Source organism: Dyella sp. 333MFSha, assembly GCF_900102405.1.
Lineage (GTDB): Bacteria > Pseudomonadota > Gammaproteobacteria > Xanthomonadales > Rhodanobacteraceae > Luteibacter > Luteibacter mycovicinus.
In genome coordinates, this window is sequence record NZ_FNBR01000001.1 from 1,096,473 (window position 1) to 1,154,143 (window position 57,671).

At 65.1% G+C, this 57,671-nt stretch carries 48 protein-coding genes (2 of these 48 cut by a window edge); 16 read left to right on the forward strand and 32 right to left on the reverse strand.

Going from position 1 to position 57,671, the window contains the following annotated elements; translation table 11 throughout:
• The 3 genes from pgm to yjjX form a co-directional block, all read left to right on the forward strand.
• Positions 1-214, forward strand: partial view of a phosphoglucomutase (alpha-D-glucose-1,6-bisphosphate-dependent) gene (gene pgm / locus BLT40_RS04995; RefSeq protein ID WP_090351894.1) — the 3' portion only. The gene continues 1,427 nt to the left of window position 1, outside the view; 214 of the gene's 1,641 nt are visible here — the last part of the coding sequence; its start codon lies off the left edge, out of view; it ends in the stop codon at positions 212-214.
• A 78-nt stretch (positions 215-292) separates the two neighbouring features.
• Positions 293-2,203 (forward strand): methyl-accepting chemotaxis protein, encoded by a 1,911-nt coding sequence (locus tag BLT40_RS20720; RefSeq protein ID WP_143025834.1) that lies wholly within the window; start codon positions 293-295, stop codon positions 2,201-2,203.
• A 53-nt stretch (positions 2,204-2,256) separates the two neighbouring features.
• Entirely contained in the window at positions 2,257-2,826 is a 570-nt protein-coding gene (yjjX, locus tag BLT40_RS05005) for an inosine/xanthosine triphosphatase (protein WP_036117558.1), read from the forward strand.
• Here yjjX and BLT40_RS05010 read toward each other — a convergent pair.
• Positions 2,823-3,569 carry a glucose 1-dehydrogenase gene (locus BLT40_RS05010; protein ID WP_079519881.1) on the reverse strand — a complete coding sequence of 249 codons (747 nt, stop codon included), beginning with the start codon at positions 3,567-3,569 and terminating at the stop codon, positions 2,823-2,825. The genes yjjX and BLT40_RS05010 overlap by 4 nt on opposite strands.
• Positions 3,570-3,762: 193 nt before the next feature.
• Between BLT40_RS05010 and zwf the strand changes: the two genes are divergently transcribed.
• Positions 3,763-5,250, forward strand: a complete 1,488-nt coding sequence (gene zwf / locus BLT40_RS05015; RefSeq protein WP_079519879.1) for a glucose-6-phosphate dehydrogenase — start codon at positions 3,763-3,765, stop codon at positions 5,248-5,250.
• Between the two features lie 38 nt (positions 5,251-5,288).
• On the opposite strand, the gene BLT40_RS05020 is transcribed toward zwf, so the two are convergent.
• The 3 genes from BLT40_RS05020 to BLT40_RS05030 form a co-directional block, all read right to left on the reverse strand.
• Positions 5,289-6,674, reverse strand: coding sequence for an aminotransferase-like domain-containing protein (locus BLT40_RS05020; RefSeq protein ID WP_255363944.1), 1,386 nt, complete (start codon positions 6,672-6,674; stop codon positions 5,289-5,291).
• An 83-nt stretch (positions 6,675-6,757) separates the two neighbouring features.
• Positions 6,758-6,958, reverse strand: a complete 201-nt coding sequence (locus BLT40_RS05025) for an antitoxin Xre/MbcA/ParS toxin-binding domain-containing protein (protein ID WP_036113058.1) — start codon at positions 6,956-6,958, stop codon at positions 6,758-6,760.
• A gap of 3 nt (positions 6,959-6,961) precedes the next feature.
• A complete protein-coding gene (locus tag BLT40_RS05030) occupies positions 6,962-7,735 on the reverse strand; it encodes a MipA/OmpV family protein (RefSeq protein WP_090351899.1) in 774 nt (257 codons plus the stop codon).
• Between the two features lie 137 nt (positions 7,736-7,872).
• Here BLT40_RS05030 and BLT40_RS05035 point away from each other — a divergent pair, with 137 nt between their 5' ends.
• From BLT40_RS05035 to msrA, 4 genes are all read left to right on the forward strand, one after another.
• Positions 7,873-8,562 (forward strand): response regulator, encoded by a 690-nt coding sequence (locus BLT40_RS05035; RefSeq protein ID WP_079519873.1) that lies wholly within the window; start codon positions 7,873-7,875, stop codon positions 8,560-8,562.
• Entirely contained in the window at positions 8,546-9,877 is a 1,332-nt protein-coding gene (locus BLT40_RS05040) for a sensor histidine kinase (protein ID WP_090351900.1), read from the forward strand. Before BLT40_RS05035 ends, BLT40_RS05040 begins: the two co-directional genes overlap by 17 nt.
• 112 nt (positions 9,878-9,989) lie before the next feature.
• Positions 9,990-10,451 carry a peptide-methionine (R)-S-oxide reductase MsrB gene (gene msrB, locus BLT40_RS05045; RefSeq protein WP_036113072.1) on the forward strand — a complete coding sequence of 154 codons (462 nt, stop codon included), beginning with the start codon at positions 9,990-9,992 and terminating at the stop codon, positions 10,449-10,451.
• Positions 10,448-10,948 (forward strand): peptide-methionine (S)-S-oxide reductase MsrA, encoded by a 501-nt coding sequence (gene msrA, locus BLT40_RS05050; RefSeq protein WP_036113075.1) that lies wholly within the window; start codon positions 10,448-10,450, stop codon positions 10,946-10,948. Before msrB ends, msrA begins: the two co-directional genes overlap by 4 nt.
• A 59-nt stretch (positions 10,949-11,007) precedes the next feature.
• Here the strand turns inward: msrA and gph are convergent, their stop codons facing one another.
• Together gph and BLT40_RS05060 are read right to left on the reverse strand one after the other, a co-directional pair.
• A complete protein-coding gene (gene gph, locus BLT40_RS05055) occupies positions 11,008-11,664 on the reverse strand; it encodes a phosphoglycolate phosphatase (protein ID WP_043694072.1) in 657 nt (218 codons plus the stop codon).
• A 32-nt stretch (positions 11,665-11,696) separates the two neighbouring features.
• A complete protein-coding gene (locus BLT40_RS05060; RefSeq protein WP_090351903.1) occupies positions 11,697-14,249 on the reverse strand; it encodes a bifunctional diguanylate cyclase/phosphodiesterase in 2,553 nt (850 codons plus the stop codon).
• Between the two features lie 181 nt (positions 14,250-14,430).
• On the opposite strand from BLT40_RS05060, the gene BLT40_RS05065 reads away from it, so the two are divergent.
• Positions 14,431-14,976, forward strand: a complete 546-nt coding sequence (locus BLT40_RS05065; protein WP_090351906.1) for a DUF2878 domain-containing protein — start codon at positions 14,431-14,433, stop codon at positions 14,974-14,976.
• Here the strand turns inward: BLT40_RS05065 and BLT40_RS05070 are convergent.
• From BLT40_RS05070 to BLT40_RS05080, 3 genes are all read right to left on the reverse strand, one after another.
• Positions 14,947-15,699 carry a hypothetical protein gene (locus tag BLT40_RS05070; protein WP_090351907.1) on the reverse strand — a complete coding sequence of 251 codons (753 nt, stop codon included), beginning with the start codon at positions 15,697-15,699 and terminating at the stop codon, positions 14,947-14,949. The two genes, BLT40_RS05065 and BLT40_RS05070, sit on opposite strands and share 30 nt — an antisense overlap.
• A 153-nt stretch (positions 15,700-15,852) precedes the next feature.
• Complete coding sequence (locus BLT40_RS05075; protein WP_090351909.1) at positions 15,853-16,695, reverse strand: class I SAM-dependent methyltransferase; 843 nt, start codon at positions 16,693-16,695, stop codon at positions 15,853-15,855.
• Positions 16,696-16,734: 39 nt separating this feature from the next.
• Positions 16,735-18,444 (reverse strand): dihydroxyacetone kinase family protein, encoded by a 1,710-nt coding sequence (locus BLT40_RS05080; protein WP_090351911.1) that lies wholly within the window; start codon positions 18,442-18,444, stop codon positions 16,735-16,737.
• A gap of 112 nt (positions 18,445-18,556) precedes the next feature.
• Here BLT40_RS05080 and BLT40_RS05085 point away from each other — a divergent pair, with 112 nt between their 5' ends.
• Positions 18,557-19,093 (forward strand): YaeQ family protein, encoded by a 537-nt coding sequence (locus BLT40_RS05085; protein ID WP_090351914.1) that lies wholly within the window; start codon positions 18,557-18,559, stop codon positions 19,091-19,093.
• A 14-nt stretch (positions 19,094-19,107) separates the two neighbouring features.
• Here BLT40_RS05085 and BLT40_RS05090 read toward each other — a convergent pair whose 3' ends face one another.
• From BLT40_RS05090 to pilV (BLT40_RS05145), 12 genes are all read right to left on the reverse strand, one after another.
• Entirely contained in the window at positions 19,108-19,725 is a 618-nt protein-coding gene (locus BLT40_RS05090) for a GspH/FimT family pseudopilin (protein WP_090351916.1), read from the reverse strand.
• A complete protein-coding gene (locus BLT40_RS05095) occupies positions 19,725-20,159 on the reverse strand; it encodes a type IV pilin protein (protein WP_079520330.1) in 435 nt (144 codons plus the stop codon). The genes BLT40_RS05090 and BLT40_RS05095 overlap by 1 nt, the downstream gene beginning before the upstream one ends.
• A gap of 1 nt (position 20,160) precedes the next feature.
• Positions 20,161-24,216, reverse strand: a complete 4,056-nt coding sequence (locus tag BLT40_RS05100; RefSeq protein WP_090351919.1) for a pilus assembly protein — start codon at positions 24,214-24,216, stop codon at positions 20,161-20,163.
• Positions 24,201-24,788 (reverse strand): pilus assembly PilX family protein, encoded by a 588-nt coding sequence (locus BLT40_RS05105; RefSeq protein ID WP_043694056.1) that lies wholly within the window; start codon positions 24,786-24,788, stop codon positions 24,201-24,203. Before BLT40_RS05105 ends, BLT40_RS05100 begins: the two co-directional genes overlap by 16 nt.
• Positions 24,785-26,083 carry a PilW family protein gene (locus BLT40_RS05110; protein WP_090351921.1) on the reverse strand — a complete coding sequence of 433 codons (1,299 nt, stop codon included), beginning with the start codon at positions 26,081-26,083 and terminating at the stop codon, positions 24,785-24,787. The genes BLT40_RS05105 and BLT40_RS05110 overlap by 4 nt, the downstream gene beginning before the upstream one ends.
• A complete protein-coding gene (gene pilV, locus BLT40_RS05115) occupies positions 26,080-26,598 on the reverse strand; it encodes a type IV pilus modification protein PilV (RefSeq protein ID WP_090351924.1) in 519 nt (172 codons plus the stop codon). The genes BLT40_RS05110 and pilV (BLT40_RS05115) overlap by 4 nt, the downstream gene beginning before the upstream one ends.
• A gap of 190 nt (positions 26,599-26,788) precedes the next feature.
• On the reverse strand, positions 26,789-27,406 hold the full coding sequence (locus BLT40_RS05120; protein ID WP_176809102.1) for a GspH/FimT family pseudopilin: 618 nt from the start codon (positions 27,404-27,406) through the stop codon (positions 26,789-26,791).
• Between the two features lie 5 nt (positions 27,407-27,411).
• Complete coding sequence (locus BLT40_RS05125) at positions 27,412-27,840, reverse strand: type IV pilin protein (protein WP_090351927.1); 429 nt, start codon at positions 27,838-27,840, stop codon at positions 27,412-27,414.
• 1 nt (position 27,841) lies between these two features.
• Positions 27,842-31,786 carry a pilus assembly protein gene (locus BLT40_RS05130; RefSeq protein ID WP_090351929.1) on the reverse strand — a complete coding sequence of 1,315 codons (3,945 nt, stop codon included), beginning with the start codon at positions 31,784-31,786 and terminating at the stop codon, positions 27,842-27,844.
• Positions 31,787-31,797: 11 nt separating this feature from the next.
• Positions 31,798-32,385, reverse strand: coding sequence for a pilus assembly PilX family protein (locus BLT40_RS05135; protein WP_079519847.1), 588 nt, complete (start codon positions 32,383-32,385; stop codon positions 31,798-31,800).
• Positions 32,382-33,710 carry a PilW family protein gene (locus BLT40_RS05140; protein ID WP_079519845.1) on the reverse strand — a complete coding sequence of 443 codons (1,329 nt, stop codon included), beginning with the start codon at positions 33,708-33,710 and terminating at the stop codon, positions 32,382-32,384. The genes BLT40_RS05135 and BLT40_RS05140 overlap by 4 nt, the downstream gene beginning before the upstream one ends.
• Positions 33,707-34,198, reverse strand: coding sequence for a type IV pilus modification protein PilV (gene pilV, locus BLT40_RS05145; RefSeq protein ID WP_176167666.1), 492 nt, complete (start codon positions 34,196-34,198; stop codon positions 33,707-33,709). The genes BLT40_RS05140 and pilV (BLT40_RS05145) overlap by 4 nt, the downstream gene beginning before the upstream one ends.
• Positions 34,199-34,663: 465 nt before the next feature.
• Here pilV (BLT40_RS05145) and BLT40_RS05150 point away from each other — a divergent pair, with 465 nt between their 5' ends.
• Positions 34,664-34,999 (forward strand): hypothetical protein, encoded by a 336-nt coding sequence (locus BLT40_RS05150; RefSeq protein WP_139382602.1) that lies wholly within the window; start codon positions 34,664-34,666, stop codon positions 34,997-34,999.
• Between the two features lie 21 nt (positions 35,000-35,020).
• On the opposite strand, the gene BLT40_RS05155 is transcribed toward BLT40_RS05150, so the two are convergent.
• The 4 genes from BLT40_RS05155 to BLT40_RS05170 are packed head-to-tail and all read right to left on the reverse strand — an operon-like array spanning position 35,021 to position 44,017.
• Positions 35,021-36,418 carry an efflux transporter outer membrane subunit gene (locus BLT40_RS05155; RefSeq protein WP_090351933.1) on the reverse strand — a complete coding sequence of 466 codons (1,398 nt, stop codon included), beginning with the start codon at positions 36,416-36,418 and terminating at the stop codon, positions 35,021-35,023.
• Complete coding sequence (locus BLT40_RS05160) at positions 36,415-39,687, reverse strand: efflux RND transporter permease subunit (RefSeq protein WP_090351936.1); 3,273 nt, start codon at positions 39,685-39,687, stop codon at positions 36,415-36,417. The genes BLT40_RS05155 and BLT40_RS05160 overlap by 4 nt, the downstream gene beginning before the upstream one ends.
• On the reverse strand, positions 39,684-42,797 hold the full coding sequence (locus tag BLT40_RS05165; protein WP_079519836.1) for an efflux RND transporter permease subunit: 3,114 nt from the start codon (positions 42,795-42,797) through the stop codon (positions 39,684-39,686). Before BLT40_RS05165 ends, BLT40_RS05160 begins: the two co-directional genes overlap by 4 nt.
• Positions 42,794-44,017: an MdtA/MuxA family multidrug efflux RND transporter periplasmic adaptor subunit gene (locus tag BLT40_RS05170; protein ID WP_079519834.1), complete on the reverse strand. Its 1,224-nt coding sequence runs from the start codon at positions 44,015-44,017 to the stop codon at positions 42,794-42,796. Before BLT40_RS05170 ends, BLT40_RS05165 begins: the two co-directional genes overlap by 4 nt.
• Positions 44,018-44,202: 185 nt before the next feature.
• On the opposite strand from BLT40_RS05170, the gene BLT40_RS05175 reads away from it, so the two are divergent.
• A complete protein-coding gene (locus BLT40_RS05175) occupies positions 44,203-44,928 on the forward strand; it encodes a response regulator transcription factor (RefSeq protein ID WP_090351938.1) in 726 nt (241 codons plus the stop codon).
• Positions 44,925-46,250, forward strand: coding sequence for an ATP-binding protein (locus BLT40_RS05180; protein WP_090351940.1), 1,326 nt, complete (start codon positions 44,925-44,927; stop codon positions 46,248-46,250). The genes BLT40_RS05175 and BLT40_RS05180 overlap by 4 nt, the downstream gene beginning before the upstream one ends.
• On the opposite strand, the gene BLT40_RS05185 is transcribed toward BLT40_RS05180, so the two are convergent.
• From BLT40_RS05185 to cyoA, 7 genes are all read right to left on the reverse strand, one after another.
• The gene (locus BLT40_RS05185; RefSeq protein ID WP_090351942.1) at positions 46,251-48,122 is read right to left on the reverse strand and encodes a beta-ketoacyl-[acyl-carrier-protein] synthase family protein; all 1,872 of its coding nucleotides are present in this window, start codon (positions 48,120-48,122) and stop codon (positions 46,251-46,253) included.
• A 118-nt stretch (positions 48,123-48,240) separates the two neighbouring features.
• Positions 48,241-50,031: a peptide-N4-asparagine amidase gene (locus BLT40_RS05190; RefSeq protein ID WP_079519826.1), complete on the reverse strand. Its 1,791-nt coding sequence runs from the start codon at positions 50,029-50,031 to the stop codon at positions 48,241-48,243.
• A gap of 54 nt (positions 50,032-50,085) precedes the next feature.
• Entirely contained in the window at positions 50,086-50,928 is an 843-nt protein-coding gene (locus tag BLT40_RS05195; RefSeq protein WP_139382600.1) for a tetratricopeptide repeat protein, read from the reverse strand.
• A 214-nt stretch (positions 50,929-51,142) separates the two neighbouring features.
• Positions 51,143-51,520, reverse strand: coding sequence for a cytochrome o ubiquinol oxidase subunit IV (gene cyoD, locus BLT40_RS05200; protein WP_143025836.1), 378 nt, complete (start codon positions 51,518-51,520; stop codon positions 51,143-51,145).
• A complete protein-coding gene (gene cyoC / locus BLT40_RS05205) occupies positions 51,517-52,143 on the reverse strand; it encodes a cytochrome o ubiquinol oxidase subunit III (protein ID WP_217699724.1) in 627 nt (208 codons plus the stop codon). Before cyoC ends, cyoD begins: the two co-directional genes overlap by 4 nt.
• Positions 52,144-52,162: 19 nt before the next feature.
• On the reverse strand, positions 52,163-54,163 hold the full coding sequence (gene cyoB, locus BLT40_RS05210; protein WP_090351947.1) for a cytochrome o ubiquinol oxidase subunit I: 2,001 nt from the start codon (positions 54,161-54,163) through the stop codon (positions 52,163-52,165).
• A gap of 83 nt (positions 54,164-54,246) precedes the next feature.
• Positions 54,247-55,263 carry a ubiquinol oxidase subunit II gene (gene cyoA, locus BLT40_RS05215; RefSeq protein ID WP_090351950.1) on the reverse strand — a complete coding sequence of 339 codons (1,017 nt, stop codon included), beginning with the start codon at positions 55,261-55,263 and terminating at the stop codon, positions 54,247-54,249.
• Positions 55,264-55,330: 67 nt separating this feature from the next.
• Between cyoA and BLT40_RS19905 the strand changes: the two genes are divergently transcribed.
• The 3 genes from BLT40_RS19905 to BLT40_RS05225 all read left to right on the forward strand — a co-directional run.
• The gene (locus BLT40_RS19905) at positions 55,331-55,753 is read left to right on the forward strand and encodes a P-loop NTPase family protein (protein WP_143025837.1); all 423 of its coding nucleotides are present in this window, start codon (positions 55,331-55,333) and stop codon (positions 55,751-55,753) included.
• 80 nt (positions 55,754-55,833) lie between these two features.
• Positions 55,834-57,396, forward strand: a complete 1,563-nt coding sequence (locus BLT40_RS05220) for an SDR family NAD(P)-dependent oxidoreductase (RefSeq protein ID WP_090351952.1) — start codon at positions 55,834-55,836, stop codon at positions 57,394-57,396.
• A gap of 200 nt (positions 57,397-57,596) precedes the next feature.
• Positions 57,597-57,671, forward strand: the start of a protein-coding gene (locus BLT40_RS05225; RefSeq protein ID WP_036113164.1) for a type II toxin-antitoxin system Phd/YefM family antitoxin. It continues 198 nt past the right edge of the window; 75 of the gene's 273 nt are visible here — the first part of the coding sequence; the start codon lies at positions 57,597-57,599; its stop codon lies off the right edge, out of view.

Here is a 57,671-nt window from a genome sequence, read left to right on the forward strand (position 1 = left end):
GCTCGCCGGCGATCCGATCGTCGAGGTGGTCAATCAGGCGGGCGGCCAGCCGATCGGCGGGATCAAGGTGATTTCCGCGGAGGCATGGTTCGCGGCCCGTCCGTCGGGCACCGAGGACATCTATAAGGTCTACGGCGAAAGTTTTCGCGGCAACGATCACCTCCAGCAGGTGCTGGCTGAGGCGCAGGCCATGGTAGACAAGGCTCTCAGCTGAAACTAAGGTGTTGATGAGGGCTAAAGTTAAGCCCTCGTCAAGCCGATAGGTAAGGGTCCCCTTACTAACGGCACTCGCGTGAATTTTCTCAAGTCGACCCAGGCCCGCTATACCGTAGCCGTGCTGGGCTCTTTTATCGTACTGGTGATCCTCACTCTGATCGTCGTCCGGCTGTTCGTCAGCCCCGACCTGCGCGCGACCGAGGCGCAACTCGTCGGCCGCAATGTCGACGAGATCGGCACCGTCATCACCAACAAGCTCAAGCAGGTCGAAGCGCAGCAGCGCAGCATCACGCAGACGGTGGCGCTCATGGACAGCGCGTCCATCGACCGTCTCCAGCCGGGTCTGGTCGACCAGTACGGCGATCCCGACGTGTTCGGTGGTGGCATCTGGCCGCTGCCGTTCAAGCGCGAGGCGAGCAAGGAGCGCGACAGTACCTTCTTCGCCCGGGATGCCAGCAACAAGCTCGTGGTCAACACGCACTGGAATCAGCCTGACGCGCTCAAGTACTGGGAGCAGAGCTGGTACAAGAATGGCCTCAGCGCTCCGCGTGGTCATTGTCTCTGGGCCGATGCCTATAAGGACGATGCCAGCGCACAGCCGCGCACCAATTGCGCCATGGCGATCTACAAGGGCGATGACGTGTTCGGCGTCTCCACCATCGACGTCACGCTGGGCTTCTTCAACCGCCTGGTCGCCGACATGGAGAAGAAGGTCCATGGTCAGATCCTGATCGTCGAGCCGAACGGCACGGTGGTCAGCAACAGCACCTACATCAAGGACGATATCGTCCTGAAGAAGATCCCCGATCTGGCCGCTGGCTCGGCGATGATCGCGCAGGTGAAGGACGCCCTGCCGAAGGTGGCCAAGGGCGGTCAGGTCGAGCTCGATTACGACGCGGATGGCGAATCGCACACGCTGTTCCTGAAGCCGATCGCCGGCACTCCGTGGGTGCTGGCCACGAGTCTCCCGACCCGGCTGCTTACCGAGAACAGCACTCGCATCCTGACCAAGCTCGCCGCGGTGCAGGTGCCTCTGGCACTTCTGCTCATCGTGGCGCTGGTGCTGGGCATCCGTGCGCTGATGAAGCAGCTCGCGACCCTCAAGGCCAACATCGACGACCTCAACTCCGGCGACGCCGATCTGACCCGTCGCCTGGCGAACGGCAGCGGCAGCGAATACAACGGCGTGGTCGAGAGCTTCAACGGCTTCATCGCCCGTCTGCAGGGCATGATGCGTCAGGTGCGCGACAGTTCGTCGGCCATCTCGTCGGCGGCCACGCAGATCGCGAGCGGCAACATGGATCTTTCGCAGCGTACCGAGGAGCAGGCCAGCTCGCTGGAAGAGACGGCTGCGTCCATGGAAGAACTGACGGCGACCGTGCGCCAGAACGCCGATAACGCCCGTCAGGCCAATACGCTGGCGCGTGAGGCAGCCAACGCAGCACGCGATGGCGGCGGCACGGTGAACGAAGTGGTCGTGACGATGGACGCGATCAGCCAGTCGTCCGCACGCATCGCCGACATCGTGGGTGTGATCGACGGTATCGCCTTCCAGACCAACCTGCTGGCGCTCAACGCGGCGGTGGAAGCGGCCCGGGCGGGCGAGCAGGGTCGCGGGTTCGCGGTTGTGGCAAGCGAAGTCCGCAGTCTCGCGCAGAGTTCCGCCAAGGCGGCGAAGGACATCAAGGCGCTGATCGCCGAGTCGGTCGACGACGTCGAACGCGGTTCGCAGCTGGTCCGCGTCGCCGGCCAGCGCATCGGTGAACTCACCGGCAGCGTTGCCCACGTCGCTACTTTCATGGAGGAGATCATGGCGGCCAGCACCGAGCAGAGCCAGGGCATCGACCAGGTCAGCGGTGTGGTCACCCAGCTGGACGACATGACCCAGCAGAACGCGGCGCTGGTCGAGGAAGCGGCTGCCGCGGCCAAGGCGATGGAAGACCAGACGCGTACGCTCGAAGCGGTGGTCGGCGGGTTCAGGCTCTGAGATAAGGGGCGCTTGGTACCATGGGGGACTTTCATCGCCCCCATGGTCCCGTCATGTCGTCACCCCAAAGCACGCTCAAGGTCGTCGTCGGCTCCCTCAATCCCGTCAAGATCGGCGCGGTACGCAACGCTATCGCACCGCTTTTTCCGGGACGGCTGATCGAATGCGAAGGCATGCACGCACCGTCGGGCGTGCCGGAACAACCGATGACCGCCGCCGAGACTCGCGAAGGCGCGATCAACCGGATGGAATACTGCCGCGCACACGGCGCCGAGGCGGACTTTTACGTGGCGCTGGAGGGCGGCGTGGACGTCACCGCGGATGGTCCGGGCACCATGGGCTATGTCGCGATCGCCGGGGGCGATGACGTATCGGTCGGCTGCAGCGCGTGGCTGCCCCTGCCGCCGGCCGTTTACGAGGCGCTGGTCGATGGCGAGGAGCTCGGTCCCGTCATGGATCGCCTGTTCGGCACCGTCAACATCAAGCAGCAGGGTGGCGCCATCGGCCTGGTCACGAATGGTCACGTGACGCGCGAGAGCGCGTACACGCAGACCATCATGCTGGCGATGGCGCCGTTCCTGCATCCGGAACTCTACGGGCTGGTCGCGGCGGAAGACGCTTAGCGCATGCCACCCGAGCCGAGGATCAGTTCGCCGGTCACCCAGCGTGCGTCGTCCGAGGCGAGGAAGGTCACGATCGGCGCGATGTCTTCCGGCTTGCCGACGCGGCCGAGCGGGGTCTGGCTGGCAGCCCAGGTTTCGAAGTCGCCGCCGGCGATGCCCGCCGTGTGCGTGCCTTCGGTGATGACCATGCCCGGGTTGACCGAGTTGACGCGGATGCCGCGGGGGCCGAGCTCGCGCGAGAGCACGCCGGTAATCGCGTCGACGGCGCCCTTGGTGCCCGTGTAGACGCTGCTGTCGACCGGTGTGATGCGAGTGACCGCGGATCCGATGTTGATCACGCTCGCGCCCTCGCCCAGATGCTTCGACGCGGCCTGCGTCACCAGAATGGTGCCCAGCACGTTGATGTCGAAGATGCGGCGATACAGTTCTTCGGTGGTGGCCTCGATCGATGCGAACTCGTAGACACCGGAGTTGTTGACGACGATGTCCAGACGGCCGAAGTGCTCGATGGCGGCGGCAACGAGCCCTTCCGCGTCGGCCTGCTTCGAGACGTCACCGCCTACCGCGACAGCCTTGCCACCGGCCGCCTCGATGGCTGCCACGACCGCGTCCGCGCCCGCCTTGCTCGAAGCGTAGTTGACGACGACCGACGCGCCTTCGGCGGCCAGCGACCTGGCGATGGCGGCGCCGATACCCTTGGATGCGCCGGTGACCAGCGCGACTTTGTCTTTCAGCTTGCTCATGGGAGTGGTTCCTTGAATGACCGCCGATCTGGCCGTCGAAGAGCTATCCATGGGGTCGCCAGGGCAGGGGTGTCATAGGCGCCGCGTCATAACACTTATGCGGCGTACGCAAGATTGTTTAGGTGCGCCGGGGTTGAATCCATGATGCAATGCCGCATTGATGAACGGCATACCCTTCTGGAACTCCCGAGCCATGAGCACTTCGACCGCACTCGAACCCGTCGACTCGTTCGACTACGTCATCTTCGGCGCCACCGGCGACCTGACCATGCGCAAGCTGTTGCCCGCGCTGTATCGCCGCTTCGCCGAAGGCCAGGTGCCGTCGGACTCGCGCATCGTCGGTACCGCGCGCTCGCCGCTCGACGACACGTCGTACCGCGAACGGGCGCAGAAAGCCCTGAAGGAATTCATCCGCGCCGAGGAATACTCGGACGACACGGTGAACCGGTTCCTCGAGCTGGTTCACTATGTGAGCCTCAATGGCGCCGAGTCCAGCGGTAACTGGGACGGTCTCAAGTCGCTGCTGGACGACGGCGCGACGAATGACCGCATCCGCGTCTTCTATCTCGCCACCTCGCCCGACCTGTATGGCGATATCGCGAAGAACGTCGACGAAAAAGGTCTGCGCACCGAAACGTCGCGCATCGTGCTCGAGAAGCCGATCGGTACCGACCTGGATACCGCGCGCAAGGTCAACGAGGGCGTGGGTCGCCACTTCCCCGAAAACAGCATCTTCCGCATCGATCACTACCTCGGTAAGGAAGCGGTGCAGAACATCATCGCGCTGCGCTTCGCCAATCCCATGCTCGAGCGCATGTGGGACCACGAGTCGATCGAGTACGTGCAGATCACGGCGGCCGAGACGGTGGGTCTGGAAGGCCGGGGTGGTTACTACGACGGCTCCGGCGCGCTGCGCGACATGATCCAGAACCATCTCCTGCAGGTATTGACGGTCGTCGCGATGGAGCGTCCGTCATCGCTGGATGCCGACGCGCTGCGCGACGAGAAAGTGCGCGTCCTGAAATCCCTCAAACCGCTGGACCGGAACAATCTCAGCGCCCATGTGGCGCGCGGCCAGTACGTGCAGGGCACCAACGCGGGCAAGCCGGTGCCGGCCTATCGCGAGGAATTGCCCGGCGAAACGCCCAGCAACACCGAAACCTTCGTCGCGCTCAAGGCGGAGATCGATACGCCGCGCTGGCATGGCGTGCCGTTTTACCTGCGATCGGGCAAGCGCATGCCGGAGAAGCTGACCGAGGTGGTGATCCAGTTCCGCGCGGCGGAGCCGGGCCTGTTCGGTGAGGCACGTCCGGGCAGCCGTCTGGTGATTCGTGTGCAGCCGAACGAGAGCGTGACCTTGCCGCTGTTCGTGAAGCAGCCGGGTAACCGGTTTGCGCTGGACGAGGTGGATGCGTTCTCGAAGTTGAACGAGCCCTCGCGCATCGTCTATCGCGATTCGTATGAAGGGCTGATGCTGGATGCGGTGAAGGGCAGTCCGGCCTTGTTCGTGCGTAAGGACGAAACCGAGGCCGCATGGCAGTGGGTGACGCCCATTCTCGAAGCCTGGCATGACGACCAGACGGGACCGGATGCCTACGAAGCGGGCACCTGGGGACCGGATTCGGCCCGGGCGCTGCTGCGTCAGGCGGGGCATGTCTGGGTAGAAGATATCGCGGCCTGAGTCGTCGCCGGCAGGCCGGTTCCCGCCAGGTTGAGCGCTTACACGACCAATGAGGCTTCACTCGTCTCGCCACGCTCCAGCAGCGTGGCGAGGCGATCGAGCCCTTGCTTCAGTCGCACGCGCTCCTTCACTCCTCCCAGCGACACACGAATCGCCTCGGCCGGCGGCGCGCCCAGGGAAAACGCCTCAGCCGGTGTCACGGCGAGGCCGTCCAGCCGCGCCGCGGTCGTCAGCGAGCGGGCCGTCCAGCGGGCGGGCAGGGGAAGCCAGAGGTGAATACCCTGAGTGGCGACGTCGACACGGCTCAGCGCGAAGGCCGCCATGCGCTGCCTCTCACGCGCCTCGCGCCGCACGCCTTCCAGCACGGCGGCCGCGGTGCCGTCGTGAATCCACTGCGTGGTCAGGGCGGTCGTCATCGGAGCAGGCATCAGGCTCACGGCGCGCAGACTGGTCAGGAACGCGCCACGCGCCGCCGCGTCGGGCGACACCACGTAAGCCGTACGCAGCCCCGGTGTCAGCGCCTTGGATAAGGTCGCTACGTAGTAAGTGCGCTCCGGGATGTGTCGGGCGAGGGGCAGCGGAGGGTCGTCCGCGAGCGCCCAGTACGGGTCGTCCTCGATCACCTGCAGGCCGTGCAATCGGGCCACGTCGGCCAGCTGCAACCGCCGCGTCGCCGGCACCGTCCGGGCCGTTGGATTGCATAGCGTCGGATTCAGGTAGAGCACTCGCGCGTTCTCGCGCGCCGCGGCGTTTGCCAGCTCGTCCGGAAGCATCCCGTCCGCATCGCCGGCGACGGCGATCAGGCGGCGCCCCAGTTTTGCCGCCGCCGTGATCATGCCGGGATAGAGCAGCGCGTCGGTCAGAATCGCCTCGTCCGGAACGGTCAGGGCGAGGATCAGACCGGCCAGCGCCGTCTGCGCGCCGGGGCAGGTGACGATACGTCCTTCATCCAGCTTCCCGAGCATGGGCTTCAGCCAGAGCGCGCCGGCCGCGCGGTCCGCGGCGCTGCCACCACCGGCGTGGTAGCTCATCAGCAGGTGCGCGTCCGCATGCGTCAGAACCTGATCGATACCGCGTTTCAGCAGGTCCGCCAGATCGATTCCGTCTGGTGGGGGCGGCAGATTCATGCCCAGGTCCACGACCTGTGTCGTGTCGAACCGCGGCGCCGCGACGAATGTCCCCAGCGCGCCGCGCGCGTGGAGCAGATGGCGCTCACGAGCTTCGGCATAGGCGCGGGTAACGGTGGTGAGGTCGATGCCGAGCGCACGGGCGAGCAGGCGTTGCGGCGGTAGTCGATCTCCGGGACGAAGCCTTCCCTCGGCGACCGCGCGTTCCATGAAGCGGACGACCTGCAGGTAGCGCGGTCCCTTTTCGTCCAGCACGCCGGCCCAGTCGATACCCTGCAGGGAGGTTGTCCGTGTCACCTTGCCAACCATGTAGGGAGGGAATGGTCAGGTAGTATGCGCCTCATCGGCGCGCTGGGTCATACATCGCCAACGCGCACGGCTCAGGCGCTGCGTGCGCCCGAGAGAACAGCCTCTAGAAGATCGACGACCCGCTGTCCCTCGCCCACGTGCGCGAGTTCGATGGCCGTGCGGCCGTCGAACTCGCCGATAGGCGTGCGCAGCAACCACTCCCAGACGGCGCGGCGGTCGGGCTCGATGAGCCTTGCGATGTCGGCGATGCGATGAATGATGCCGTTACGCATGGCTCAGAAGACGTGGCTGAGTGAGAGGAAGAAGCTCTGGGTGTGGTCGTCGCCGACCATCGGACTATCTCTCACGGCGTCGGGCAGCACGGTGTAGCGCATGCCGGCGGCGGTAATCCACGACGGCGACAGGCGGTACATGGCCGCCAGACCCAGCCAGGGCGCCGTGCCGCTGCCGGCGCGGTACGACGCCAGGCCGCTACGTGCCGCCTCGCGTCCGCTCACGCCGTAGTAGTAGTCGTTGAGCGCCCCATTGGCGCGGGTCACGCCGAGAGTCGGGGTGAGGGTAAGCGCGCCCTTGCGGATGGGATACGCGTAGTTCGCATCGAGCGACGTGCCGCCACCGTGCCCGGTGAATTCCTTCTGCGCCGAGGCCTGCAGGACACCCCAGTCGGCCGCGTGCTTCCAGGCGATGCCACCCATGCCGGAGATATCGCGATCGGACAGGCGGCGCAGCCGCGCATCGTTGCTGTCGTCGTGACGGAAGCGGTTGGCCAGCGGCGACACCAGGACCGAGATCTCATCGTTCGGTGTCTTGTACAAGCGATAGCCGAACGAGGCGCCGCGGAAGTAGAACGACTTGCCTTCGTAATTGACCAGCGGCAGTGGCCAGGCCTTGTTGTCGTAGCTGCGATACGGGCTCGGGCTCCAGGTCGCGCCGATGCCGAGCGTCCAGTGCGCCTGGCCATCGGTGGAGGATTGCGCGTGGGCCGCGGGGACGGCGACGCCGGCGAGGACAGCGACAAGGGTCAGGGAGCGGAAGCGGGGCAGCGACATGCAAGGTAACCGTGGGGACGATGTCGGGCATGGTGGCGAGCCCACATTGCCTCAACATTGCGCGCCCGGTCAGGCCTTTAGCGCGTGTTAGCATCGCCCCCCTTCATGCCCGCGGTGCGGGCCGGGCGGGGTCGCGCATGCGCATATTGCTGGTGGAAGACGAACCGGAGATGGCCGAGGCCCTTCAGGGAGCCCTGCATCGGCACGGCATGCTGGTGGATCTGGCGGGTGACATCGCGCATGCGACGGAGGCCTTGCAGAGCAGGGTGCATGACCTGCTGCTGCTCGACCGTCAGCTCCCCGACGGCGATGGAGCCACGCTCGTGGCGAAGGCACGTGCCGTACACGTCGACCTGCCCGTGATCATGCTGACGGCGCGCGGCACGTTGACCGATCGCATTCAGGGGCTGGATCTGGGCGCCGACGATTACCTGGTCAAACCCTTCGCGATCGAAGAGCTGCTCGCACGCATACGCGCCATCTCGCGCCGGCCGGCGCAGATCGCACTGCCGGTCGCCTCCATCGGAAACCTTCGTTACGACTTCGGTGCACGGGAAGTCTTCGTCGATGGCGAGCCTCTGCGGCTGCAGCGCAGGCAACTCCTGCTGCTCGAGGCGCTGGCTTACCGGCAAGGACGGACGGTGCAACGCGAGGTGCTGCAGGAGGCCGTTTACGGTTTCGACGACGCGATTCAGTCCAACGCGCTGGACGCGCACGTATCCAAGCTTCGCCGCGTGCTCGCCGAAGGGGGCGCACACGTGGAAATTCACGTGATTCGCGGCGTGGGCTACCTGTTGCGAGAGGTGGCGAATGCATCGTCCCGGTAAGTCACTGACGAAACGGCTGGCCTGGCGCCTCAGTGTTCTGCAGACCCTGACGCTGGTGGCGACGATCGCGGCGTTGACGTGGAGTCTGATCAACGCGCGGGCATCGTACATCGACGATGCGGTGTCGAAGACCATTCTGCGCTCACTGGTCGTCGAAGGCGGGACGCTGCGTCTGGACGACGATCGCGACATGGCGATGCTGCTTACGAAGTCGCCCGGTCTCTGGTTCGTCGCCGCCGATGAACAGGGTCGCCATCTGCAATATGGGCATATCCCCGCGGCGTACGCGTCATTCGTCGCCGCGCTGCCTTCACTGGAAGCCTCGGAAATCCATAGCAGCGAACCACCGTACGTGATGACCATGCGCCTGGCGGTCGATGAGCGGGACGGGGACCGGGTACACGTGATGGTGGGCGGTGTCCCTCTTTCCGGGCCGGCGGTGCTCGTCGCGAGGATCGCGTTCTACCTCGGTTGGCGTATCGGCCTGCCTCTGGTCTTGCTGACGCTCATCGCGGTGCCCTGGATCATCCATCGTGCGATGGCCGGCGTCGGTCGGGTCGCCCGGCAGGCCGGGGAAATCGATATCGCCGATCGCGGAGCGCGCCTGGAGGACGGTGCGGTACCGCGCGAACTGCAACCCCTCGTGCGTGCATTCAATACGGCGCTGGCCCGTCTGGCCGAGGGATACGACGCACGCGACCGGTTCCTTACGGATGCCGCGCACGAACTTCGCGCGCCGATCGCCATTCTCGAAGCTCGTCTGGAAGCACTTCCGCCCGGCGATTCGCGGACGCGGCTGCTGACCGACCTTGCGCGTCTGGCGAACATCGCCGAGCAGCTGCTGGATCTGCAGCGCCTCGGCCGTCAGCCCGACACCCTCAGTGTTCTGGATCTCGTCGCCCTGGCGCGTGAGGTCAGCTCGGATGTCGCGCCGCTGGTGCTCGACGCGGGATACGAACTGGCCATGGACGCACCGGATCACCCCGTGAAGATCGTCGGCGATCGCCTTTCGCTGTCGCGAGCGCTGACCAATCTCATCCAGAACGCGATCGTCCACGCAGGGGGCAAGGGACTCATTCATGTCGAGGTCCACGACGACGGCGTGCTCCAGGTGAGCGATCAGGGACCGGGTATTCCCAGGGAAGAGCGTGCGCGCGTGTTCACTCCGTTTTATCGCCTCCAGCCGAGCAGCGTAGGTACCGGCCTGGGCTTGCACCTCGTGCAGGAAATCGTGGCACGACACGGCGGCGACATCCGCGTGACGGATGCGCCCGGTGGCGGTGCGCGTTTCCGGATCCGGCTGCCTTCGGCCTGACCTCCGTCAGGCCGGAGACGCCAGAGCCGGGTCTCTCCGGTGGTGCGACGACGTTGCCATTGCATCCACGCGGTCCGCCCGCATTATGTGACGAACCCTCGAGGAGGTCCCCATGTCCGACTATCGCAAGACTCCCGAAGCCCTGTCCCGGCTCACCCCCGAACAGTTCCGCGTCACTCAGCAGAGTGGCACCGAAAGGCCGTTTCAGAACGCCTTTCACGACAGTCACGAGCCGGGCATCTACGTCGATATCGTATCCGGCGAGCCGCTGTTCTCCTCGCTTGACAAGTTCGACAGCGGCTGCGGCTGGCCGAGCTTCACGCGTCCGCTCGAGGACGAGCATGTCGTCGAAAACCGCGACATCAGCCACGGCATGATCCGCACGGAAGTGCGTTCGACGCATGCCGACAGTCATCTGGGTCACGTGTTCCCCGATGGCCCGCGCGACCGTGGCGGGCTCCGTTACTGCATCAATTCCGCCTCGCTGCGCTTCATCCCCGTGGCCGATCTCGAGAAAGAAGGCTATCCGGATTACGTGGCCCTGTTCGCCAACGAAAAAGGAGGTGTCGTATGACGTCACGCGCCATTCTGGCCGGCGGCTGCTTCTGGGGTATGCAGGATCTGATCCGCAAGCAGCCCGGCGTGATCGCCACGCGTGTCGGCTACTCCGGTGGCGACGTGCCCAACGCGACGTACCGCAACCACGGCACCCATGCCGAAGCCATCGAAATCGAGTTCGATCCGGCGAAGATCGACTATCGAAAGATCCTGGAGTTCTTCTTCCAGATCCACGATCCGACCACGCTGAACCGCCAGGGTAACGACCGCGGGCTGAGCTACCGGTCGGCTATTTTCTACCTGGACGACGAGCAGAAAGCCGTCGCCGAGGACACGATCGCGGACGTCAATGCATCGGGGCTATGGCCGGGCAAGGTCGTGACCGAACTCGCCCCGGCGGGGGATTTCTGGGAAGCCGAGCCGGAGCACCAGGACTATCTGGAAAAGTATCCGAGCGGTTACACCTGTCATTTCATCCGTCCGGACTGGGTACTGCCCCGACGCGCGGCCTGATGTGACCTGATCCAGGCCCGGCGCCGCCGGGCCTGGCACGCGGGCGGCGCGGGCGGCGATCAGCGCGGGCGGATGGAAAGCAGGTCGGGCATGCGATCGATCACGGCCAGTGCACCGGCTTTCTGCAGATCCAGCGACTTGCGGTAGCCGTAGCTGACCATGACCAGCGCCACACCCGCGTCATGCGCCGCCAGCATGTCGCTCTCCGAATCGCCGACCATGAGCACGTCCGACACGGCGACTTCCGCCGCTTTGGCGATATGCAGCAAGGGCACGCCGCTGGGCTTGCGCTCGGGAAGCGTGTTACCGCCGACGATGGTATCCACGTACGGCAGCATGCCGCGAACCTCGAGCAGCGGACGGACGAACTCTTCGTTCTTGTTGGTGCAGACCGCGATCTTCACGCCCTGCGCATGCAGCGCCGCCAGTGTTTCGACGACGCCGTCATAGGCGACGGCATCGAGCGCGGTCTCGGCATAGTGCTCGAGAAAACCGGGCATCACCGCGTCGATATCGGCGTCGCTCCCGGCATCGCGGAACGCGTAGGTGATCAGCTTGCGCGAGCCCTCACCGATCCACTCGGTGATGCGCGCGGTGTCGACGGTGGGCAGTTTCCAGTCGGTCAGCGTGCGGTTGACCGACTCGGCGATGTCGGCGGCGCTGTCGACCAGCGTGCCGTCCAGATCGAAGATGACCAGCGAAAAGGGAAAGGTCACAGGCTCGGGCTCCGGGCGCAAAGACCGCCATTCTACGCCCTTGCCGCCCGCCGCTCCTGCATGAAGACGATCACATCGTCGACGGACATGGGCATGGCGGCATGGAAGCCTTGCAGGTAGTCGCAGCCATGCGCGATCAACCATTCCGCCTGCGATTCGCGCTCCACGCCTTCGGCGATCACGTGTAGGCCCAGGGTATGGCCGAGCGTCAGGATGGCTTCGCAGACGGATGCCGAGCGGACTTCGGAGTCGATTTCGGCGACAAACGCGCGATCAATTTTCAGCGCATCGATAGGCAGATCGCGCAGATAGGCGAGGCTGGAGAACCCCGTACCGAAATCATCGAGGTGCACCGGTACGCCCAGTGCCTTCAGGGCATCCATCGCGCGAAGGGCCTGATCGCCGATCACGGCGCTCTCGGTGAGTTCGACCTGGATCGCTCCCGTCGGCAGATGGTAATCGGCGATGGTCTGGCGGATCGCATCGACGATGTCGTCGCGCTGCAGCTGCACGGCCGAGACGTTCACCGCAAGGGCGATGTCCGCGAAGCCCGCCTGCGCCATGGTCACGTACGCCCGTCCGACCTCGCGCAGCACACGATGGCCGAGAGGAACGATCAGGCCGGTTTCCTCGCACAGCGGAATGAAGACGTCCGGTGCGACGAAGTCGCCGTCCGGCAGCGGCCAGCGGATCAGCGCTTCGAGGCTGACGATCAGGCCATCGCGGCTGCGGATGATCGGCTGGAAGTGGACGATGAAGGTGTCCTGATCCAGGGCGTTACGAATCTGCGCCGCCATCTTCAGTCGGTTGATCGATGCCGCCGCCATGGCCGCCTCGAACACGTGCCAGGTACCCGGTGCGCCGTTGCCCATCTGCGCCGCGAGGGCGGCCGCGCCGAGGACCTTCTCGGCACGCTCGCCGTCGCGCGGGTGCACGGCGAGCCCGACCCGTGGTTCGAGGACGTGCAACATGCCATGGACGCTGACGGGTGAGGTTACCGCGCGCATCAGCGCGGCCAGCATCTCGCCACGGCGCTCGCCGTTCAGTATCGCCAGGACGAAGGTTTCGGCGGGACGATGGGCTACGGCGCTGTCGGGCCCCCGCAGGGCCGCGAACCGGTCGGCCATGACACGGAGCACGTCCTGACCGACGGCCTGTCCGAAGGTATCGCTGATCAGCTCGAGGCCGCGCAACTGAACGAAGGCGAGTTCGTAACCGACCGAGCGGCGGCGGTCGTCGTCGAGGAATTCGAGCAGGGCGTCCGTGTTGTGCAGACCCGTGGTGGCGTCGTGCGTCGCCCGGTGCCGCAGAACACGCTCGTTACGCAACCTTTCGGTGACATCTTCGGCCACGACCAGGCGTGCTGCGTGTCCGGGGAAGTCGATGTCGGAGGCGTGGACCCGCACCTGAAGCAGGCTTCCGTCCGCACGACGGTGTGTCCACGGATGTTTTTCGGCGACGCGAACGTCGCGATGGGTCACGGCGGCCCTCAGGGCGGCCTCGTCGGCCGCGGGTCGGATATCCAGCAAGGTCATCGCAAGGAATTGCGTGCGCGTGTAACCGTATGCGTCGGTGGCCGCCTGGTTCACGACCAGGAAACGCAGCGTGTCCATGTCATAGACCCAGCACGGCATCGGATTCTTGTCGAAGATGACGCGGAACCGGCGCTCGGCCGTTTCGATCTGTTCGACATAGCGCAAGTGATCGCGCTCGGCGCGACCGATGCGCCGCAGGATGTACAGCAGCGCGATCCAGTACAGAAGATAGAGTGCGCCGGTGAGCGCGACCACGGGGTACCAGCTTTCGAAGACCGCGGCGGTTGCCGTGCCGAATCCCACCCACAGGGGATATCGTCCCGGCGCCGCCGCGGATACGACGCGCTCCACGCCATCGATGCGACTGACGCGGCGGCCAAGGCGGACATCGTTGGGTTCGAACAGCATGTCGAGCGGCTTGCCGATCAGTTCGGAATTCGCACCCGTCCGGGCGACGATCGTGCCGAAGCGATCGGTGATGGCGGCGACGTCCTGCGGACCGCCGTGCAGGTTGTCCACGATGTCCTGGAACTCGACCTGATTGAGGCGGACGAGTACCCATCCCCCGTCGGACAGCGGCACGGCCAGCGGCATGACCCAGCCGTCGTTGTGCCGTGCGAGCGGACCCATACGCAGGTCCGTGCCGCGCGTGACGTCGCCACTCCACTGGCGTATCGCTCGTTCCGCATCACCGGCGCTGACGGGCTGGCCCTGCGCGTCGACCAGGACGATGCTTTCGACCTGCTCATGGCGTGCCATGACGCCCTTGAGGTTATCGGCGACCAGTGCCTGCGCCTGCGCGGGAACGGTGCTGTTGAGGTCGAGGGCATTGGCCGCTACGGCCTGCATGGCGCGTTCGATGGTATGCAGGCGCGCAGTGAGCAGACGCTGCGCGCCATCCGCGAGAGCCTGTGCCTGCGCATGCGCCGCCTGCACGCGGTGCCGGTAATCCTGAAACAGTACGGCCGCCAGGCCGACGCCGATGATCACGCCTACCGCGAAGCCGATCGACCGGACCAGCGAAGAAGTTTTCCTGAACTCGTTGATCACGGCGGTCGAACGCCTATCCCCCCTGGAAACGAGGACGCTAACAGTCTCTCGTATCGCCCGCAATCATCTTCACAGATGCGGCAAAGTGTGCATTTGCCAATTTCTGGGTGTTGATGCAATGCATCCGCCGACGCTTCCATGGCGTAATGATGGGTAACGCATGATTACTTAAGAAATCCGCATGAACACGCGTGTCCTCACGTTTATCGCTTACCAGGCGCTGTGGTTCGCCGTGGTCGTCGCCGCAGGACACGACCGCGGCTGGCTTGCCTGCGCAGCATGTCTCGCGTTCGTTCTCTGGCAATCGATCGCGTCGGCCGAGCGCGCCGTCGTCTGGCGGCTTGCCGTTCTCGCGGTGTTGCTGGGCATGCTCGTGGACGGAGGTGCGACGGCGGCGGGTGTCGTGCGCTACGCGGCGAAAGATCCGATGCCCTTTCCCGGTGGGCCCCCGTGCTGGATCCTCGGGCTCTGGGCGTCGTTCGCCGTAACTCTGCCGGGACCGATGCGCTGGCTGTCCGGCCGTCCGGTGGCCGCGGCGTTGCTGGGGGCCATCGGCGGGCCGTTGTCGTACGTGGGAGCGCAAAGGGGTTGGAGCGCGGTGACGTTTCCGGCACCTGTCTGGCAGGGATACGCGTGGCTGGCGGTTTCCTGGGCTGTCGCGATGGCGGTGCTTGCCGTCGCGCTCGCACACCTGACGTCAGGCCGGGCAGCGACCGTCAAGCGGTAATGCGAGGGCGTCGTCCCACGCGTGGGACGGGACGTCACTCTTGCGCCCGGACGGGCTGAACTCGATGCGTACGTCGAGGGGCTTTCCATGCTCGTCGCGTATCGTGCCGGGCCCTTCGTACCGCCGCAGCAGTCGTGTCGCCTCGGTATAGGTCACGCTGATAGTCGGTGCGGCAAAGCCATACCAGGCATCCAGCCTGAGATCGATCCTGCGGTCCGGCCCCTGCGCAGGGGCGGCGGTGATCTTCACGGGAAAAAACTTACCGCGTCCCGTCATCAGGAACGGGACGGACGCTCCGCCTTGAATGACGCGATCCCAGTTGGCCCGTACGTAAGCATCGAACCCGGCATCGATGACCGCGCCGGCATCGATGCTCAATGGATGCTCACTGCGCTGGCCATCGACTTTGCGTACATAGGCGACACGCTGGCCGCCTTCGCCACGGACGCCCTCCTCGTATCCGTTGCGCGCATCTTTGAAGTCGAAGTCCGGCTGTGTCGGCGCACCAGCCGTGCTTAGCCGCTTGCGGGCGAAGGCCCTGCCATCAGGACACTGAAAGACGATGGCGTGCCGTGACGCATCTTCGATGTGGACTTCCCGATAGATAAGCGTGTCGCTGCCACGGGCGAAGGCCTCGCCCGTGTATTGCGCCATCGCGAAAGAGGGCGAAGCGGCGGCGTACGCCGAAAAGGCGATGAGTGAGAGAGCGGCTGGATGGCGCATGGGACCTCGTGGCGAAGGGGCGTCATGGAGTTCATACGTGCAGCCTCGCCGTCAGGATGCGCGTTGGTGCCGTGCAGGCATCGTGACGCGATCCCTTTCCCGGTCTACCTCGTTCGCATGCCTTGTGTGTTCCTATTCGCCTGCTACTTGCCCTTACCGGCTTGTGGCGAATACGCCGTCCAGTGCCAGCTCCGCCGTGAAGCCGGCTTTGGTCAGCCGTGTAGCGACTTCGCGTGGCACGTCACGTCCGCTGGTCAGCTTGTTGGGGCTGCCGGTGTAATGGAAGAGACGCCCGCCACGACGGAGCACGCGGGCCAGCTGGCCGTAGAAGGCCTGCGAGTAAAGCTCGCCCGCGATGCCGAAGCGCGGCGGATCGTGCAGCAGGGCATCGACGGACGCGTCCGCGATATGCGCGATGGCGTGCGAGATGTCCGCGTGCGTAAGAGTCAGCCGTCCTCCGGTTTCGGGCGCTTCCGGGTCGGGCGACCACGGGTTGATATTGCGCAACCAGAGCACATCCGCGTTCTTTTCGAACGAGTCGATGCGCGCGACGCCGGAATCCAGACAGCAGGCGGCGAAATAGCCGAGTCCGCCGCAGGTATCCAGCACGACCTTTCCCCGGGGTTCGACCAGGGCCACCTTCCGCCGCGCATCGTCGACCGGCGACTCTTTCGACGTCGGCAGCATCTTGATGCCATCGATTTCGAAGGTCGGCGCGCCCCATTCGGTGGGAACCAGTTTGATCAGCGAGCCCGAAAACCTCGACACCGGTTCGAAGCTTTCCCCATCCCACCAGTAAAGGGTCCGGTCCTTGAGCTTGCCAGGCCACGGGTAGACCCGGTCGCGCCAGGTCCACGTGTCCGCGGCTAGCGATACATCGTCATCGGTACGCCCCAGATCCAGCGAACCACGCCACTTGCCCGTGCCGTCCTGTCGCGCCGCGGCCCACGCCTCGACGATGGGACGCGTGAGCAGCGGACCGGCATAGTGGGACACAGGCAAACTCCAGCAGCAGGCAATCGACGATTTTACCTGTCAGAACGCCGATCCGACGGCTTTCAGCCACACGGCGACCGCGTGCGCACCCGGATCGGCGTGCCCCTGCGTCCGATCGCCGAGATAGGCGGACCGGCCCAGGCGTGGCCGCATCGTCCTGGTCGCCTCCACGCCTTGCTCGGCGGCGGCGATGGCGGCCTGGACGACGGCCCTGGTCTCATCGCCCCTCGCCACGGCGGCGTCGATCGCATCGGCGGCGGGGAGCAGGGCGTCGAGCATGGTGCGGTCGCCGGCTTTGCCACCGCCCAGCGCCTGCACGGCTTCGCAGCCGGCACGGAAAGCCGCAGCCCACGCCAGGGGCGCGTCGACCTTGCCCGCCTCGGCGAGGGTCGTGGCGGCCCGCACGATCAACACGGCATAGAGCGGCCCGGACGTGCCGCCGAGCACGCGCCGCAAGGTCCCGGCAAGGGCGAGCAGGGCACCGGCGGGATGGGCGACGTCGAGCGTGGGCAACGCATCGTCGATCGCACGGGCACCGCGCGCGAGGCTGAGGCCGATGTCACCGTCACCCACGACGGAGTCCAGTGCGGTGAGCTCGGGCTCGGCGGTTTCGAGAGCCGCTGCCACGGCGCGCAGGCTGGCGGTGAAGCGATCCGCCTGGCTTGCGTAGGCCCACGCCGGGCCTGCGGCGTCCGCTGCCTTCTCCGTGGGAGCGACCGCAACGATCGACGGACGCGTCGTCGGCCGCAAGGGCGCATGCCAGGCCGCGGCGGCGGCGGGTGCCAGCAGGCGCCCGAGGCGGTGTTCGTCGAGCTTGAGCAGGCTGAGCGAGCAGCCGGGCATTTCCAGTGCGGTGAGATAGGTACCGACCAGCGCCGCGGATACGTCCACGCCGAGGTCGGCGAGCCGCGTCAGTGCGTGGCGCGCAACGATGTCGAGCTCCTGCACGGCGGTGCCGCCCAGGTTGTTGACCAGCAGCGCCACACGGTCCCCGCCACCGATGGCGCCGCGCGACAGCAGGCGCTCGATGAGCCGATCCAGCATCTCGTCGGCCCGCGCGATGGGGCCGCGCTGTGCGCCGCGTTCGCCGTGGATACCTAAGCCGTATTCCACTTCGGTCTCGCCCAGTTCGAACCCTGGCTTACCGGCGGCCGGTACCGTACACGACCCCAGACCCAGTCCCATGCTGACGACCGCGTCGATGGCGGCCTGTGCCTCGCCCCTGACCCCGGCGAGGCTCAGCCCGGCCTCGGCGGCGGCGCCGGCCACCTTGTGCACGAGGACGGTGCCGGCGATACCCCGGCGACCGACGGCATGGTCGTCATCGAGAGCGACGTCGTCAGCGACGACCACCACCTCCACCGCGATGCCCGCCGCGCGTGCGAGCTCCGCGGCGAGGCCGAAATTGAGCCGGTCGCCGGTGTAATTCTTGACGATGAGCAGGACGCCGGCGGGACCGGCTACGGCTCGAATCGCCGCGAGCACGGCATCCACGCTGGGTGAGGTGAACACCTCGCCGACCACCGCGGCGGTGAGCATGCCTGCGCCGACGTAACCGGCATGCGCGGGTTCGTGACCCGCACCACCGCCCGAGATGAGCGCGACCTTACCGGCAGCGGCGTGCTCGGCGTAATCGGCGCGCAACACGACGTTTTCGCCCTCGATGCGGGCCAGTCGCTCGTCGCCGAGGACGAGTCCTTCGATCATCTCGTCGACGACCTTCAACGGATCGTTGATCAGCTTCTTCACGCAGCGCTCCTCGTGGATTCGATGGTGGACGGATGCAGGCATAGTCGCACCATACGTCCGGGTATAAAAATGCGTGTAGGCTTGGCGGCTACTTTGCCCGCGAAGCGATCTCATGGCACTCAAATCCACGGTCTTCAAGGCTGACCTGCAGGTCAGCGACATGGACCGGCATTATTACCAGGGCCATGCCCTGACCATCGCCCAGCATCCGTCGGAAACAGACGAGCGCATGATGGTCCGCGTCCTGGCTTTCGCGCTCAATGCGGACGACGCTCTCGTTTTCGGGAAGGGCATCAGCTCGGAAGACGAGCCGGATCTCTGGCGCAAGGAGCTGACCGGCGAGGTCGATCTGTGGATCGAGATCGGCCAGCCGGACGAGCAGCGCATCCGCCGTGCCGCCGGCCGCGCCAATCGCGTCATCATCTACAGCTATAGCGGACGTAGCGCCGAAGTGTGGTGGAAGAAGACCGCCGCCGCGGTCGCGCGCACCAGGAACGTTTCCGTCATCGACGTGGCCCCCGCAACGGTGGAGGCGCTCGCCGCGCTGACCCAGCGCACGATGCAGATCCAGTTCATGGTCCAGGACGGTCAGGCCCAGGTGATCAGCGGCGAGTCGGTCGTGCCGGTCGAGCTGACGACGCTGGCCTGAGCCTCCGCGCGCGATCAGGGCACGCACTTGTCCGTGCTATTTAGCTTGGTCGACGCGATGCCGCCAAACGGGCTGATGCCGATCCGCGATCCGGGCAGGCGTGTGGTGTTCACGCCAAGCCCCGTCGTCGTGGCGACACCGGCACAAAGAACGAAGGCCATCGGCTGGCTGGGACTGGTGCGCGTCGACACGGGCGCGAGCTGACCCTGCTGTCCGAAGGTCACGACCGATCCGTCCACGGCGCGTGCCGAGACGTCGTTCAAGGCGCCACCGACGCGAAGGATCTGCATCCCCGCCGATGCACTTGCGGAGTAGACATCGCTCGCCTTCGTCGTCGCCACGGGATGCACGTACACCAGCCAGCCCGTCTCATAGGTGCTTGCGCCGGAGCAGGTCGCGCCGTCGGTACTCGCGCATATCGACACGTAGGTCGCGCGCAGCACGGCTTCCGTCCGCGCGTACTGGACCGCCGCCTGCAGGTTGTCGACCGAGGTCCGGAGCCGGTGGCGCTGCAAGGTCGTGCGGAACGACGGCACGGCGATGGCCGCGAGGATGCCGGCGACGATGATGGCGATCATCAGCTCCAGCAGGCTGAACCCGCGAGCGCCGCCCGCGGACCGACGCGCACGCATTACCAGCAGGTTCCGTTGCTGGTCGGGCCGGTCGGGGCCTTGACGCCCGTGTCGGTCACGGACAACGTCGTACAGACGTCGCGCGCCTGAGCCGCACCGGGCACCGGCGTCGCGGTCGCGTTATACGCTTGCGCATCGAGCGAGTTCACCGCGCTTACGGTGACGACCGCCGTGTAGTACCCGCTCTCCGACGTCGCCGTCGTCGTGGCCGCGTAGCCGATGGTGGCGAGGTCGGCATAGGCGTTATGCAGGGCGTAATACCGCTCCTCGGCATTGGCGATGGCCATGAGTAACTTCTGCCCGTCGGCGCGACGCGCCCGGAAGCCGTACTTGGTGTAGGCCGGAAAAGCGATGGCGGCCAGTATCGCCATCACGACCAGCACGATCATCAGTTCGACAAGGGTGAAGCCGCGGCGCCGGTCGGGTGCGTGCATATCAGTTCTCACTGTTCAGGACGCGCCACGAGCGACGCCGCGCGGTCGGAATGCTGTTGGCGGCTGTCGCGCCCGAGGCGAGAACGTGGCCAGGCAGGTAGGACATGCCGCCGCTCAGACTGGCCGCGGAATAAAGCGCGCCCGAGCTGGCGGCGCCGCTGACACGTGCACCGGCCAGTGAGTAGCCCGCACTGAAGCTCGTCGCGGCGCCGATGGAGACGCCGAAGGCGGCGCCCCCGGTCGTGCCGTCGAGCGCGATGACCGAGCCGGAGCCGGAGGTCGTGCACGGGTCGCTCGCTGCCGGAATGAGCGTGCTGAAGGACACCGTGTTATTGCTGGAATCGAGGGCCGGCGTGACCACCACGCGCTCCCCGGCGGTCGCATCCAGCGGCAGATACCAGCCGGACCGGGTCGCCGCCACGGCGTTGTTCGTGACGCCGATCGCATTGGCTGAATTGACCGTCATGGATTGCCTGACGAGGTTGCCGCCAGCGACCGTGACCGGCGACGCCACGGCGGTGCCCGGATCGCGTATGCCGTAGAGCGCCTGCGTGGTGGTGTCCGCGGTATCCGCCGTGCTCAGGTAGCGCCCGGTACCGAATATCACCAGAAAGGCGGCGGACGTCGGATCGGCCAGGAGGCGCGGCGATGTCGTGATCGACTGGGCGTTGGCGGTCGCGGGCTTGAACAGCAGGCTCACGCCCTGAGAGGGGGCCGTTGCCGCCAGGGTGGTCGCCGACAGGTCGATGCGCCAGAGGTTTCCGTCGAGGTCGCCGGCGAACGCGACATCGGCAACCTGGTCGCCGTCGTAGTCACCCACCGCGGGCGTGCTGAGGCCATGACTCGACGTGGCCCCGGTACCGGAAGGGGTACGGATCTCCTTGAGCAGCGTGCCGGTCTGGGCGTCGAGAACGAACAGCGAACTGTAGGTGTTGCTTGCGGCCGCGGCGGTGCTGCCGTCCGGGAAGTAGCCGCCGGGTACCAGTACGACCCAGCGCCCGACGGTGCTGTTGCTGTCACCGTTGTTGAAAGCGACGCGTGTGATGACCGGCGTGCCGAAGGTATAGCCGAGGTTCGCGGGGGTTCCGACCGTGGATACGCTGTCGCTGTTGAATTCCCAGAGGATCTTCGACGCTACGGCGGTACTCGTGTTGAGCGTGGCCGCCGACGGATCGGTCACGTCGATGCCATAGACGCCACGTCCACCCAGTCTCAGCGCGCCGACCAGCAGCGTGTGCCATCCCGCGGTGGTCTTGTTCGCGGTGTTGGCGGCGTTGAAGAAGACGTCGCCAGTCACGAGGCTTCCGTCGACGGTGGGAGTGAAGCTGAAGTTGGTCAGACGCGTCTGGGCGGGGAGGCTGGCATAGACGCTGGCCGGGATGTACCCCCAGATTTCGCGACCCGGAATGGCGTTCGCATCGGTGCTGAGCCGGGCATCGAAGGCATGCAGCATGCCGTCATTGGCACCGACATACACGGTCCCCGGGCGCGCCGCCCACTTCGCCAGGAAGGCGGAATAACTGGTGGTCTGGTCCGTCTTGAGCGCCAGCGCCTCCGGCGAATTGGCGGGGAACGCATCGCTGTACGCGCCGTTGGGTGCGCCGACATACGTCGGCTGGGAACCGAACACCGCCCCGAGCAGGGACGTGCGCGAACGGAAGGTGGTGCCCTGGAGCGTCCGGACACCGGACAGCCAGTCGACACGTTTGGCGCCCAGCCCATCGGTCGTGGCCGCGGACCCCGTCCCGTCGGAGGAGTCGAGGATCGCCTTTTGAGCGGCACTCAACGTCGTGTAGGCGAAGGTGATGCCGGTGCCCGTGCCAGGCCCGGTCGCGGTAGCGATGAAGCGCGGGTCCTTGCTGAGATCGCGGGCGTTGAGGACGTCGCCCGCCGACCAGAGCGCGTCGCCGACACTGCCGTTGGCGTTCAGCAGACTCGCGGTGAGCGATCCGCTCCAGTCGGTCGTGTTGTAGCCGGCGGCGTAGGCGACCGCGCCCGTGGTCAGCACGTTGCTGCTGAGGCTGAGCGTGAGTGAGCTGGAGCTGCTGGCGATCACCGAGGACAGGATGGTGGTCAGGCTGCTGACGAGCGACGTGGGATCCGCGGCGCTGAAATAGCCGCCGCGACTGTTCACCGCGGCATGCCAGGTGTCGTCGATATTGCTCGCTCCGCCGCCCGTCGTCGGTATCGGCCACTGTTTGCCGCCCGCGCGCAACGCCGCGTAGTCGCCCGGATAGGCCAGCGTGCCGGAGATGCCCATGGTGACCATGTATTGCGACATGTGCTGCCAGCTTGCGGGGTCGTTGGACGGATTGAAGTACACCTCGCTGTTGCTGCCGGGGTTGGTGGAGCTGACGGTCGACGTGGTGCCGGTGACGCCGGTCGTCAGGTCCGAGTAGTAGGGCGGCACGATGTTCCTGAGGTCCGTCCGCAGATCCGTCGCCCAGTAATAAAAGGCGATATCCGCGAGGGATGGACTGGTCGTCCCCGCCTCGTTCCAGAAGATCCTGGACGTCTTGTCCGATGTCGAATAAGCGACTTTGTCAGGCAGCGTGGTCGAGACGGCGTCGGACCCGGCCGCCGCCGGGCTGTCGCCGTTCCAGTAGCCATCGGTGACCAGCATGTTGAAGTTCTTCCGGCAGGCAAGCTCGCCGGGATTGCTTGTGCTGCCGTTCCAGTACGGGTCCAGCGCCCCGGCCGATGTGGCGAGGCTGCGCTTGTAGAAGTCGCCCGCGACCTGCGTCGCGACGCGGGTCGGGGTTCCGCCGCTGGCCGGCACGCCGTAGATCCAGTTCATGAACTGGCTGCGCCAGCACGGGTCGCTGGTACTGGACGTCAGGCAGCTCGAACCGGTCGAGTTGGCCAGTTCGAGAATCTTGCTGGTCGACACCAGCGGCCCGTACGACTGACCGCTGTACGAGCCGGATGCGTTATAGGTGCTCGAACCCGACTGACTCTGTAGCGTCTGCCACGCGACGCGCACCGAACCATCGGCCATGCTGCCGAACACGCGTCCGATCGCCGCACGGGCGTTGAGGTTGCGCGACCGGTAGTAGCTGTACCAGGTGGCGAAATTCTGCTGGATGGTGGCCGACTCGTTCGCCACCAGGTGGTAGACGCAGGTGCTTTCATCCGTGGGCGATGTGCAGACGTAGTAGAAACCGCCCGTATCGGTCGTCGTGGTCGTCGTCGTGGTCGTTGTGGTGGTGGTTACCGTCGTGACGATGGTGCAGGTAGTGATACTGAGCCGGATCCCGCCCACGCCGATGCTGATCACGGTGTTGCAGGTCCACACGCTGACGCTCGTGGGGCTGTTCACCACCGTTTTGACGCCGGTGAAACCGCTGAACGTGCCGCAGTTTCCGAGGATCAAGGTGGTGCAGGTCGTCGTCGTGACGCTGGTCGAGGTATCGCTCGTCGTCGTGCTGGTCGTCGTCTTCCCACGCACGACCTCCGGAATATCCATCTGCTGGCAGGCGTTGACGGGATTTCCGCGCGGGTTGGTGGTGGTGTAGAACCACGTCGTCAGCTCATTGGCGTTGCGCGCGCAGGGGGCGTTGCCGGCCAGGGTATTCGAGAGAAACCCGGCATAGAAATTCTTCGAAAGGTCGACCACGATCGGGTCGAGGTAACCGCTGTTGTTGGGCGACCAGCACTTTTTCGTCAACGTGTTCGCGCAATAGCCGTCGCGCCAGGCCGCCTTGTACGTCGGCGTGCCCAGAGGAACACCATTGGCATCGGGCGGTACCACATAGGTCACCGTCGGATCGAAGTAAATCGGATTGCCCTTGGCCGAGTAGTAGTACTTCTTGTCGTAGTAACCGTCCATCGCATCGGGGATCGACGTGGCGTTCATGGAGCCGGAATCGTCGAAGGTCACGACGATGTTGGGTGCGACCCTCGAGGTGACGCTGGGCGGCGTCTTGCTCACCGTCACCGTACCCGCGACCACGCACGGCACCCACGCCATCCACAGCAGCGCGACCAGCAGGAGGACGGCCCATGCGGTGGATGGCTTCTCTTTCATCATCGGCTGGGGCCTCAGGTCAGGGTGCATGTGACGAGGTTCGGCGTGACGAAGGTGGTCTCGACGACGCGGATCGTATTGGGACTGCTCCCGGTGGCGCGTGCGGTAATCCGGTACAGGTAGAACTTCGCCGTCGCCGATCCGCTCGATCCGGCCTCTTTGGCGGCGCTGGTTCCGTTACCCGGGGCGAGGTCCTGACCGAGGAATTCGACGACATACCAGGGGTTGCGCGCCATGACGGCGGTCGACAACGCGGCGTCACTGCTCTTCTTCGTGTAATCGATGGTCACGCCGGCGCCCTTGTATTCGGTGGCGCCGTCGACCATCCAGACCGATGACTGCCGGAATGCCGTGACCTTCGCGCTGATCGTGGAAGGGTTGCTGGAGTTGTAGCAGGCGACGGCGGCGTTACCGCTGAAGAGGTTCCATTCGACGCCGCGCAAGGCGTTCTCGGCGGACCACTCCGCCTGTTGCGCGTTGCGCATCGCTCCGGCCATGCGCTCCTGCAACAATGAGCGACTGGATGTGCTGATCGCCACGATGGTCAGGATGAGCAGAAAGATCATCGCCAGGACGAGCACGGCACCGCGCTGCCGGTTCATGGGTTGTAGTTCCGGATCGACACCACGGCGGTGAACTCCCGCCGCAGCATGTGATTGTCGAAACCCTGCTGGCTGGGCATCACCACTCGTTTCGTATCGTCGGGCGACGAGAGTCCGGTAACCGCGCTGTCTCCGTAGTACTGGTACTGGAGGTCGGTCGGGGTCAGCGTATACAGCGGGAGCTGTCCGTCCATCAGGATGTGAACCTCGATACTCTGTACGGACCGCCACATGCAGCCGGGATCGGTCCCGGAAACGGTCACCGTCGACGATGCGCACGCCGTCGAGCTGTCGATCTCCGCCGCGGTGCGATAGCTGGTGTTGCCTGAGCCGTCCATGACGCCGTAGAGGAAATCGAGCCGTTCCACGCCGCGTACCACTTCAGCGCTCACGCCATTGACCCGCTTCATCAGCGCACCGGTCTTGTGCCCGTTGTTGTCGTCGACGACCTGCAGAAAGTACGAAACGGTCTGGAAGTCCCGGTTGAAATCGAAAAGCCTCGGCGTGACGCCGGACGGCCGGGCGGGAGCGCTGTAGTTGGTCGATGGCGTAAACGTCGCGGACGAAAGGGTGGCGGCGAAAACCTGGGCCGAATTGCAGTCGGCGAGCATGAGCAGGTCGCCGGTGGCATAGGCGGATAGCGGCGGCTCGCCTGTCTGCGGGACGACGGTGATACCGGCGACCGAGCTTCCGCTCAGCGTCAGCTTGCTCGTGGTGCCATCGAGCGCCCAGCCTCGTGCGCCGTCCAGGTAACGCAAGGTGATGACGCCGGTGCCAGGCACGCGGTTACCGACGGTCGTGCCCTGCTGAGGAATACCTTTGCCTGCGGGGTCCGCCGGATCTTGCGGCGTACACGCGGAGACGGTGCAGTCGTACCCTCGCAAGGCAAGGAAGGATGGCATGGCGAATGACGCGACAGGCGCCACGGGATACGTGTTGGTGCCGCTCGTCGAGCCCCACGTCGTCGTGTTGTCGCTGATGGCGGCCTGGAAGACGGCGCCCGACACAAGTACCTGAGGCGTTCGCAGGTACCGGTCCAGTGACACGACTCCGTTCGACAAGGGAGCGGACTGACCGCCGACGTTCGAGCAGTACTGCGCGTTCGTCATGCGCAGGTCGGTCGTCAGCGCGGTCATCGCGAAGCGTCCTTCCTCCTGCAGTTTGGCCAGCTGGGTCTGCGTGACCGTGCTGCCGGTGGTCGTGAGAACGACGCTGACGATGCCGCCGGCCACGACGAGACCGAGCACCATGGCGACCATGAGTTCGACGAGGGAGAAACCGTAGGGGCGGTTCATGGCTGGAAATTCCAGACATAGACCCTCGGAGCGGCATCCTGATGTGCGCTGTCGCCGGCGCCGCGCTCCGTCCAGCTGATCCGCATGACGCAGTTACCGGCGTACGGCGGGCGTACCTGGAGCTGCGTCGCATTCGCCGTGGTGCCATTGCTGCAAGCTATCGACGCACTGGCGTTGGGCAGGAACGTCCGGAGCTGCGAACTCCAGATGTACTGGTCGCGCAGCGCGAGTTTGGCCGGCGTGCATGCAAGGTCGGCCGTGCATGCCTGCGATCCGCTGAGCGGATATGCCGCCGAGTTGTAACCGCCGGCCCAGACTCCGAGCGGATTGGCGCGCATGCGGTCGGCCATGCTCATCGCGATGAATTCAGCCTGGGTGCGCTGGTACCCGACCTGATTCGAGCGAAACGAGGCGATGAGGAGACTGGAAAGTCCGAGAAGGCCGACCGTAAAAACCAGGACCGCCATCAAGACCTCAATCAGAGACACACCTCTGACATGTCTTGCCGAAGCCATAGAAAACCTTGAAAAGCAAAAGTGCGATTCAGGTATAGGCCGTGCGCGCGCGCCGCTTTACGTCTATTCGGTGGAGGCTACGCCTTTACGGCAGAACGTCCCGCGGCATCCCTTCACATTGGGCGGTACTCATGCGCTTTTGCTGTCATTTTCACGAATGTGGACATAGCGCGCATGCTTCGTCGTCACGTCAGGGCATGCAACTGTCGGTGCCCGTCAGCTTAGTGGACGCGATGCCGCCGTACGGACTCACGCCGATGCGGGTGCCCGGCAGGCGGGTCGAGTTTTCGCCGAGGCCGCTGCCCGGCCGACCCGCGGGCATCGCGCAGAGGACGAAGGCCACGGGTTGGCCGGCGTTGGTGCGCGACGCGACCGCTTCGAGCTGGCCCTGCTGGCCGAAGGTCACCACGCCCGTATCGACGCCGCGTGCTGACACGAGGGTCAGGGCCGCCGCGGCACGCAGGATCTGCATACCGCTGGCAGGCGTGGCGGAATAGGCATCCGAGGCTTTGCTTGTTGCCACCGGGTGGCTGTAGACGAGCCAGCCCGTGTCCCAGGTGGTCGACGATGCGCAGCTGGTGCCGTCCGCGCTCGGACACAGCGAGACATAGGTGGCGCGCAGCACCGCTTCCGTGCGGGCGTATTGCACGGCAGCCTGCAGCTCGTCGGCCGCGGCGAGCAACCGGTGGCGCTGGATGCTCGTCCGGAACGACGGCACGGCGATCGCCGCGAGGATGGCGGCGACGACGATCGCCACCATCAGTTCGAGCAGGCTGAAGCCACCCATGGAACGCGGTCGCGACGGCATGGACATCACCAGCAATTGCCGTTGCCGGTGGTGCCGGTCTGGCTCCTGACGCCGGTATCGGTGAGCGTCAGCGATCCGCAGACGTCCCTGGCCTGGTTGCCGACGGGCACGGCTGTCGCCGTGTAACCCTGGCCGGCAAGCGCGTTGACGGTACCGACGGTGACGGACGCGGTGTAGTAACCGCTGTCCGAGGTGGCGGTTGTCGTGGATGCGTAACCGATGGTCGCAAGGTCCGCGTAGATGTTGTGCAGGGCGTAGTAGCGCTCTTCGGCATTGCCGATCGCCATCAGCAGCTTCTGTCCGTCGGGGCGCCGGGCACGGAAGCCGTAACGCGCGTACGAAGTGAACGCGAGGGCCGCGAGGATCGCCATCACGACGAGGACGACCATGAGTTCGAGCAGGGTGAAGCCGGCCGCGCGGCGTGGCGTCTTCATATCAGTTCTCGCTGTTCAGGACGCGCCAGGCACGTCGGCGGGCCGTGGGAATGCTGGTACCGAACGTGCTGCCCGCCGAGGTCAGCTGGCCGGCCGCGTAGGCGGTGCCGCCGGCAAGGCTGGCCGCCGTATAGAGCGAGCCCGAACTGGCCGCACCCGTGACGTGCGCGCCGGCGAGGGAGTAGCCGGTCCCGAACGACACCGCGCTGCCGATCGAGACACCGATGGCGGCGGCGCCGGTCGTCCCGTCAAGGGCGATGACCGAGCCGGAGCTCGAGGTCGTGCAGGGGTCGTTGGCGGTCGGGATCAACGTACTGAACGTCACGGTGTTGTTCGACGAGTCCAGTGCGGGCGTCACGACCACGCGTTCACCCGACGGGTTGTTCAGCGGCAGGTACCAGCCCGCATTGGTCGATGCGACGGCTTTGCTGGTGACACCTATCGCCCCGGTCGCGCTGTCCACGGTCATGGTCTGCTGGATCAGCGTGCCCCCGGCGACCGTGGTCGGCGTGGTCACCGCCTTGCCCGGATCGCGGATTCCGTAGAAGGCCTGAGTGGTGGTGTCGGAGGTATCCGCCGTGCTGAGGAAACGACCGGTACCGAAGATCACCATGAAATACGCGGAGGTCGGGTCGGCGAGGAGTCGCGGGGAGGTCGTGATCGATTGCGCATTGGCGGTGTCCGGCTGGAACAGGAGGCTCACACCTTGCGACTGGGTGGTCGAGGCCAGCGAGGCGGCGGACAGGTCGATCCGCCACACGTTGCCATCCAGATCGCCGGCGAAAGCCACGTCGGCCACCTGATCGCCGTCGTAGTCACCGACGGCCGGCGTGGTGAGGCCGTGACTGGCGACCGCGCCGGTGCCGGTCGGCGTACGGATTTCCTTGAGCAGCGTTCCGGTCTGCGCATCGAGCACGAAGAGCGAACTGTAGGTATTGGATGCCGCACTTATCGTGCTGCCGTCGGGGAAGTAACCGCCGGGGACGAGCACCACCCAGCGCCCGACCGAATTGTCGGTGTTGGTGTATGCCACGCGGGCGATGACCGGCGTGCCGAAGGTGTAACCGAGGTTGGCCGGCGTGCCCGCCGTGGAGACGCTGCTGCTGTTGAATTCCCAGAGCACCTTTTTCGCGACCGCGGCGCTGGAACTCAGCGTCGCCGCCGACGGATCGGTGATGTCGATACCGAACACGCCGCGTCCACCCATGCGCAGCGAGCCGACCAGCAACGTATGCCATCCGGCGGACGAGTTGTTCTGCGCGTTATCGCCATTGAAGAAAACGTCGCCGGTGACCGGGCTTCCGTCGACCGTCGGTGTGAAGGCGAATTTATTCAGTCGTGACTGCGCCGGCAGGTTGGCGTAGACGCTGGCCGGTACGTATCCCCAGATCTCCCGTCCGGGCGATGCACCGCTCACCGACGCGAGGCGGGCGTCGAAGGCGTGCAGCATGCCGTCGTTGGCGCCCACGTAAACGGTGGACGGCCGGTTCGCCCAGGTCGCCAGAAAACGGGAGTAGCTGTTGGCGGAACTGTTCTTCAGCGCCACCGCCTCGGGCGAACCGCTGGGGAACGTATCGCTGTAGCCACCCGTGGGCGCGCCGACGAAGGCCGGCTGCGAACCGAACACCGCACCGAGCAGCGACGTACGGGTGCGCAGGGAGGTGCCTTCCAGCGTGCGCACGCCACTGAGCCAGTCGACACGCGATGCGCCCAGGCCATCGGTGGTCGCCGTGGAGCCGCTGCCATCGGACGAGTTGATGGCGGCTTGCTCGGTCGCGCTGAGGTTGGCGTAAGCAAAGGCGACGCCGGTCCCTGTGCCCGGTCCGGTACCCGTGGTGAGGATGCGGGGATCGCTGGCGGCGCGCTCGGTCAGCAAGGTGCCGGCCGACCAGAGCGTGGTGCCGATGGAACCATCGGTGCCCACGGCCTTGGCCAGCAGCGATCCGCTCCAGTCCGTGGTGTCGTAACCCGCGTAGTAGGCGACGGCATTGGTCGTCAGCACATTGGTGCTGAGGCTCAGCGTCAGGGCGGTGGAACTGCTTGCGATCACGGAGGACAGGATCGTGCTGAGACTGTTCACCAGCGATGTGGGATCCGCCGCGCTGAAGTAGCCGCCCCGGCTGTTGAGCGCCGCATGCCAGGTATCGTCGATGTTGGTCGCGCCACCCGACGTATTGGGTGTCGGCCATTTCTTGCCGTTGCTCCCCGTGCGCAGCGCCGCGTAGTCATCCGGGTAGGTGAGGCTGCCGGAGATACCCATCGTCACCATGTACTGCGACATGTGCTGCCACGTGGCGGGATCGTTCGACGGGTTGAAATACACCTCGGGGGTGGCGCCCGGGGACGCGGTATTCACCGTGGCGGCGCTGCCGGTGATGCCTGTCGTCAGGTCGGGGTAGTAAGCCGGAACGTTGTCCTTGAGGTCGCTGCGCAGGTCATTGGCCCAATAGGCAAACGCGATGTCCGCGAGCGAGGGATTGGTCGTGCCGGTCTGATTCCAGAAGATTCTCGACGTACCGTCGCTGATCGAATAGGACGTGCCGTCGGGAAGCGTCAGCGCCTTGTTGTCGTTCGGGCTGACCGTCGACGGATTGTCGCCGTTCCAGTAGCCGTCGGTGACCAGCATGTTGAAGTTCTTGCGGCAGGACAGCTCGCCGGGCGTGCTGGTGCTGCCGTTCCAGTACGGGTCCTGCGACGTCGGCGAGGTCTTCAGTGTACGTTTGAAGAACTCGCCGGCGGCCACCGTCGCGACGCGCGTCGGCGTGCCGCCGCTGGCGGGAGCGCCATACAGCCAGTTCATGAACTGGCTCCGCCAGCAGCTGTCGCTCGTGCTGGTCGCCGTACATCCCGTCGTGGCATTCGCCAGTTCGAGAATCTTGCTCGTGGACGCCAGTGGGCCGTACGAGGGGCCGCTATAGGAACCCGTGGTGTTGTAGCTGCCGCTGGCCGACTGGCTTTGCAGCGTCTGCCAGGCGACGCGTACCGCGCCGTCGCCGATGCTGCCGAAGACGCGGCCCACGGCGGCACGGGCGTTGAGATTGCGCGTGCGATAGAAGCTGTACCAGTTGGCGAAGTTCTGCTGGGTCGCCGCCGATTCGTTGGCGACCAGATGGTACGTACAGGTGCTGTCGCTGGTCGCCGAGGTGCAGACGTAATAGAAACCACCCTGGTCGTATGTGGTGGACGTCTTCGTCGTCGTGGTGGCGACGCTGCAACTGGTCGTCGTCGTCTTGTTGTTGCCTCTTCCCGAGGTCGTTGCCGTGCACGTATAGGTTGAGCTGCTGCCGTCGCTGCCCGTGTATGTGTGGGTGCCGGTGGTTCCGTTGGCGCTGCCGCAACCGGTGTTCGTGCAGGTCGAATTGGCGGTCGACGTCGTCGTCGTCGTGGTCGCGCCACGCACGGACGTCGGGATATCCATCTGGCTGCACGAGCCGTTGTCGTACCAGGTGGTCAATTCGTTGGCGTCCCTGGCGCAGGGCGAGTTGCCCGCCAGCGTATTGGCCAGGAACCCGGCGTAGAAGGCCGTGCTCAGATCGACGACGTTCGGCGCGATATATTTGCCACTCGAGGGCGCCCAGCACTTCTTCGTCAGTGTGTTGGCGCAGTAGCCGTCACGCCACGCCGCCGTGAACGTGGGCGTTCCCAGCGGGGCACCCGTCGCGTCCGGCGGTACGACGTAGGTCACCGTGGGATCGAAATAGATCGGATTGCCCTTCGCCGAGTAGTACACCTTCGTGGCGTAACTCGCGTCCATCGCGTCGGGGATGGAGGTCGAATTCATCGAGCCCGAGTCGTCGAAGGTCACGACGATATTGGGCGCCACCTTCGAGGTGACGCCGGGCGGCGTCGTGCTCAGTGTCACCGTCGTGGCCGCGGCCGGCATGGCGACGAGAAGGCATGCAAGCGCGCTGAGAGCCATGCGCCGGATGAAGGAGGGCAGGGACATGATCGAATCCTTCAGCTCAGCGTGCAGGCGACGAGGTTGGGTGTGACGAAAATACTTTCGACGACACGGATCGTGTTCGGGCTGCCACCGGTGGCACGCGCCGTGATCCGGTACAGGTAAAACCTGGCGGTCGCGGTTCCGCTGGAGCCCGCTTCCTTCGCCGCACTGGTGGCGTTGTTGGGCGAGAGGTCCTGACCGAGGTATTCGACGATGTACCAGGGATTCCGGGCCATGACAGCCGTCGACAACGCCGCGTCGGATGACGCGGTCGTGTAATCGATGCTGACGCCCGCTCCCTTGTATTCGGTCGCGCCGTCGGTAAGCCAGATCGAGGACTGGCGGAAGGCCGAGACCTTCGGACTGATCGTCGCGGGGTTGCTGGAGTTGTAGCAGGCGATCCCGCCTGCGCCACTGAACAGGTTCCATTCGACACCGCGTAAAGCGTTTTCCGCGGACCACTCGGCCTGTTGCGCGTTGCGCAGCGCGCCCGCCATGCGCTCCTGAAGGAGCGAGCGTCCGGACGTGCTGATGGCGACGATCGTCAGCAACAGGAGGAAGATCATGGCCAGGACCAGTACCGCACCGCGTTGCCGCTTCATGGGTTGTAGTTCCTGACCGCGACGAGCGCCGAGAATTCACGTCGAAGCATGTGATTGTCGAAACCCTGCTGGCTGGGCATCACGGCGCGGGCGCTGTTGTCCGGCGCCGCGAGTCCGGTGACCGCACTGTCGCCGTAGTACTGGTACTGGAGGTCGGTGGAGGAGAGCCCGTACTGGGCGACCTGGCCGTCCATCAGTATGTGCACCTCGATGTCCTGGACCGAACGCCACAGGCAGCCGGGATCCGTGCCGGTGAGCGTGACCGTCGACGACGCGCACGACGTGGCGCTGTCGATCTGGGCGGCCGTCTGATAGCTGGTGTTTCCCGAGGCGTCCATGACGCCATACAGGAAATCGAGACGTTCGACGCCGCGCACGACCTCCGCGCTGACACCGTTCACCCGCTTCATCAGCGCGCCCGTCGTATGCCCGTTATTGTCGTCGACAACCTGCAGGTAGTAGCTGACCGTGACGAAGTCACGGTTGAAATCGAAGAGCCTGGGCATCACGCCCGAGGGCTGTGTCACGGATGCGTAGTTACTGGCAGCTGGTGTGAAAGTCGCGCCGGAGGCCGTTACCGCGAAGATCTGAGACGCGTTGCAATCGGACAGCATGGCCAGATCGCCCGCCGTGTAATCGGACAGCGGCGGCTCGCCGGTCTGCGGCGCGATGGTGAAACTGGTGACGGTCCTGCCGCTGAGGTTCATCGTGCTGTGGTTGCCGTCGAGCGCCCACCCGCGTGAGCCGTCGAGGTAGCGCAGCGTAATTACGCTGCTTCCCAGCACCCGCTTGCCGACCTCCGTGCCCTGAGCGGGGAGAGGCGAGGTGTCGCCCGAGGTCGACGGGTCTCCCGGCGTACACGTGCTCACCGTGCAGTCGTAGCCGCGCAGGGAAAGGAACGGAGGCATTGCGAAGGCGGCGGTCGGCGAGGCGGGGTAGGTATTGCTGCCGCTGGTCGACGCCCACGTGGTCGTGTCGTCATGCAGTGCGGATTGCAGGGTGGCGCCGGACACCAGCACCTGAGGTGCCCGGAGGTAGCGGTCGAGGGACATCACGCCGTTCGACAGGGTGGATGACTGCCCGCCCATGTTGTTGCAGTACTGGGCGTTGGTCATGCGCAGGTCCGTCGTCAGGGCGGTCATCGCGAAACGACCTTCTTCCTGCAGTTTCGCGAGCTGGGTCTGCACCAGGCTGCTCTGCGACGTAACGAGGAAGACATTGACGATACCGACCGCGACCAGCAGCCCGAGCGCGAGCGCGACCATCAGTTCGATAAGGGAGAGCCCTCGCGACGTGTGCGCGCGCAGGGGCGAGATCGCGGTCATGGCTGAAAATTCCACACGTAAGTCCGTGTACCGGCGTCCTGATGGGAGCTGTCGCCGGCCGCGCGCTCAGTCCAGTTGATACGCATCACACAGTTGCCCGCATAGGGTGGGCGGACCAGCAGCTGCGTGGCATTCGCCGTCGCGCCGTTCGTACACGCGATGGATGCCGTGGCGTTGGGAAGGAAGGTGGTGAGCTGCGTGCTCCACATCGACTGGTCGCGCAGCGCGATTTTAGCCGGCGGACATGCGCTGGCCTTATTGCATGTCTGTGTGACCGAGAGGGGATAGGACGCGGAGTTGTAGCTTCCGGACCAGACGCCAAGCGGATTCGCACGCATGCGATCGGCCATGCTCATCGCGAGAAATTCGGCCTGAGTGCGCTGGTAACCGACCTGATTAGACCGGAACGATGTGATCAGAAGGCTCGATAGTCCGATGAGTCCGACACTGAAAACCAGCACCGCCATCAGCACCTCGATCAAAGACACGCCCCTGACATGTCCTGGCGAAGCCATACTTCCCCTTGCATTTAAATCGAAATAAATCGGGGAAATGCTAGCTTCGCAATGATGGAGTGGCAACGAGGTGTGACCTTTTGCCGCCACTGCATACGCGTAGTCCGCATTCCGTGATGGTGCGATGCGCGCAATCTAGTGAATGAGACCATGCATGAAACAGCTAAAAACACGGTGCGAATATGCAAATGCTATAGCGCGTTTTTTTGCGTCCGCGAGATGATTCGATATTCGCGAGATTTCCGTCACCGCGTGTTCGATCCGTCGCGCTCTCACGAAAAATCTCATCAGCATCGTGAAATGCCACGACAGGTTGCGATTTCCTGCCGGAAGGGCGGCTTCCTGCGGCAACGACCTGGATTTCACCGCGGCTGCACCGGTGCGGGCAAAAGATCGAACCCGGACAACACCTCGGCCTTGGTGCCGAAGGAGGGGCTCGTGCGTATATTCCTGTGGATGGGCATCGCCGCGGTCGTGCCGGTCGTGGGCTGGGCACAGTCGTCATTCACCGAGGCCCGCGAGCACCGCGCGACGGACGATGTCGCCATCGGCGCCTGCGGCGATGCCGTGAATCGCGAGGTGCGGTCGCGCAACGCCATGGCCAGTCAGGTCGAGGTCGACGAGGCGCACGCATCGCCCGCTACGGAAAGCAGGACCGACATCGCAGGCGGAGGGCATCTTCGCGACGGATCGGGCGGCACGCGTAAGTTTACGTTTCGCTGCTCATACGATATTCGTGCGGGCAATACCTCGAACGTATCGGTGTGGCTCTGACCCGCGGGACATTCTTCGACCTCAGGGCGCCTTGGCCATGTCCGCCGTCGACCAGCCACCACCGAGGGCGCGGATCAGGCTCGCCGTCGCCACAAGGCGCTGCTCGGTGATCTGAAGGCTGCTCTGTTCGGCTGAGAGCGCGGTGGCCTGGGCCGTCACGACCGTGGTGTAGTCGACGGTGCCCGCCTGGTATTCATTGGTCGCGATCGTTTCGGCCTGCCGTGCGAGGCGCAGTGCCTCATCCTGCGCGACCGACTGCTGCGCGAGCACGCGCAGGTTGGACAACTCGTCCTCGACGTCCTGAAAGGCGGCGAGCACGGTGTGCCGGTAACTGGCGACACTCTGGTCGTAGGCCGCGCGCGCGGCTTCGACCGTGGATCTGCGCTGGCCACCGTCGAAGAGGGTCTCCGTCGCCGTTCCTGCCAGCGACCAGAGCTCATTCGGGGCGGACAGGAGCTTGCCCAGACCCGAGTATCCGGCTTCCGCCGACAGGTCGATGGTCGGGTAATACGCCGCCTGCGCGACACCGACCTGGGCGCTCTGCTGCTGCATCCTGCGCTCCGCTTCCGCGATATCCGGCCGGCGCTCGAGCAGTGCGGAAGGCAGCACACCGGCGACCTCGGGTAGAGGCGTGTCCAGCGTGGCCGCCGGAATGGTCAGCTCGGCCGGCGCTTTGCCGACCAGCAGCGCGATCGCATGTTCGTACTGGTCACGCAGGCGCTCCGCGCCGACGAGTGACGCGCGGGCCGTGGCGAGAGTGGTCTGTGCGGTGATCACATCCGAACGTGCCACGGTGCCCGCGTCGTACTGGTTCTGCGCGATGCGCTGGCTGCGCTCATAGGCATTCACCGTGCGCTGGTAGAGCACGATGAGCGAGTCCTGATAGCGCAGTTCGAAATAATCGGTGACCAGCTCCGCCTGCGCGGAGAGGGTGAGATCGGCCAGTTCAGCCGCGCTTGCCTGCGCGGAGGCCGTGTCGCTCTCGATCTGCCGACGGGCCTTACCCCACAGATCGGGCTCCCACGTGCCCGATGCGGTCGCCGCGCGGGTGGTGCTGTTGCTGCGCGCACTGTGCTGGCGGCTGGCGGTCGGCGCGAGATCCACCGTGGGCGACAAGCCGGCGCGCGCTTCGCCCACGACGGCCACGGCCTCGCGATACGCGGCTTCGTAGGCTTTCAGGTTCTGATTGTCGATGGCGACACGGGACACGAGCCGATCGAGCAAGGGATCGCCATAGACGCTCCACCAGGGACCGCGCTGCGCCGCGTCCTTCGGTTGCGCCGCCTGCCATCCGGCCGGCGCCTCCCTGAACGCGGTCGGCGCCGGTGCCGACGGGCGTTCGTAATTCGGCCCGACGGCGCAGGCGCCGAGGGCGGTGCTGATCGCTGCAACGAGGAAGATGGGGGTCAGTCGGTTCATGGACGGGTATCCGGCAGGGCCGCGCCGGGGAACGCCCGGTGCCAGAAGCCCAGCGAGCGATGGCGGAAGCGGTCGAGGTAGAGGTAGACGACGGGCGTCGTGTACAGCGTGAGCAGCTGGCTGACGACGAGGCCGCCGATGATCGAGATGCCGAGCGGGCGGCGCAGCTCCGCGCCCATGCCGTGATCGAGCACGAGAGGTAAGGCACCGAGCAGGGCGGCGCAGGTCGTCATCAGGATGGGACGGAAGCGCAGCAGACAGGCACGCTCGATCGCCTGGAGCGGTTCGAGGCCTTCGTTGCGTTCGGCTTCAAGGGCGAAGTCGACCATCATGATCGCGTTCTTCTTGACGATGCCGATGAGCAGGAACACACCGATCAGCGCGATGACACTGAATTCGGTACCGGTCAGCAAGAGGGCCAGTACGGCACCGGCACCGGCGGACGGCAACGTCGACAGGATCGTCAGCGGATGGACGTAGCTCTCGTAGAGGATGCCCAGAACCGCATAGACGGCAAGCAGCGCGGCACCGATCAGCAGCGGCATCGTGGCGATGATCGACTGCGACTTGCCTGCCGTGCCGCCGAACGACCCACGCACCGACACAGGCATGCGAATGGCCTGCGTGGCCTGCTCGATGGCCCTGGTCGCATCCGCCAGTCCATAGCCCGGCGCCAGGTTGAACGAAAGCGTGGTCGCGACGGCCTGGCCCTGGTGGCTCACCTGCACAGGCGTATTGCCGGTGGCCAGCGTGGCGAACGAGGAGAGCGGAATCATGGTGCCGGCCGTCGTGCTGACCGCGGAGCCGCTGGAGGCGCTTCCGCCGCTCGTCGCGATCGAGTTGGTCGCGGCGTTGGTCGCCGCGGAGGACGTGGACGTTGCGGATGTACTCGCCGCACTGGTGGTGTTCGACGTGGCATTGGTCGACGACGTGCCGCTGGCGGCTTCGCCCGACGTGCCGACGTAGATGCCCTTGATCGTCTCGGGATCCTGCAGGTACCGCGGCGCGAGTTCCATGACGACGTGGTACTGGTTCTGAGCCTTGTAGATCGTCGACACCGTACGCTCGCCGTAAGCGTCGTAAAGCGTCGCGTCGATGATGTCGGGTGTCAGGCCGAGCCGCGCGATGGTCGGGCGGTCCAGCACGACCCGGGTCTCGAGGCCGCCGGTCTGCTGGTCGGAGTTCACATCGGCGAGCATCTTGTTGGACTTCAGTGCGTCGAGCAGCTTGTTCGACCAGACACTCAGCAGCGCACTGTCATCGGACTGCAGCGTGTACTGGAACTGCGCGAAGCTCTGTCGGCCACCGGCGGACAGGTCCTGCATCGGGAACATCATCAGCCGGGCACCGGGAATGTTCGCCAGCTTCGGGCGCAGCCGGGCGATGACCTGTGCCGCCGATGCCGTCCGCTCCTCGAGCGGCTTCAGCGCGACAATGACGTTGGCCGTGCTGGTACCGCGGCCGCCGGTGAACCCGACCACCGTCTGCACGGCCGGATCCGCCTGCACGATGGCCTGCGCTTCGGTGAGCTTGGTGCGCATCGACTGGAACGACGTACTTTCGTCGGCGTTGATGCCGCCTATCATCAGTCCGGTGTCCTGCTGAGGGAACAGGGTTTTCGGAATGATCGTGAAAAGCACGACGGTGGCGCCGATGGTCAGAAAGAAGGTAAGTATTACCGCCAGCGGGTGCCTCAGCGCGATGCCGAGCGTTCGCGCATAAAGGTCGTGAACCGCCTGAATGCGTCGTTCGATGAAGCGACTGACGCGGCCCGGCCGCTTCGGCGTCGTTTCGTCCTTCAGCAACAGCGCGCACATCATCGGAGTGGTCGACAAGGCCAGCACGAGCGATATACCGATGGCGACGGACAGCACCAGCGCGAACTCACGGAACAGCCGTCCCACGATATCGCCCAGCAGCACGATAGGCAGGAAAACCGCGATCAGCGATACGCTCATCGACAGCACGGTAAAGCCGACCTCTCTGGCACCGGTCAGGGCCGCCTCGACGCGAGGCATACCCGCCTCGCGGTGCCGCGTGATGTTTTCCAGGACGACGATGGCATCGTCGACCACGAAACCCGTGGCGATCGTCAGGGCCATCAGCGACAGATTGTCCAGCGTGAATCCGCAAAGACGCATGATCGCGAACGTCCCGAGGATCGACACGGGCACCGCCACGGCGGGAATCAACGTGGCTCGCCACTCGCGCAGGAAGACCAGCACGACCAGGACTACCAGGACCACGGCGACGACAAGCGTTTCTTCAGTATGCGACAGCGAGGCGCGGATGGTGCTGCTGCGATCCGCGGCGATCGTCATATGCGTGCCGGCGGGGAGGGCGGCCTCCAGCTGCGGCAGCACCTTGCGGATACCGTCCACCGTGTTGACGATATTGCCGCCGGGCTGTTTGAAGATAAACAGCATGATGCCCTGCTTGCCATTGACCATGCCGACGTTGCGCAGGCTTTCCACCGAATCGTCGATCTCGGCGATGTCCTTGAGGTAGACAGGTCGCTGGTTGCGCCAGGCGACGATCAGATCGCGATAGTCGCTGGCCTCGGAGACCTGGTCGTTGGCGTAGAGCTGGTAACGGAGATTGCCCTCGTTGACCACGCCCTTGGCGCTGTCGGCATTGGCGGCGGACAACGCGGCACGCACGTCTTCCAGACCGATGCCGTACTTGAACACCTTGCCGGGATTGATTTCCACGCGTACGGCCGGCAATGAACCGCCGTTGAGGTCGACATTGCCGACGCCCTGCACCTGGAGCAGACGCTGCTCGAGAATGTTCGAGGCCTGATCGTAAAGTTGGCCGGTAGTCAGCTTGTCCGAGGTCATCGACAGAATCATGATCGGCGCATCCGCCGGATTGAACTTCCGGTAGGTCGGGTTGGCCTTGAGACTGGCGGGCAGATCCGCGCGGGCCCCATTGATCGCCGCCTCCACGTCGCGTGCCGCGCCTTCGATATCGCGGTCCAGACCGAACTGCAGCGTGATGTTCGACGAGCCCAGGCTGCTCTGCGACGTCATCTCCGTCACGTCCGCGATCTGGCCCAGCCGACGTTCCAACGGTGCCGCCACGGTCGACGCCATGGTGTCCGAACTGGCTCCGGCCATCTGCGCCTGCACGCGGATGGTCGGGAAGTCGACGTTGGGCAGCGGTGCCACCGGCAGCAGACGGAAAGCCAGGACACCGGCCACGGCGATGGCCGCGGTCAGCAGGATGGTCGCGACCGGGCGCCGGATGAAGATCGCGCTGAGGTTCACGATTGGCTTGCCTCGTGACCGGGCAGGCCGGCGCGATGGTGACGGAACCGCTGCGCGGCAAGGTCCAGCACCAGATACACCGCCGGTGTGGTGAACAGCGTCAGCAGCTGGCTGACCAGCAGGCCCCCGATCATCGCCACGCCGAGCGGATGGCGCAGCTCGGAACCGCTGCCATGGCCCAGAGCGAGTGGCACGGCCGAGATGAGCGCGGCCATCGTCGTCATCAGGATCGGGCGCAGGCGCAGCAGGCAGGCTTTGTGAATGGCCTCGCGTGGGCTGAGGCCTTCCTCGCGTTCGGCGGCCAGTGCGAAGTCGATCATCATGATCGCGTTCTTCTTCACGATACCGATCAGCAGGACGATACCGATGATGCCGATGATATCGAGCCCGGACCCGCTGATCTCCATGGCCAGCAGCGCTCCGATACCCGCCGACGGCAGCGTCGACAAAATGGTGAGCGGATGGATGAAGCTCTCGTACAACACGCCCAGCACCACGTACATGACCAGGACCGCGGCCAGCACCAGATACAGTTCGTTGGACAGCGACGACTGAAACGCATCGGTCGCGCCCTGGAAGTTCACACCGAAGCTCCCGGGCAGGCCGACGGTCTTACGCGCCTGATTCACGGCGTCGACCGCCGCGCCCAGCGACGCGCCGGGCGCCAGGTTGAACGATACGGTGGTGGCAGGGAACTGTGCGAGGTGGCCGATCTGGTTCGGCTTATGTGTCACCACGACTTTTGCGATCGAGCTCAGCGGGACCTGGCCCGTCGTGGCGGTGGCCGAAGACAGATAGATGGAATCGAGCGTCTTCAGGCCGCGCCCGAGCGTCGGATCCATTTCGAGGATCACCCGCATCTGACTCGACTGGGTGAACACGGTGCTGACGATGCGCTGGCCGAAGTTGTCGTAGAGGGCGTTGTCGATGGTCGCCAGCGTGATGCCGAAACGCGCGGCGGTGGCGCGGTCGACCACGACCGTGGCCGCGAGGGCGTTGTCCTGCAAGTCGCTCGTCACGTCCGCCAGTTCGGAGGACTTGCGCAGCTCGGCGAGCAGCTTCGGCGTCCAGGTGGACAGTTCGTCCAGCGACGGGTTGTCCAGGATGAACTGGTACTGGGTGGCGCTGACCTCGGTATCGACGGTCAGATCCTGTACCGGCTGCATGTAGAGCGTGATGCCGGCGATTTTCGCGGCGTCCTTCTGGATGCGGCGGATGATTTCGTCGATGGAATCGTCGCGCTGATCCTTGGGCAGGACGTTGATCTGGAAACGGCCCGAACTCAGTGTCGTGTTGGTACCGTCCACGCCGATGAACGAGGACAGGCTGACGACGTCGCGATCCTTCAGCAGCACCTCGGCCAGCGCCAGCTGACGCTTGCGCATATCGTCATAGGAGATCGACTGGGATGCCTGCGTAATGCCCTGGATCACCGAGGTGTCCTGGCTCGGGAAGAAGCCCTTGGGGACCACGATGTAGAGCAGGACCGTCAGCACGACCGAGCCTGCGGCCACGCCGAGCGTGATCCACTTGTGGTCGAGCGCCATGGTGAGAATGCGGTCATAGCCGCGGATCACGCGATCGAACCATCCCGGTCGCTTTCCGGCGTCGAGCTGTTTCGGCTCGGCCGGATGCTGACGAAGCAGCCGCGCACACATCATGGGCACCAGCGTCAGCGACACCACGGCGGACAGGACGATCGTCACCGCCAGGGTCACGGCGAACTCGTAGAACAGTCGGCCGATGACATCGCTCATGAAGAACAGCGGAATCAGTACCGCCAGCAGCGACACGGTCAGCGAGATGATCGTGAAGCCGATCTCTTCCGAGCCCTTCAGCGCGGCATCCAGCGGACGCATGCCTTGTTCGATGTAGCGGCTGATGTTCTCGATCACCACGATCGCGTCATCCACGACGAATCCAGTGGCGATGGTCAGCGCCATCAGCGAAAGGTTATCGAGGCTGAAGCCCCACAGGTACATGGCGCCGAAGGTGCCTACCAGGGACAGCGGCACGGACAGGCTCGGGATGATGGTGGCGCGGACATTGCGCAGGAACAGGAAGATGACCATGACGACGAGCGCCACCGCCAGCGCCAGCTCGAACTCCACGTCCTGGACCGACGCGCGAATGGTGGTCGTGCGGTCCGTCAGGACGGCCACATGGACGGACGAGGGCAGTCCGGCGGTCCACTGGGCGAGCGACGACTTGATGTTGTCCACCACCTGGATCACGTTCGCGCCGGACTGGCGCTGAACGTTGAGAATGATGGCGGGCGTCGTATTCATCCACGCCCCGAGTTCCGCATTCTCCGAGCCGGCCACGACCGTGGCAACGTCCTTCAGCTTGACCGGGCGGCCGTTCTTGTACGCGATGATCGTCTCGAGGTAGTCGGCCGGATCCTGGATCTGGTCGTTGGCATCGATCGTGTACGCGCGTCTGGGGCCGTCGATGCTGCCTTTGGGCGTGTTGACGTTGATGTTGTCCAGCGTGGTGCGCAGATCGTCGATATTGAGACCGTAAGCGGACATGGCGCGGATGTTCGCCTGCACGCGGATCGCCGGCTTGTTGCCGCCACTCAGCGTCACCAGGCCCACGCCGGGAAGCTGGGAGATCTTCTGGGCGATACGCGTATCCGCCAGCGTCTGCACCTGGGTCAGGGGCAGGGTGGGTGAGGTGATCGCCAGTGTCATGATCGGCGCGTCGGCGGGATTCACCTTCGCATACACCGGCGGTGCGGGCAGGTCGCTGGGCAGCAAACTGTTGGCCGCGTTGATCGACGCCTGCACTTCCTGCTCGGCGACGTCCAGGGTCACGGCCATGTCGAACTGCAGCGTGATCACCGACGCACCCGCCGACGAGCGCGACGACATCTGCTTCAGGCCCGACATCGTGCCCAGTTGCTGCTCGAGCGGCGCGGTGACCGCCGAGGTCATGACGTCTGGACTGGCACCGGGATAGAACGTCTGTACCTGGATCGTCGCGTATTCGACGGCCGGCAGGGCCGAGAGCGGCAACGAGCGCCATGCGACGAGGCCGACGATGAGCAGGGCGGCCATCAGCAGCGTGGTCGCCACCGGCCGCAGGATGAAGATGCGCGACGGATTCATGGGGCGGCCGTGGCGGCTGCCTTACCGGAGACCGACGCCTTCTTCTCGTCCGGCACGACGACCCTGGCACCGTCACTGAGGTGATCCGCACCGTCCACGACCACGACGTCGCCCACGTTCAGTCCGGAGGTCACGGCGACGTTGCCGTCGGCGGAAGGACCGGTCGTGATCTTGCGCAGCGATACCGTGCGGTCGCTCTTGAGCACGTAGACATAGGTGCCCGGTGTACCGGTCTGCACGGCCGTCGTCGGCACCGTCACGGCATCGCGCAGAGTGTCGACCAGCAGCGACGCGTTGACGAATTCGTTGGGAAACAGACGCCCGTCGGGATTGGCGAACAAGGCACGCAGCTTCACCGTGCCGGTGCTCGTATCGACCGCGTTGTCGATCGTATCCAGGGTGCCATCGGCCAGCTTCGTGCTGAACGTACGGTCCCAGACGGACACCGGCCGCGGCTTACCGTCGGCCGACGGCTTCAGCACGGCGGCCAGCGAATCTTCCGGCAGCGTGAACACGACCGAGATCGGATCCATCTGGGTCACCACCACGACGCCATCGGTGTCCGACGAGGTCACGTAGTTGCCGACGTCCACCTGGCGAAAGCCGGTCCTGCCGTCGATCGGCGAGGTGATGCGCGCATAGGTCAGGTTGAGCTTCTGCGTGTCGACCTGAGCCTGATCCGTCCGCACCGTGCCTTCGTACTCGTGCACCGAAGCGATGGCGGTGTCCACCGTCTGCTTCGATGTCGAGTCCTGTTTCATCAGCTGCTGGTAGCGCCGCAGATCGAGGCGCGCGTTTTCCAGCGTGGCCTGATCCTTCTGCAGCTGGCCCTGATACTGCGCCAGGGCGATCTGGTAAGGACGCGGGTCCACCTGCGCGAGTACGTCGCCCGCCTTCACCGTCTGGCCTTCGCGAAAGGCGATGGAGGTGAGGTAGCCGCTGGTCTGCGCCTTCACGGTGGCGGTAGCCAGCGATGTGACCGTGGCGATGGACTCCAGCGTGACCGGGATGTCGGCCCTGGTGGCTGTCGCCACGCCGACCGAGGTCGCCGTCTGCTGAGCGCCCGGACCTCCCTGATGACCGCTACCACCCGTACCCGACACCACCCGCCACGCGATGAACGCGGCGATCAGGAGGACGACCGCGACGACGGATACCCAAAGGCCGACGCGACGGCGTGACGGGGTGGAGGAGGATTGCGGTTCGGTACGCGGGTGCATGGCGGGCCATCAGGGAGATTCGGATGGTCGACACGGTGACACCGGACCCTTGTCGCGACAATGCATCTTGTTGATATCAAAACACATTTACACAGTGTGTCAGTATTTAAACAAACACCGCATTCGCTGGTTATCCGCCTCGGGGATGCCGCAGAATATCGACGAACCGCAAAAGGCAGGGCGCGTTGGCCACTCCGCACATTCTCCTGGTCGAGGACGACCCCGGTATTCGCCAGCCGCTGGCGGACTTCCTGCGAGGGAAGGGGTTCGTCGTCTCCGAAGCCGACAGCGCGGAAGCGGCGGAGCGCCTGCTGGCACGCGGCGATGTCGAGGTGATGCTGCTCGACGTCATGCTGCCCGGGGAGGACGGGCTGTCGTTCTGCCGGCGCATGCAGGCCAGGGGTTCGCCGCGGATCATCATGCTTACCGCGCTGGGTGAGTCCACCGACAAGGTGGTCGGTCTCGAGCTGGGCGCGGACGATTACATGACCAAGCCGGTGGATCTGCGTGAACTGGTCGCGCGAATCCGTGCCGTGCTGCGTCGACCCATGGCGGCCGATGCTCCCACGGTCGCCGCAAGCGGCGCGGATGGCCTGGTGCTGCGCTTCCAGGGCTTTACCTTCTTCCCGGCAAAACGCTTTCTGCGCAGCGACGCGGGCGTGCGCATTCCGCTGACAGGTACGGAGACGGATCTGTTGCTCGCGCTGTGTCAGCATCCGCGCGAGGTGCTCTCGCGTGACGAGCTCATCGGCCTGACCCGTGGCCAGGGCTTTCCGATCTCCGCGCGCTCGGTGGATCTGCTCATCAGTCGGCTGCGTCGCAAGCTGGCCGGAACCGATCCGCTCGACGATCCCATTCGGACCATGCGTTCGGATGGTTATGCATTTCAGCGCGATGTGACCGCCGGATGATCGGCCGCTTCTTCCGCAGTACCGTCGGCCAGATTCTGATGATCACGGCCAGTTCGTCGACGGTGACTTTCCTCTTTTCCCTCGCCCTGTTTTCGTGGCTTTACCCGAACGCGCCACCGCGTCCACCATGGCCGTGGTCGGTCGCCTTTCGTATCGAAAGTCTGGTGGACGGTTTGCGTGGCGTCCCGGAGCGCGATCGCGCCGCGTTGCTGGCCGGCGTGCGCTGGCCGCTTACCGAGGCCAGACTGGCGACGGCGGCATCGGTGTGCGATGCGCTATCCAAAGACACGCGTGAGCTGGAAGCGGTACTCCAGGACGACCTTGCCGCGACGAGCGGGAAAGTCACCGTGCGCGAATGCAGCGATGCGCCGCTCGAGACCCGTGTGCAGATCCTTGTCGGCCTGGGCGAGCAGACGCTTGCGGTGCGGACGCATGCCGTCAACGGCACCCGTCGACGGCTGACCTTCCCGTTGGTCGGGGCACTTGTCTTTCTGGGTGTCGCGGTCGTTCTCATGTCCGCATGGGCGGTATGGCTGGTCATACGTCCGCTGCGGCGGCTGTCCGACCAGGTCACGACGTTCGGTGAACAGATGTCGTTCGTGCCACTGGCGGAAGAAGGTCCGCTCGAGATCCGGCGTGCCGCGCACGCGTTCAACCTGATGCAGGAGCGCGTAACGCGCTCGATCCAGGACCGCACCCGCATGTTGGCCGCGATAAGTCACGACATGCGATCGCCGTTGACCCGCATGCGTCTCCAGCTGGACACGGCGGAACCGACACAGATGGTGCAGAAGCTGTCGCGCGAGACCATCCTGATGCAGGACATGGTGACCTCCGCACTCGGCTATCTCGGCAACCGGAGTTCGTCGGAAGCCTTCGAGCCGCTCGATCTCGCGGCACTTCTGCAGACGATCTGCGACGAGTACGCGGATGCCGGTGTCGAGATCCACTACACCGGGCCGGATGCCCTGACGGTCGTGTGCAAACCGAATGCGATCCAGCGGGCGGTCGGCAACCTGCTCGAGAACGCGATCGCGTTCGGCTCGCGCATCGATGTGATCGCCACATCCGCCGGCGACCAGGTGGCGGTGACGATTGGGGACGACGGCCCCGGCATCCCGGCTCATCAGCTGGCCGAAGTGATCGAGCCCTTCGTCCGGCTGGACCCGCCCCGTAACGCGCGACCGGGCAGTCTGGGCCTTGGCCTGTCGATCGTCAGCGACATCGTGCAGGAGCACGGCGGCCGCCTGACGCTGTCGAATCGCGTGGAAGGGGGGCTGCTCGCGCTGATCGAACTGCCCCTCGTCGCATCCGCCCCGTGATCAGTCCAGGCCGATCCAGCGGTGCGTCTCGGCCATGTTGAGGGCGAGCCTGGGGCTACGGCGGGCGACGCGCTCACGCTTCTCGCGGTCGGCGCGGATCGTCGGCCACGCGGCGAGATACGCCTCGAGTACAGCCGGATCGCCTTCGTATTTCGCGATCGTCGCCGGTGTCGCGGAGCGCAGGGCCACCGCGCCGTTGTAGCCGCCGAAACCCTGCGTGGCGCAGATGGCGCCACCGTCCGCGTTGCCGTCGGACGGGTCGGCCTGCAGATGGAAGTGCGCCGCGACATCGGCCAGATCGGGGTCCAGCCGGCGCAGTGTCGGGACGCCGGGCGCCTTGCGGCCGAGTACGAACTGCAATGCCTGAGACAGCGCCTTCAGGCCGGTCTCGCCCATCGTGTGACCGTCGCCGACGGCCTTCGGCGTGCCCACGAAGAGCCTGGGCAGATCACTCTCGACACCCTGCCGCTGCGCCGCGCCGCGTAGACCGGCCAAGGCGGTGCCGAGGTCGGTCTTGGAGTTGGTACGCGTGCCCGTCGCGTGCGCCGCGAGGTACTGGAAGTCGTGCACGCCGTAACCATGGCCGGCATGGGCCATGTCGAGCGCCTGTACCAGCGCGTTCTCACCGCCGAAGCCGACACCGGCGAAATGCGCCTTGCCACCGGCTTCCGCACTCTGGCCCCAGCCGACGATGATGGACGTAATATCCAGCTGGTTGGCGAGGGCGAACTCCAGGGTCGTCACCAGCAGGCCCGAGCCTCCGTGGCCGACCACGGTGCCGTCGGCATCGATGTCGAAAGGCGCGAGCGAATCGTGCACGCTGCGTACATTGCCGTCGTCGTGCGCGGCGTTCTTGGCGGCCAGCTTGTCGCCGGTCATCAGCGCACCGCCGCCGAACGCCTCGAGGATGCCGAAGCGTGGCTGCAGCGCGGCGTCGGCCGCGGTAAGGAGCACCATCTGCGGCTTCTGAAAACCGGGGTAGTCGAACAGCAGTTGCGGCGCGATGTCCGCCAGCGCGACCAGACTCGACGCGCAGGCGCCCACGGCGGTCATCGGCGCCTGCGGGACGCGCATGAAGCCGACATCGTCGGAGCGCAGCGATTCGCGCAGTTCCGGGTTCTTCAGAACGCGGCTGATGCTGTACGACGGCGACAGCATGGTCGAGACGAGGGCAGGGCCGTGCGAACCCAGCGAGTGCGCCAGCCGGACCGCGAAGGTGTCCTTCGGAAAGCCGCCTTCGGGCAGCGGCGCATCCGGCCGCAGCCATTGGCCCAGCGCTTCGTTACCGCCGAATGCCGTCGCTGACGCCACACGGAAGCCGAACGGGTTGGGGACCAGTTCGGACAGCGGACGCGGCAGGCCGGCCAGCGCGCCGAGCGCGCCGTAGGCGAACAGCTGGGCCTGCAACGACGGGCTGAGCAACGGATCATCCTGGAAAAGACCGTGCATGTCCTTGAGCTTCGACGCGCGGATATCCTCGTATCGCAGACCGGCGAGGCGACGCAGTCCGACGGTCTCCAGATCGTGCGGCAACGGTGCGGCGATGTCGGTTACCACGCGCGGCGCCAGTTCGCGCACGTTGGGCACATGGCGGATGCCGCTGTTGGCGCGGAGACTGTCGCCGTGCAGGCGCTTCAGTTCGTCCAGCGTGACGGGTTCACCTGCGTGTTCGCCGCCGGCCCAACGCATGCCGTCCGCTGCGCTGGCCGATTCCGGATCGATCTCCACCAGACCCGCGTCGAACGCGGCCAGCGGAAGGAATTCTTCCGACCGGGCGACGAGGGCCTGATAGGTTTCCGTCGAACCGACGGCCGACAAGGTGCAGGCCGTGCCGACGGTGACGAGGACTTGATTCGTTTTCAGGATAGCCATGCCCGGACGGGTACCGATACAGATGAATTCCCCATTATAGATCCGAAGACGCCACCCGTATCGACACATCCCTGTGATAGGGAGCCGCAATGACGGCGGGCTCCCACCACAGCCTGGTTCAGAAGAGACCCGGGTCTTCCGTCCGTGACGTATCCGGCGATCCATCCGGGTGTGTGAACCACAGCACCTGGTTACGCCCCTTCGCGCAATCGCCGCCATCCGTCGCCGCGGTCAGTACGCCTGTCGCGGTCGCGATATCCCTTCCGTAGCAACTGCCAAGGTTGTCCTTGAAGCGGAACACCTGCGTGCTGCGCTGGCCGGTGTGGCTGGTCACCGCACCGTCCGTGAAGACCAGCGTGTCCGCGGTATCGATGCTGTTGTCCACGTCGCTGCGATAGAGAACGAGGCTGCCCAGCTTCTTCGTGAACTGCCTCGAATAGCCCTGCGTGACAGCGCTCGGCGCCGTCGCGACGTTGCCGGCCGCGTCGAACGTGTAACGGAAACTGGCGACCAGTGGATAATCGAAATGCGCCTCGCTGGTGACGGTAACGCCGAACGGACCCTGCCGTGTCTTCGTCGTGCTGTCGACCGTCGACAGCTGATCGATGCGCTGGTCATACCGCGATGGGTCGATGGCGAAGGTCTGGGTGTTGCGGAAGGCCACCGTCTGCGTCACATCGGTGGTGACCCTGCCGTGAGACGTATCGACATAGCCCGCGGTGCGGAAGCGACGCGACGCCTGGGTGGCCACCGAGCCCGCGACGACTCCGGCGTTGTCGGTCAGCCGGTTGTCGACCGCGGCGACAGCTGGCTGACCCTGCAACGTATTGGCCGTGACGCTGCCCGTGAGAACCTTGCGACCGCGATCGAGATAGACAAAAAGGTTGCCCGTCACCGCGAAATAGCCATTGGCTCCCGTGACGCCGATCGCCACCGCATGCGCCTTGCCGTCATTGAGCAACGCGGCGAACGGTGTAAGGTCCACGCGATAGGGCAGGAAATTCAGTGTCTGCACGCCTGGCGTGGGCCGCCACATGTACGGATCGATGCCACCGGTGAAGATCCACGGATACACCGGCGCGACGCCTGCCGCGGTTCCGTCGATCGATACCTGCACCTCGCGGTACGAACCGCCGCCGCAGCTCTGAGCCTCCTCAGCCAGCGCATCGGGCACACAGGAGTACCAGAACTCGTCACCACCCTGGCCCTGGGCGAAGACGTCCAGGTAGGCGCGCTCGACGTTCGTCGGCAAGGTCAGCGTGCGTGATAGCACGTCCGCGCCGGTGTTCAGGGTGACCGGACCGCCCGCCGTGCCGTCCGATAGTGGAAATACCGCATCCGGGGCATCGACCTTCGGCGCCAGTACGTTCGCGGGATAGAAGACCAGCCGCGCCGAGCCACTGATCACACCGGTATAGGTTCCGTCGACGACGTTGCCCAGGATCGCCTGACCCGTCTGCACATTGCCGAGCAGACTTGCGAAGTCGCTGACATCGCGTTCGATGTGCCAGCTCGGCGAGACGGCGGCTGAAGGTTCCTGCGTGGTACCGAAATAGAGGTTCGCACCGCCGAGCCACAAGGACGCGGTGCGGTCGAACTGCCTTCCGGCGGTGACGGAGAAATCCGCTTCCAGCACGACCTTCGACCACGACTTGCCGCAGCCCACCGGTGGCGTATACGTATAAGGGTGGTTGGAGAAGTCGGTAAAGCTGAAACCCTCGAACAGCTGGACCGTGCACGCCTTGCCCGGTGGCCTCGGTACCGCTGGGTCGGCTACCGCGACGTTAGCGGAACCGACATTGAAACCCGGCGCCGTCGCTGCGAATGCAGCGGGCGCCGGGCTTACCATCATGCAACCGAACAACCCCACCCACAGGCCCTTGCGGCCCGCCCCGACGATGACAGCCATGCGCCCGTTCTCCCGCGACAAACTGCCCCCTGCGCGGGAAACGTAGCATAGGTTTTACCACTGGTTATCGTCGAAGCTCCCGCTGTCGCCCGAATCGCCCTGATCCCACGAGCTGTCGTTGTTGCCCATGTCGATCGGATCGTCGCGCAGGTCGTCATACGCCTGACCGGACGGAGAGGCGTCCTGCTGCGGCGGTGGATTGGCGAAGCCCGCCTCGCGCGAGGTCTCACCCGAGCCGTGGCTACGGAACGCCTCGTCGAGCAGGGCGCCCGCGGCCAGACCACCCAGACCCGCGGCCACCGCGGCACCGGCGCCCGACGAGGGAGCCTGCGGCGGGTAACCGTAGTTCGGCCCATAACCCGGGCCCGGGCCACCGTTCATGGGCGAACCATAAGGCGCGCCGGCGAAAGGCGGCGCAACATCACGGCGGCGGCGAGACCACAGGAAGGCGATGAGCGCGATAACTCCTGCGCCGATCAGAAGTCCAGACCATGGAAAGGACGCCTCCTTCGGAGGTGCCACCGCCGGGGCACCGCCGTAAGCCGCCTGGCGGGCAGCCGGGCGACTGGCCGACGGCGGCGCCATGGCCTGGTTGAGTTTGCTCTGGAACTGCTGGAACCGGGCGGGATCGGTGAAACGGGTCGCCGGATCCAGCGTGGCGGCCTTGTTGGCTTCCGCCCGGGCCTCACCGATATTGCCTTCGTGCGCAAGCACTTCCGCCAGCACGTAGTGTGCCTTGGCGCTCTGGGGGTGTTCCGAAACCGCCTCGCGCAACGCCGTCTCGGCGGCGGGGAAGTCGCCACGGGCGATCATCGCCTGGACGTCCTTCGGCGAATCGCCGGCGCTGGCGGCTGCGGCGACAAACATCAGGCTAAGGGCAAGCAACGTCTTTTTCATGTAAGTGTCCGAAGCGCGGAATGGCGGTTTGAGTCGCCGCACGACGGGAAGTTCGTGCGAGGCGTCCTGTTCCGGATGTGCGGACGCCACGCTCGAAGATCAATCGCAGCGACGTGCGGCGAAGTGTAGCCACGCCCCGAAGCAACTTCTTGCGAACGAAATCCCTCCGTTCATCTCGACGATCGCTCCCGGTCCGCCCCGGCCCGACGGACACTCAGTGCGTCGCGCCCATGCCGCCCGGCGCTGTGGGCATCGGCATCATGTTGACGTCCAGGTGATACATCACCCAGATCGAACCGACGATCGTCAGAACGACGATGATGGCCGTGAAGAGGGTCGCCATCAGCGTCCATCCGCCCTCGCTCTTCGTGTCCACATGCAGGAAGTAAACGACATGGACGACGATCTGGACCATGGCGAAGGCGAAGATCGTCAGGGCCGTGGCGCTGCCGCTGTGCAGTCCGCCGCTCATCACCAGCCAGAAAGGAATCGCGGTGAGCAGAACGGCAAGGGCGGAGCCGGTGATGAAACGTTGCTTGTTGCCGTGGCTGTGGCCGTGGTCGGCGGGATGGGAGGCGGCGGAAGTGGTCACCGGATGACTCCATACAGGTAGACGAAGGTGAAGACGCCGATCCAGACGATGTCGAGGAAGTGCCAGAACATCGACAGGCAGACGATGCGGCGGCGGTTCTCGACGTGGAGGCCTCGCTGACCGATCTGGATCAGCATGGTCACCAGCCAGATCAGACCGAATGCGACATGGGCGCCGTGGGTTCCGACCAGCGTGAAGAAGATCGAGAGGAAGGCACTGCGCTGGGGTGTGGCGCCCTGGGCGACGAGTTCGGCGAACTCGTGCATCTCGACGCACAGGAAGCCGAGGCCCAGCAAGCCGGTGATGACGAGCCAGAACATCGTCCGCTTCACGCGATCCGACTCCATCGCCATCATCGCGATGCCGAAGGTGATGGACGACGCCAGCAGCAAGCCGGTGTTGAGAGCGACCAGCGACAGGTCGAACAGCTGCTTCGGGCCGGGGCCGCCGGCATAGTTGCGGCCGAGCACGCCGAACACCGCGAACAGCGAGGCGAAGATGAGCGCATCGCTCATCAGATAGATCCAGAATCCGATCAGGGTGGCACCGCCACCGTGTGCGTGATCTTCCGTGGCGACGAACCAGGTGCGGGTGGCTACGGGACCGTCGTGGCGGCTCGGCATGGCTACGTTGCTGCTCATATCAGGCTCCCGTGGCCAGTGAACGCGTGCGCGCGTCTTCCGTCACGGCTATCTCGTGCCCGGGAATGAAGTAGTCGCGGCGATAGTTGAAAGTGTGCAGGATCGAGACCAGCACGATGCCGACGAAGCTGATCGCGGCAAGCCACCAGATGTACCAGACCATGCCGAAGCCGAGGGTCAGGCTCAATGCGGCCACATAGATGCCGACACCCGTGTTGCGCGGCATATGCACCGGATTGAAGCCTGTGGTCGGGCGGACATAGCCGTTTTCCTTCATGTCGTGCCAGGCGTCGAGGTCGTGCACGACCGGCTGGAAGGCGAAGTTATAGGCCGGCGGCGGCGACGAGGTCGACCACTCGAGCGTGCGGGCGTTCCATGGATCGCCGGTAACGTCGGCCAGTGCCTTGCGCTTCACGATACCCATGACGATGCTCATGACGAAGCCGAGAATGCCGATCAGGATGATGACCGCACCAATGGCCGCGACGACGAAGTAGGGGCGCAGCGAGACATCGTCCAGGTGGTGCACGCGACGCGGCACACCCATCAGGCCGACGATGTAGATCGGCGTCCAGGCCACCCAGTAACCGACCACCCAGCCCCAGAAGGCGACCTTGCCCCAGAACTCGTCCATCCGGAAACCGAAGGCCTTGGGGAACCAGTAGGTCATGCCGGCGAAGAGGCCGAACACCACGCCGCCGATGATCGTGTTGTGGAAGTGGGCGACGAGGAACAGCGAGTTGTGCAGCACGAAGTCCGCCGGCGGCACGGCCAGCAGCACGCCGGTCATGCCACCGACCACGAAGGTCAGCATGAACGCGACCACCCACATCATCGGCAGCTCGAAGCGGATCTCGCCGCGATACATGGTGAACAGCCAGTTGAACACCTTGGCGCCGGTCGGGATGGCGATGATCATCGTCGCGATACCGAAGAACGAGTTCACCGATGCGCCGGAGCCCATGGTGAAGAAATGGTGCAGCCAGACAAGGTACGAAAGCAGCGTGATGACCACGGTGGCGTAGACCATCGAGGAGTAGCCGAACAGCCGCTTGCCGGTGAACGTGGAGGTGATCTCGGAGTAGATGCCGAAAGCGGGCAGGATCAGGACGTACACCTCCGGGTGACCCCAGATCCAGACCATGTTCCAGTACATCATCGGGCTGCCGCCCAGCTCGTTCGTGAAGAACTGCGTGCCGGCATAGCGATCCAGGATCAGCAGGAAGAACGCCGCGGTGAGTGCCGGGAAGATCGCGATCGCCAGGATGTTGCTGCACAGCGCGGTCCAGGTGAACACCGGCATCTTCATCAGGGTCATGCCGGGGGCACGCATCTTGATGATGGTCGCCACCATGTTGATCGCGGACAGCGTCGTACCGACACCCGCTATCTCAAGGGACCACAGGTAGTAGTCGACACCGGAGTCGGGGCTGTACTGCAACTCGGCCAGCGGGGCATACGACAACCAGCCGGTGCGCGCGAACTCGCCCACGAAGAGCGAGATCATCGTCAGCACCGCGCCGGACGCGGTCAGCCAGAAGCTGAGGTTGTTGAGATACGGAAACGCCACATCGCGCGCGCCGATCTGCAGAGGCATCACGAAGTTAATGATGCCTACCACCAGCGGGATCGCCACGAAGAAGATCATGATCGTGCCGTGCGCGGTGAAGATCTGGTCGTAGTGACTGGCGGGCAGGTAGCCCTGGTTGGCGCCAAAGGCGACCGCCTGCTGGGCGCGCATCATCAGCGCGTCGGAAAACCCGCGCAACAGCATGATGATGCCGAGGATGACGTACATGATGCCGATCTTCTTGTGATCGACGCTGGTGAGCCACTCACGCCAGAGCCAGCCCCATCGGCCGAGCCAGGTGAGCGCGGCGACGACGACGAGGCCCAGCACCGCGACACCGATGAAGGTACCGATCAGGATGGGCTCGTGGAGTGGAAGGGAATCGAGCGATAACCGCCCGAGTGGTGCCTTGAGAAAGCCTTGGTCTAGCATGGTCGGCCCGGGGTTCAGGCCCGCGGCCCACACGAGGCGGCCGGGGCGGAGAGGAAGAAGAGGGTGTCGGCGCGAGGTTTCGCTCAGGGGCTGCCGTGAGGCATGGCGTCGTGGGGCATGTCGTCATGCATCGATGCATCGCTGGCGGCGGCCCTGGGTGCCTGGTAGCGACCCTGGTCGGCGGCGCGGTCCAGCGCCATGACATCGGCGATGCAGGGCGTGCCCGGCTTGACGCAGCGGTTGACCGCCCGGTTGAAGATGTCGGCCTCGACGGCGGCGAAGTGCATCACCGGCACCTTTTCGCTGGGCTCGTCGAGCGTTAGGTAACGTTCGGTCGACAAGGACTCGCCAGAGGACCTGACCTTGCTCACCCATGCGTCGAAGCCCGCCTGATCCACCCCGTGCAGCATGAAACGCATGTCGGAGTAGCCTGCGCCGGTGTAATTGCCGGAGTAGCCCCAGGTGTCGCCCGGTTCATTGAGCACCGCGTGCAGCATCGACTTCATGCCTGGCATGGCGTAGATCATGCCGGCCATCGTGGGCGCGTAGAACGTGTTCATCTGGCTGGTCGCGGTGATCGAGAAGCGCACCGGCACATCCACGGGCAGCTCGAGTTCGTTCACCGTCGCGATGCCCTGCTCGGGGTAGATGAACAGCCACTTCCAGTCCATGGCCACGACCTGGATATCCAGCGGCTTCATGTCTTTGGGAAGGGGCTTGGTCGCCGAGATCCGGTCCAGCGGACGGAAGGGATCGAGCAGGTGCGTGCTCGTCCAGGTGACGACGCCAAGGCAGGCGATGATGAGGAGAGGGATAGTCCACACGACCAGTTCGATCCGGGTCGAGTGCGTGAAGTGGGGGTCGTATGCCTTGGGATTGCGACCTTTGCGGTAGCGCAGCGCGAAGATGACCGTGAGTGCCATGACCGGCAGGATCACCAGAAGCATCATGCCCGTGGCGACAAGGATGAGGTTGCGTTCCTGTATGGCTATGTCGCCGGTGGGATCCATCACCACCATTTTGCAGCCGCTCAGAAGGATGAGCGGCACCGCGACTAGTGCACTACGGGCCCAGTGGGCTAAGGGGGTTCTCGGGGTCATGGCGGAACGATAGGGCGGCAATTGCCGATCGATCCTGACCTGGGTCAATTTTGGCTGCGATGCCCGGTTGCGTGTCGACAGCGACCGCGAAGCGATTCAGCAGGACCGCTGGGTGATGGAAGGTAACTATTCCTCGTGCATGCCATCGCGCTTCGCGCGTGCCACGGGGGTGATTCTTCTCGATGTGTCGACGGTGAGAAGCCTTGGGCGGTACCTTCGACGAACATGGTTCGAACGTGACCGTGTCGGTAGCCTGGAAGGTATGCGCGAGCGGATCTCCTGGGCGATGCTTAGCTACATCGCTTTCTCGAGTGCTTCCAAACGCAGAAACTACGCGGCGCTCGTTTCGGGACTTGCGCTGCCGCGCGTGGTTGCTTCTTCAAGTCGAGCTATTGACGAGCTCTACAGTGCATGGAGCCTGACGCGCAGGGCGGAGCGGGGGATTCTCACGGCGAAATTCCCACAACAGGATCGGAAACCGTCAAAATAGGCGCCCCGCCGCCAGCGATGCCTCCTGAAGCACGCCACCTCGCGCGTATTTATTCGTTACGGAACAAGATCTTGACCACTATGACACCCCCGGCCGGTGAGGCCGACAGCGCGCTGCTGGAGCGTTTGCGCGCCGCCGCGCAACTGCTTGAGTCGATTGCCGCCGACCGTCTGCTGCTGGAAGGACTCCCCGCCGACGATCGTCAGCGCCTGTTGCAGGCCGTGGCGCAGGTCTATCATCCCGACCCCGCCGAGCGCCGGGTCCGGCTGAAAGCGGCCCAGAAAGCCCGGCACGCGTCGAAGATCCAGGCCGAGGATGCGGTGCTCAACAATACGGGCATCCGCGCGCTGCGCCGGAAGCCGGTGTTCACGACGCCGAACGTCTTCGCGCCCGAGGGTTTCGAGGCCAATGACATCCCACCCGATGTCGATGCCACGCAGCCGCGTGAGTCGATCGAGCCGAAACATTGCTACGTCTGCAAGAAGAAGTACTCGTCGATCCATTTCTTCTACGATCAGCTTTGCCCGGATTGCGCCGCCTTCAATTACACCAAGCGCACCGAGCTGGTCGACCTGCGCGGTCGCGTCGCGTTGCTGACCGGTGGCCGTGTCAAAATCGGCTATCAGGCGGGCCTCAAGCTGCTGCGCGCCGGTGCGGAGCTGATCGTGACTACGCGTTTCCCACGCGATTCGGCGGCTCGCTATGCCGAAGAGCCGGACTTTGCCGAGTGGGGTCATCGCCTGCAGGTGTATGGCCTCGACCTGCGCCACACGCCCAGCGTGGAAGCTTTCTGCCAGGAACTCGTCGCGACGCGCCCACGGCTCGACTTCATCATCAATAACGCGTGCCAGACCGTGCGTCGCCCGCCGGACTTCTATGCGCACATGATGGACGGCGAGCGCGCCGCCCTGCACGACACGCCCGAGCACGTACGCAAGCTGGTCGGTCATTACGAAGGCCTGCGCGGCACCCACATCCTGCCTGAGGCCGGTGTGGCGGCGAATGCGCTGGCGGATCGGAACGGCGGCCTCTCCGGGCTGACCCGCGCCGCCGAGCTATCCCAACTTCCGCTGCTGCCCGAAGAGCTGCTGGCCCAGAGCCATCTGTTCCCGGAAGGCAGACTCGACCAGGACCTCCAGCAGATCGATCTGCGTGAGCGCAATTCGTGGCGGTTGCTGATGGCGGAAGTGTCGTCGGTGGAGTTGCTGGAGGTGCAGCTGGTCAACGCCATCGCGCCCTTCATCATCAACGCTCGCCTCAAGCCGCTGATGATGCGCACGCCGGAACGCGATAAGCACATCGTCAACGTGTCGGCGATGGAGGGGCAGTTCTACCGGAACTTCAAGACTACCCGCCATCCGCATACGAATATGGCGAAGGCCGCGCTCAACATGATGACGCGCACCTCGGCGACCGATTACCACAACGACGGTATTCACATGAATAGCGTGGATACCGGCTGGGTGACGGATGAGGATCCGGCGGGTCTCGCGGCGAAGAAGGTACTGGAAGAACGGTTCCATCCGCCGCTGGATATCGTCGATGGTGCCGCGCGGATCGTCGATCCGATCATCAGCGGGATCAACACGGGCGAGCATGTGTGGGGGCAGTTCCTGAAGGACTACCGCCCGACGGACTGGTGACCTGCGGCCAGTCGGGTTCAATTCAACTCAAAAACGAATCGTAATTCATTGATAATAAGCACGATTCGACCCTGCGATTCAGACTCCAGAAGCTTGCTACGTCTGGGGTTATCGTCTAGACTTAACATGTGCAAGGTCCTGTACAAGTCTTTGTTGGGGCCGAGGACACGTAGAAAGGTTTAGAAGGACAGGAGAACCCAATGCGCGTGGTCAGTTTTTCGGACGCCCGTAACAACCTCAAGGACGTATTGGATACCGTAGCAAGCGACTGCTCT

Bases quoted from the DNA above. Each gene is read 5' to 3' on its own strand.
- cyoB (WP_090351947.1), bottom strand. From the start codon at position 54,163: ATGCTAGACCAAGGCTTTCTCAAGGCACCACTCGGGCGGTTATCGCTC.
- BLT40_RS05095 (WP_079520330.1), bottom strand. From the start codon at position 20,159: ATGCACGCACCCGACCGGCGCCGCGGCTTCACCCTTGTCGAACTGATG.
- BLT40_RS05030 (WP_090351899.1), bottom strand. From the start codon at position 7,735: ATGTCGCTGCCCCGCTTCCGCTCCCTGACCCTTGTCGCTGTCCTCGCC.
- yjjX (WP_036117558.1), top strand. From the start codon at position 2,257: ATGTCGTCACCCCAAAGCACGCTCAAGGTCGTCGTCGGCTCCCTCAAT.
- BLT40_RS05220 (WP_090351952.1), top strand. From the start codon at position 55,834: ATGACACCCCCGGCCGGTGAGGCCGACAGCGCGCTGCTGGAGCGTTTG.
- BLT40_RS05085 (WP_090351914.1), top strand. From the start codon at position 18,557: ATGGCACTCAAATCCACGGTCTTCAAGGCTGACCTGCAGGTCAGCGAC.
- BLT40_RS05180 (WP_090351940.1), top strand. From the start codon at position 44,925: ATGATCGGCCGCTTCTTCCGCAGTACCGTCGGCCAGATTCTGATGATC.
- BLT40_RS05155 (WP_090351933.1), bottom strand. From the start codon at position 36,418: ATGAACCGACTGACCCCCATCTTCCTCGTTGCAGCGATCAGCACCGCC.
- BLT40_RS05110 (WP_090351921.1), bottom strand. From the start codon at position 26,083: ATGAACCGCCCCTACGGTTTCTCCCTCGTCGAACTCATGGTCGCCATG.
- BLT40_RS05185 (WP_090351942.1), bottom strand. From the start codon at position 48,122: ATGGCTATCCTGAAAACGAATCAAGTCCTCGTCACCGTCGGCACGGCC.
- BLT40_RS05070 (WP_090351907.1), bottom strand. From the start codon at position 15,699: ATGCGCCATCCAGCCGCTCTCTCACTCATCGCCTTTTCGGCGTACGCC.
- cyoC (WP_217699724.1), bottom strand. From the start codon at position 52,143: ATGCCGAGCCGCCACGACGGTCCCGTAGCCACCCGCACCTGGTTCGTC.
- BLT40_RS05025 (WP_036113058.1), bottom strand. From the start codon at position 6,958: ATGCGTAACGGCATCATTCATCGCATCGCCGACATCGCAAGGCTCATC.
- BLT40_RS05105 (WP_043694056.1), bottom strand. From the start codon at position 24,788: ATGAACCGGCAGCGCGGTGCCGTGCTCGTCCTGGCGATGATCTTTCTG.
- BLT40_RS05135 (WP_079519847.1), bottom strand. From the start codon at position 32,385: ATGAAGCGGCAACGCGGTGCGGTACTGGTCCTGGCCATGATCTTCCTC.
- BLT40_RS05090 (WP_090351916.1), bottom strand. From the start codon at position 19,725: ATGCGTGCGCGTCGGTCCGCGGGCGGCGCTCGCGGGTTCAGCCTGCTG.
- pilV (WP_090351924.1), bottom strand. From the start codon at position 26,598: ATGGCTTCGGCAAGACATGTCAGAGGTGTGTCTCTGATTGAGGTCTTG.
- BLT40_RS05195 (WP_139382600.1), bottom strand. From the start codon at position 50,928: ATGAAAAAGACGTTGCTTGCCCTTAGCCTGATGTTTGTCGCCGCAGCC.
- BLT40_RS05040 (WP_090351900.1), top strand. From the start codon at position 8,546: ATGCATCGTCCCGGTAAGTCACTGACGAAACGGCTGGCCTGGCGCCTC.
- BLT40_RS05065 (WP_090351906.1), top strand. From the start codon at position 14,431: ATGAACACGCGTGTCCTCACGTTTATCGCTTACCAGGCGCTGTGGTTC.
- BLT40_RS05120 (WP_176809102.1), bottom strand. From the start codon at position 27,406: ATGCCGTCGCGACCGCGTTCCATGGGTGGCTTCAGCCTGCTCGAACTG.
- BLT40_RS05010 (WP_079519881.1), bottom strand. From the start codon at position 3,569: ATGAGCAAGCTGAAAGACAAAGTCGCGCTGGTCACCGGCGCATCCAAG.
- BLT40_RS05125 (WP_090351927.1), bottom strand. From the start codon at position 27,840: ATGAAGACGCCACGCCGCGCGGCCGGCTTCACCCTGCTCGAACTCATG.
- msrB (WP_036113072.1), top strand. From the start codon at position 9,990: ATGTCCGACTATCGCAAGACTCCCGAAGCCCTGTCCCGGCTCACCCCC.
- BLT40_RS05100 (WP_090351919.1), bottom strand. From the start codon at position 24,216: ATGCACCCTGACCTGAGGCCCCAGCCGATGATGAAAGAGAAGCCATCC.
- BLT40_RS05190 (WP_079519826.1), bottom strand. From the start codon at position 50,031: ATGGCTGTCATCGTCGGGGCGGGCCGCAAGGGCCTGTGGGTGGGGTTG.
- BLT40_RS05140 (WP_079519845.1), bottom strand. From the start codon at position 33,710: ATGACCGCGATCTCGCCCCTGCGCGCGCACACGTCGCGAGGGCTCTCC.
- msrA (WP_036113075.1), top strand. From the start codon at position 10,448: ATGACGTCACGCGCCATTCTGGCCGGCGGCTGCTTCTGGGGTATGCAG.
- cyoA (WP_090351950.1), bottom strand. From the start codon at position 55,263: ATGACCCCGAGAACCCCCTTAGCCCACTGGGCCCGTAGTGCACTAGTC.
- BLT40_RS05035 (WP_079519873.1), top strand. From the start codon at position 7,873: ATGCGCATATTGCTGGTGGAAGACGAACCGGAGATGGCCGAGGCCCTT.
- BLT40_RS05170 (WP_079519834.1), bottom strand. From the start codon at position 44,017: ATGCACCCGCGTACCGAACCGCAATCCTCCTCCACCCCGTCACGCCGT.
- BLT40_RS05165 (WP_079519836.1), bottom strand. From the start codon at position 42,797: ATGAATCCGTCGCGCATCTTCATCCTGCGGCCGGTGGCGACCACGCTG.
- zwf (WP_079519879.1), top strand. From the start codon at position 3,763: ATGAGCACTTCGACCGCACTCGAACCCGTCGACTCGTTCGACTACGTC.
- BLT40_RS05130 (WP_090351929.1), bottom strand. From the start codon at position 31,786: ATGTCCCTGCCCTCCTTCATCCGGCGCATGGCTCTCAGCGCGCTTGCA.